The sequence below is a fragment of the Cellulosimicrobium sp. I38E genome (assembly GCF_001647255.1).
Taxonomy (GTDB): domain Bacteria; phylum Actinomycetota; class Actinomycetes; order Actinomycetales; family Cellulomonadaceae; genus Cellulosimicrobium; species Cellulosimicrobium cellulans_E.
Genome location: NZ_LUAZ01000038.1, coordinates 1 through 42,325 on the forward strand (window position 1 = coordinate 1; position 42,325 = coordinate 42,325).

The 42,325-nt window shown below is 73.7% G+C and carries 34 protein-coding genes and 1 tRNA gene; 5 read left to right on the forward strand and 30 right to left on the reverse strand.

The features are described from left to right. Window positions 1-66: 66 nt before the first annotated feature. Window positions 67-837 (forward strand): class I SAM-dependent methyltransferase, encoded by a 771-nt coding sequence (locus A0J59_RS12810; protein WP_064316373.1) that lies wholly within the window; start codon window positions 67-69, stop codon window positions 835-837. 10 nt (window positions 838-847) lie between these two features. On the opposite strand, the gene polA is transcribed toward A0J59_RS12810, so the two are convergent. Continuing rightward, window positions 848-3,553, reverse strand: coding sequence for a DNA polymerase I (gene polA / locus A0J59_RS12815; RefSeq protein ID WP_064316374.1), 2,706 nt, complete (start codon window positions 3,551-3,553; stop codon window positions 848-850). Here polA and A0J59_RS12820 point away from each other — a divergent pair. Next, on the forward strand, window positions 3,552-4,034 hold the full coding sequence (locus tag A0J59_RS12820) for a hotdog fold thioesterase (protein WP_369799774.1): 483 nt from the start codon (window positions 3,552-3,554) through the stop codon (window positions 4,032-4,034). The two genes, polA and A0J59_RS12820, sit on opposite strands and share 2 nt — an antisense overlap. Before the next feature lie 55 nt (window positions 4,035-4,089). Here the strand turns inward: A0J59_RS12820 and A0J59_RS12825 are convergent, their stop codons facing one another. Both A0J59_RS12825 and A0J59_RS12830 read right to left on the reverse strand, forming a co-directional pair. Continuing rightward, window positions 4,090-4,755 carry a GNAT family N-acetyltransferase gene (locus A0J59_RS12825; RefSeq protein ID WP_172820057.1) on the reverse strand — a complete coding sequence of 222 codons (666 nt, stop codon included), beginning with the start codon at window positions 4,753-4,755 and terminating at the stop codon, window positions 4,090-4,092. A 239-nt stretch (window positions 4,756-4,994) separates the two neighbouring features. Then, window positions 4,995-5,615 carry an ANTAR domain-containing response regulator gene (locus A0J59_RS12830; RefSeq protein WP_053370758.1) on the reverse strand — a complete coding sequence of 207 codons (621 nt, stop codon included), beginning with the start codon at window positions 5,613-5,615 and terminating at the stop codon, window positions 4,995-4,997. A 191-nt stretch (window positions 5,616-5,806) separates the two neighbouring features. Here A0J59_RS12830 and A0J59_RS12835 point away from each other — a divergent pair. The 3 genes from A0J59_RS12835 to A0J59_RS12845 all read left to right on the forward strand — a co-directional run bounded on the left by A0J59_RS12835 (window position 5,807) and on the right by A0J59_RS12845 (window position 9,575). Then, window positions 5,807-5,880: transfer RNA gene (locus A0J59_RS12835), tRNA-Leu, on the forward strand. 126 nt (window positions 5,881-6,006) lie between these two features. After that, a complete protein-coding gene (locus A0J59_RS12840; RefSeq protein WP_064316375.1) occupies window positions 6,007-8,250 on the forward strand; it encodes a glycoside hydrolase domain-containing protein in 2,244 nt (747 codons plus the stop codon). Beyond that, window positions 8,247-9,575, forward strand: coding sequence for a glycosyltransferase (locus tag A0J59_RS12845; protein ID WP_064316362.1), 1,329 nt, complete (start codon window positions 8,247-8,249; stop codon window positions 9,573-9,575). The genes A0J59_RS12840 and A0J59_RS12845 overlap by 4 nt, the downstream gene beginning before the upstream one ends. Here the strand turns inward: A0J59_RS12845 and A0J59_RS12850 are convergent. From A0J59_RS12850 to A0J59_RS12980, 27 genes are all read right to left on the reverse strand, one after another. After that, window positions 9,547-10,401: a nucleotidyltransferase domain-containing protein gene (locus A0J59_RS12850; RefSeq protein ID WP_064316363.1), complete on the reverse strand. Its 855-nt coding sequence runs from the start codon at window positions 10,399-10,401 to the stop codon at window positions 9,547-9,549. The two genes, A0J59_RS12845 and A0J59_RS12850, sit on opposite strands and share 29 nt — an antisense overlap. A gap of 174 nt (window positions 10,402-10,575) precedes the next feature. After that, window positions 10,576-12,006, reverse strand: a complete 1,431-nt coding sequence (gene pyk, locus A0J59_RS12855) for a pyruvate kinase (protein ID WP_047232839.1) — start codon at window positions 12,004-12,006, stop codon at window positions 10,576-10,578. 112 nt (window positions 12,007-12,118) lie between these two features. Then, a complete protein-coding gene (locus A0J59_RS12860) occupies window positions 12,119-13,585 on the reverse strand; it encodes a glutamate synthase subunit beta (RefSeq protein ID WP_047232840.1) in 1,467 nt (488 codons plus the stop codon). Then, entirely contained in the window at window positions 13,578-18,161 is a 4,584-nt protein-coding gene (gene gltB, locus A0J59_RS12865; protein WP_053370754.1) for a glutamate synthase large subunit, read from the reverse strand. Before gltB ends, A0J59_RS12860 begins: the two co-directional genes overlap by 8 nt. 138 nt (window positions 18,162-18,299) lie before the next feature. Continuing rightward, window positions 18,300-19,313 carry a prolipoprotein diacylglyceryl transferase gene (gene lgt / locus A0J59_RS12870; RefSeq protein WP_064316364.1) on the reverse strand — a complete coding sequence of 338 codons (1,014 nt, stop codon included), beginning with the start codon at window positions 19,311-19,313 and terminating at the stop codon, window positions 18,300-18,302. Continuing rightward, entirely contained in the window at window positions 19,310-20,227 is a 918-nt protein-coding gene (gene trpA / locus A0J59_RS12875; RefSeq protein ID WP_064316365.1) for a tryptophan synthase subunit alpha, read from the reverse strand. The genes lgt and trpA overlap by 4 nt, the downstream gene beginning before the upstream one ends. After that, entirely contained in the window at window positions 20,224-21,492 is a 1,269-nt protein-coding gene (trpB, locus tag A0J59_RS12880; RefSeq protein ID WP_064316366.1) for a tryptophan synthase subunit beta, read from the reverse strand. The genes trpA and trpB overlap by 4 nt, the downstream gene beginning before the upstream one ends. Before the next feature lie 127 nt (window positions 21,493-21,619). After that, window positions 21,620-22,432 carry an indole-3-glycerol phosphate synthase TrpC gene (gene trpC / locus A0J59_RS12885; RefSeq protein WP_047232843.1) on the reverse strand — a complete coding sequence of 271 codons (813 nt, stop codon included), beginning with the start codon at window positions 22,430-22,432 and terminating at the stop codon, window positions 21,620-21,622. 175 nt (window positions 22,433-22,607) lie between these two features. Then, on the reverse strand, window positions 22,608-23,039 hold the full coding sequence (locus A0J59_RS12890; protein WP_064316367.1) for a DUF2752 domain-containing protein: 432 nt from the start codon (window positions 23,037-23,039) through the stop codon (window positions 22,608-22,610). Between the two features lie 11 nt (window positions 23,040-23,050). Further along, entirely contained in the window at window positions 23,051-23,596 is a 546-nt protein-coding gene (locus A0J59_RS12895) for a DUF4190 domain-containing protein (RefSeq protein WP_082919009.1), read from the reverse strand. After that, complete coding sequence (locus tag A0J59_RS12900) at window positions 23,593-23,865, reverse strand: HGxxPAAW family protein (protein ID WP_330932819.1); 273 nt, start codon at window positions 23,863-23,865, stop codon at window positions 23,593-23,595. The genes A0J59_RS12895 and A0J59_RS12900 overlap by 4 nt, the downstream gene beginning before the upstream one ends. A gap of 86 nt (window positions 23,866-23,951) precedes the next feature. Next, window positions 23,952-24,605, reverse strand: coding sequence for a Trp biosynthesis-associated membrane protein (locus A0J59_RS12905; RefSeq protein WP_064316368.1), 654 nt, complete (start codon window positions 24,603-24,605; stop codon window positions 23,952-23,954). After that, window positions 24,602-26,179, reverse strand: a complete 1,578-nt coding sequence (locus A0J59_RS12910; protein ID WP_047232847.1) for an anthranilate synthase component I — start codon at window positions 26,177-26,179, stop codon at window positions 24,602-24,604. Before A0J59_RS12910 ends, A0J59_RS12905 begins: the two co-directional genes overlap by 4 nt. Then, window positions 26,176-26,625: a phosphoribosyl-AMP cyclohydrolase gene (gene hisI / locus A0J59_RS12915; protein WP_053370750.1), complete on the reverse strand. Its 450-nt coding sequence runs from the start codon at window positions 26,623-26,625 to the stop codon at window positions 26,176-26,178. Before hisI ends, A0J59_RS12910 begins: the two co-directional genes overlap by 4 nt. A gap of 83 nt (window positions 26,626-26,708) precedes the next feature. Further along, entirely contained in the window at window positions 26,709-28,568 is a 1,860-nt protein-coding gene (locus A0J59_RS12920) for an ABC transporter ATP-binding protein (protein ID WP_064316369.1), read from the reverse strand. Then, window positions 28,565-30,478, reverse strand: coding sequence for an ABC transporter ATP-binding protein (locus tag A0J59_RS12925; protein ID WP_082919012.1), 1,914 nt, complete (start codon window positions 30,476-30,478; stop codon window positions 28,565-28,567). Before A0J59_RS12925 ends, A0J59_RS12920 begins: the two co-directional genes overlap by 4 nt. Before the next feature lie 290 nt (window positions 30,479-30,768). Then, entirely contained in the window at window positions 30,769-31,539 is a 771-nt protein-coding gene (gene hisF / locus A0J59_RS12930) for an imidazole glycerol phosphate synthase subunit HisF (RefSeq protein WP_047232850.1), read from the reverse strand. After that, window positions 31,536-32,570 carry an FKBP-type peptidyl-prolyl cis-trans isomerase gene (locus A0J59_RS12935; RefSeq protein WP_064316370.1) on the reverse strand — a complete coding sequence of 345 codons (1,035 nt, stop codon included), beginning with the start codon at window positions 32,568-32,570 and terminating at the stop codon, window positions 31,536-31,538. The genes hisF and A0J59_RS12935 overlap by 4 nt, the downstream gene beginning before the upstream one ends. Before the next feature lie 13 nt (window positions 32,571-32,583). After that, window positions 32,584-33,945, reverse strand: a complete 1,362-nt coding sequence (gene pafA / locus A0J59_RS12940; RefSeq protein ID WP_047232851.1) for a Pup--protein ligase — start codon at window positions 33,943-33,945, stop codon at window positions 32,584-32,586. 7 nt (window positions 33,946-33,952) lie between these two features. Continuing rightward, window positions 33,953-34,732, reverse strand: a complete 780-nt coding sequence (gene prcA / locus A0J59_RS12945; RefSeq protein ID WP_064316371.1) for a proteasome subunit alpha — start codon at window positions 34,730-34,732, stop codon at window positions 33,953-33,955. Further along, window positions 34,729-35,664 (reverse strand): proteasome subunit beta, encoded by a 936-nt coding sequence (gene prcB, locus A0J59_RS12950; protein WP_082141206.1) that lies wholly within the window; start codon window positions 35,662-35,664, stop codon window positions 34,729-34,731. The genes prcA and prcB overlap by 4 nt, the downstream gene beginning before the upstream one ends. Before the next feature lie 19 nt (window positions 35,665-35,683). After that, window positions 35,684-35,884, reverse strand: a complete 201-nt coding sequence (locus A0J59_RS12955; RefSeq protein WP_047232853.1) for a ubiquitin-like protein Pup — start codon at window positions 35,882-35,884, stop codon at window positions 35,684-35,686. A 152-nt stretch (window positions 35,885-36,036) separates the two neighbouring features. Further along, window positions 36,037-37,674 carry a depupylase/deamidase Dop gene (dop, locus tag A0J59_RS12960; protein WP_064316372.1) on the reverse strand — a complete coding sequence of 546 codons (1,638 nt, stop codon included), beginning with the start codon at window positions 37,672-37,674 and terminating at the stop codon, window positions 36,037-36,039. Window positions 37,675-37,701: 27 nt separating this feature from the next. Next, window positions 37,702-38,037 (reverse strand): hypothetical protein, encoded by a 336-nt coding sequence (locus tag A0J59_RS12965; RefSeq protein WP_156533005.1) that lies wholly within the window; start codon window positions 38,035-38,037, stop codon window positions 37,702-37,704. Between the two features lie 104 nt (window positions 38,038-38,141). Continuing rightward, window positions 38,142-39,800, reverse strand: coding sequence for a proteasome ATPase (arc, locus tag A0J59_RS12970; protein ID WP_047232855.1), 1,659 nt, complete (start codon window positions 39,798-39,800; stop codon window positions 38,142-38,144). Between the two features lie 183 nt (window positions 39,801-39,983). Next, window positions 39,984-41,006, reverse strand: a complete 1,023-nt coding sequence (locus tag A0J59_RS12975) for a tRNA (adenine-N1)-methyltransferase (protein WP_047232884.1) — start codon at window positions 41,004-41,006, stop codon at window positions 39,984-39,986. Window positions 41,007-41,183: 177 nt separating this feature from the next. Continuing rightward, the coding region (locus tag A0J59_RS12980; protein ID WP_255365195.1) for a site-2 protease family protein at window positions 41,184-42,325 on the reverse strand (1,142 nt) is incomplete at its 5' end.

Below are 42,325 nucleotides of genomic sequence, written 5' to 3' on the forward strand. Positions count from 1 at the left end.
CCCCAGGTCCCCGCCCCGCACGACGTCGCCCCGCCCGGGCCGACGGCCGACGCCGGCTACCGCGACGTGCCCGCCGCCGAGGGTGGGAACGCCGGGCGGGGGTGGTGGGACGCGAACGCCGTCGAGTACCTCGACGAGCACGGGGCGTTCCTCGGCGCCGCCGACTTCTGCTGGTGCCCCGAGGGGCTGCGGGAGCGCGACGCCCGGCTGCTCGGCGACGTGGCGGGACTCCGCGTGCTCGAGGTCGGCGCAGGCGCGGCCCAGTGCTCGCGCTGGCTCGCGACGCAGGGGGCGCACGTGGTCGCGACGGACGTCTCCCGGGGGATGCTCGCCGCGGGGACGGCGCTCGACCGGGCCACGGGGGTCCGGGTCCCGGCGGTCCAGGCGGACGCGCGCCGCCTGCCGTTCGCGGACGACGTCTTCGACGTCGCGTTCACGTCGTTCGGCGCGATCCCGTTCGTCCCCGACGCCGACGCGATCCACCGCGAGGTCGCGCGCGTCCTGCGGCCCGGTGGCACGTGGACGTTCTCCGTCACGCACCCCACCCGCTGGGCCTTTCCCGACGACCCGAGCGAGCACGGGCTGACCGCGAACCGCTCCTACTTCGACCGCCGGCCCTACGTCGAGACCGACCACGCCGGCCGCGTCGTCTACGCGGAGTACCACCGCACCCTGGGCGACCACGTGCGCGAGGTGGTCGCCGCCGGGCTGGAGCTGCTCGACGTCGTCGAGCCCGAGTGGCCGGCCGACAACACCGAGGTGTGGGGCGGCTGGGGGCCGGTGCGCGGCGCCTATCTGCCCGGGACCGCGATCTTCCGCACGCGCCTCCCGGGCTGACGTGCCCGGGTCAGTGACCCGCCTCGTGCCACGTGGCGCCGACGCCGACCGAGACGTCGAGCGGCACGTCGAGGTCCGCCGCCGCGCCCATCTGCGTGCGCAGCACCTCCTCGACCACGTCGCGCTCGCCCGGTGCGACCTCGACCACGAGCTCGTCGTGCACCTGGAGGAGCAGCCGCGAGCGCAGCCCGCGCTCGTCGATCGCGCGCTGCACGTTGAGCATCGCGACCTTGATGATGTCGGCCGCGCTGCCCTGGATCGGCGCGTTGAGGGCCATGCGCTCCGCCATCTGGCGTCGCTGACGGTTGTCGCTCGTGAGGTCGGGCAGGTACCGACGGCGCCCGAGGATGGTCGCCGTGTAGCCCGTGGCGCGTGCCTCGTCGACGACGCCCGTGAGGTAGTCGCGCACGCCGCCGAAGCGCTCGAAGTAGTCGTCCATGAGCTTCTGCGCCTCGCCCACCTCGATGGTGAGCTGCTGCGACAGTCCGAACGCCGACAGCCCGTACGCCAGGCCGTAGGACATCGCCTTGATCTTCGAGCGCATCGCGGGCGTCACCGCGGCCGCCGGGACCTCGAACACGCGCGACCCGACGTAGGAGTGCAGGTCCTCGCCGGACCGGAACGCCTCGATGAGGCCCTCGTCGCCCGACAGGTGCGCCATGATGCGCATCTCGATCTGGCTGTAGTCGGCGGTCATGAGCGTCTCGTAGCCCTCGCCGACGACGAACGCGCGCCGGATGCGGCGGCCCGCCTCCGTGCGGATCGGGATGTTCTGGAGGTTCGGGTCGGTCGAGCTGAGGCGTCCGGTCGCCGCGATGGTCTGCTGGAACGTCGTGTGGATCCGTCCGTCGTCCGCGACGGACTTGAGCAGGCCCTCCACCGTCTGGCGCAGGCGCGAGGCGTCGCGGTGCGCGAGAAGGTGCTCGAGGAACGGGTGCTGGGTCTTCACGAAGAGGTCCGCGAGCGCCGACGCGTCGGTCGTGTAGCCCGTCTTGATCTTCTTCGTCTTGGGCATGCCGAGCTGGTCGAACAGGACCTCCTGGAGCTGCTTGGGCGAGCCCAGGTTCACCTCGCGCCCGATCACCGCGTACGCCTCGGCCGCGGCCGTCGCGACGAGGTCGCCGAAGTGCTGCTCGAGCTCGCGCAGGTACTCGACGTGCGCCGCGATGCCGCGCTGCTCCATGCGCGCGAGCACCTGGGAGAGCGGCAGCTCGAGCTCGGAGAGGAGCGTCGTGGCTCCGCGGTCCTCGAGCTCGCCCGCGAGGACCTCGCCGAGCTGCGCGACGGCGAGCGCGCGCACCGCGTCGCGCTCCTGCTCGCCGCTGCCGTCGAGCGAGAGGTCGAGCGCACCCTGCGCGTCGTTGCCCGCCTCGGTGTCGGGGCGCAGCTCGCGGTGCAGGTGCCGCACGACGAGGTCGCCGAGGTCGTAGCCGCGCTGGTCGGGGTGGCACAGGTAGGCGGCGAGCTCGGTGTCGAACGTGACGCCCGCGAGGTCGTAGCCGCGCGCCGCGAGCTCGTGCCAGGCGGACTTCGCGCCGTGCACGACCTTGGGGCGCTCCGGGTCCGCGAGCCACGCGGCCAGCGCCTCGTCGTCGGCACCCGCCACGTCGGCGAGCTCGAGCGCGACGGCCGCCCCGGCGTCGTCGGACACCGCGAGGCCCCACGCGTCCCCGCCGCCCGGCACGGCCTTGCCGGCCACCTCGACGCCCAGCGGGCGCGCGCCGCGCTCGGCGAGCCACGCGCCCAGGCCGCCCGGCAGGACGTCGGCGAGCGTGACGTCGAACCCCGCCTCGGCCTCGACCTCGCCCTCGGGGGCGATCGCGAACAACCGGTCGCGCAGGGCCCGGAACTCCAGGGCGTCGAGCACGCGGTGGGCGGCCTCGCGGTCCCACGGGCGCGTCGCGAGGTCGTCGGGGCCGACGGGCAGCTCGAGGTCGCGCAGGAGCGCGTTGAGCTGTCGGTTGAGGCGGACCTGGTCGAGGTGCGCGCGCAGGTTCTCCCCCGCCTTGCCCTTGATCTCGTCCGCGTGGTCGAGCAGGCCGTCGAGGTCGCCGTAGGCCGTGATCCACTTCGCGGCGGTCTTGGGGCCGACGCCGGGGATGCCCGGCAGGTTGTCCGACGTCTCGCCCACGAGCGCGGCGAGGTCCGGGTAGCGCTCGGGCGGCACGCCGTACTTCTCGACGACCGCGGCGCTGTCCATGCGCGCGAGCTCCGAGACGCCCTTCTTGGGGTAGAGCACCGTGACGTCGGGCCCGACGAGCTGGAACGAGTCGCGGTCGCCCGAGCAGACGAGGACCTCCATCCCGGCCGCCGCGCCCTGCGTGGCGAGCGTCGCGAAGATGTCGTCCGCCTCGTAGCCCTCGCGCTCGAGCGTCGGGATGTGCAGCGTCTCGAGGATCTCCTTGATGAGCGGGACCTGGCCGCGGAACGGCTCGGGCGAGGACTCGCGCGTCCCCTTGTAGCTCGGGAGGATCTCCGTGCGGAACGACTGGCGACCCGCGTCGAACGCGACGGCGACGTGCGTCGGCTCCTCGTCGCGCAGGAGGTTGATGAGCATCGACGTGAACCCGTACACCGCGTTCGTGTGCTGCCCCGTGGTCGTCGAGAAGTTCTCCGCCGGGAGCGCGAAGAACGCGCGGTAGGCCATGGAGTGTCCGTCGATGAGCAGGAGGCGAGGTCGCGCGGAGGTCGTCACGGGTGCCAACCTACAGTCCATGACCGACACGCACGGCCCCGACCGGGCCACCGACCCCACCGCGCCCACGCCCCCCGCGACCGAGGCCGCCGAGGCCCCGCGCCACGCCTACGAGGCCATGGGCCTGCGCACCGAGGGCACGCTCATCGAGCGCATGGGCATCGAGCTGGGGGAAGTGAGCGCCGAGCGCGTCACGGCGCGCATGCCGGTGGCGGGCAACACGCAGCCCGCCGGGCTGCTGCACGGTGGCGCGTCGGTGGTGCTCGCCGAGACGCTCGGGTCGATCGCCGCCCAGCTCCACGGCGGGCCCGGGCGCGCCGCGGTGGGGATCGAGGTCAACGCGACGCACCACCGAGGGGTGCGCGACGGCTGGGTCCACGGGGAGGCCGTCGCCGTGCATCGGGGACGCACGACGGCGAGCTACGAGATCGTGGTGTCCGACGACGCGGGGCGTCGCGTGTGCACGGCACGCCTCACGTGCATGATCCTCAGCCTGGACTGACCAGGACGCGTCGTAGCCCGGCGGCCCGCACGGGCCGCCGGTGGGCGGCCGTCGCTCAGCCGGGCAGGGTCTCGCGGGCCTCGACCGGTGTCACCACGCCGCTGCGGCTGCGGTACTCCGCCTGGAACTCGCGCAGGTCGACGGGGCCGGACATCGTCTCGGTCCGAGCCCGGCGGCGACGAGCGATGAGGTCCTCGAGGGACCGGGTGCCCCGCCGGGTGGGCGTGAGGTCGGCCGCGAGGCGGCGCTGGAGCACCGCCGTCGACACGACGCGGTGACCCGCGACCGGGCCGAAGCCGAGCCGAGCCAGGAAGCGCTGGACGCCGCGAGAGCCGGGGATCGGCACCGAGTAGACGTGCGTCGCGCCCGAGGTGGCGGCGAGGTCGGCGGTGGCGCTGAGCAGCGCGTGGCCCACGCCGCGGCGGCGCGCGTCCTCGCCGACGTAGACGGCCTCGACGTACAGGCTGGGCTCGTCGGCGAACAGGTGCGGGTCGAGCACGCGCGCCAGCACGAAACCGACGGGGCGGCCGTCGTGCAGGGCGACGAGGACGTTGCCGCCGGGCAGCGTCAGCAGCACCGACAGGTGCCGGACCAGCCGGTCCTCGTCGGGCGCGCAGATCTGGGCGCCCGACGCCGACTCGCGTCGGGCCTCCGAGCACAGCACAGCGATCCCCGGCAGGTCGTCACCGACCGCGGGCCTGACCTCCACTGCTGGGCGCACCGCGCTCCTCCTCGTTCGCACCGTGGGACCGACGGCACCGAGGGACGTGGGGCGCGAGATGGTTCCACGTCGCTCGGACGGCGCCGTCGGCCGTCGACTGAGCACTACGTGGCGACCGCGTGTCCACCGCCCCGGGAACTGCTGGACGCCAGTCCAAGACGATAGCCCGCCCGGGGCGCCGTGACAAAGGTCCTGCTCAGGACACCCGCCACGGCCGCTGCTCGGTCGCCGACCTGGGCTCAGGCGCCGCCGACCTGCTCGATGACGGCGTCCGCGACCTCGCGCATGGTGAGGCGGCGGTCCATCGACGTCTTCTGGATCCAGCGGAACGACTCCGGCTCCGACAGGCCCATCTTGGTCATGAGCAGACCCTTGGCGCGGTCCACGCGCTTGCGCGTCTCGAAGCGCTCCGCCAGGTCCGCGACCTCGGACTCGAGCGCCGTGATCTGGGAGTAGCGCGAGATCGCGATCTCGACCGCGGGCAGCAGGTCCGCCGGCGTGAACGGCTTGACGACGTAGGCCATGGCCCCCGCGTCGCGCGCCCGCTCGACGAGCTCCGCCTGCGAGAACGCCGTCAGCAGGACGACGGGCGCGGCGTGCGCCTTGCCGATCTGCTCCGCGGCGGAGATGCCGTCGAGCTCGGGCATCTTCACGTCCATGACGACGACGTCGGGCTTGAGCTCGAGCGCCAGCTTCACCGCCGTGGCGCCGTCGCCGGCCTCGCCGACGACGTCGAACCCGGCGTCGCGCAGCGTCTCGACCACGTCGAGACGGATCAGGGCCTCGTCCTCGGCGACGACCGCGCGGCGCGCGGGACGGCCCGACGGGGCGGGGGTCGCGGCGGGCTCGGGCTCGATCATCGGGGGCAGGTCGAGCGGCTGCTTGTCCTCGGGCTGCGCTGTCTGGTCACTCACGGGGTTCACTGTAGTGCGCCGTACCCCCTGCCGCCCCCGCGTTTCGCCCTCGGAGGAGTGTGATTCTCGTGAAGGCGGGCACGTGTGGTTCGATGGTGCACGCGCTGCGGACCCGGTGACCGGCCCCGCCGCGCACCGCCCCGGTAGCCCAACCGGCAGAGGCGTTCGGCTCAAACCCGATCCAGTGTGGGTTCGAATCCCACCCGGGGCACCCTCTACCTCCTGACCTCGTCCCGGCGTCGTGACGCGCAGGAAACCGCAGGAAACACTCGCGACACACCCCGCTCGTACCGTCCGGAGCAGGGCGCGTCGCCGTGCGTCCGGGTGGGAGGTGGGCGTGCTCGAGCACGTGGACCCGTTCGTGGGCACGGGTGTGACCGATCTCCCGGCGCCGACCGGCCTCGCCGCGACGTGGTGGTCTCCCAAGCCGCTCGTCGGGAACACCCACCCGGGGGCCACCCACCCGCTCGGGATGGTCTCGGCGTGCGCCTACTCGGGCGCCTACCCGACGGGGTACGGCCGGTACGACCTCGGCACCGAGGGCGTGCCGACCACCCTGTTCGACCGCCCGGTCGCGTCGGGCGTCACGCACTTCCAGCAGTCCGGCACGGGAGCGATCCGCAAGTACTACAACTACATGCGCGTCACGCCCATGCTCGAGCCGCTCGACGCGCTCGGCCGGCACTGGGACCTGCTCGACGAGGAGGCCTCCCCCGGGTACTACGCCGCCACGCTCGGCAACGGGGTCCGGTGCGAGGTCACGGTCGGGCCCAAGAGCGCCGTCCACCGCTACACGTTCCCCGCGCACCCCGACGCACGCCTCGTCGTCGACCTCTCGCTCGGCGGCCTGGCGATCCCGTACGGCGCGACCGTCCCGCTCCGCGCCCACCTCGCGACGCTTGGGCCGGGGACGGCCGCGGGCGAGATCGTCGTCGAGGGCGCGCCGCTCGCCGTCCACCTCGAGTGCGACGCGCACCCGTGGCGGCAGATGCTCTGGTACGACCGCCGCCTCATGCCGGGCAGCACCCGCCTGGACTTCGCGGACATCCGGCCGACGACCCTGCGCCCCTTCGGCCTCCTCTGGGCGGGACCGACGACGTCCGGTCAGGTCGTCGAGATCCGGCTCGGCTTCTCGCTGCGCGGGCCCGAGCAGGCGCGCGCGAACCTCCGCGCGGACTGCGGCCGCGGCCCCGCGGCGTTCGCCGCCCGGCACGAGGGCACCACGAGGACCTGGGCGCAGCACCTCGACCGGATCGAGGTCGAGTGCCCGGACCCGGCACGCCGCACCGTCTTCTCGACGGCCCTGTACCACGCGCTGATCAAGCCCTGCCTCGCCCCGGACGAGAGCCCGTTCTGGCCCGGCGACACGCCGTTCGCCTTCGACGTGTCGACGATGTGGGACGTCTACCGGACACAGCTCCCGCTCCTCACGACCTTCTGGCCGGAGCGCGCCGTCGAGCTCGCGACCGCGCTCCTGCACGTCTGCGAGGAGGAGGGGAACTTCCCGATCGGGTACCGGATGGCGCGCGGGGCCGACCGCTTCTCGCGCCAGGCGAGCGCGCTCGCGCACACGTTCCTCGCCGACCTGTGCGCCCTCGACGAGCCGGGCATCGACTGGGACTGGGCGCTCGTGCACCTGCACGCCGACCTGCGCCGGACCTACGGCGAGGACTACCTCCTGCACGGTGTCGCGCACCCGATCAGCCACACGCTCGACCTCGCGTTCGGCTACTGGTGCACCGCGCTCGTCGCGCGCCGCGTCGGCGACCACGCGCTCGCCGACGAGCTCACGCGGCACGCCCGCGGGTGGGTGAACGCCTTCGATCCCGCCACCGGGCTGCTGCACGACTCGACCTTCTACGAGGGCGGCCGGTGGAACTACTCCTTCCGCCTCGTGCACGACATGGCGGCGCGGATCGCGCTCGCGGGCGGCGACGACGCGTTCGTCGCGCTCCTCGACCGGTTCTTCGGCGTCGGCGCACCGGCCGTGACGCAGCCGGGCGAGCGGCCGTCCGTGGCCGAGATGACCGCCGGGTACGCGCTGAACCGTTTCGAAGGGCTGAACAACGAGCCCGACATGGAGGCGCCGTGGGCCTACCACTACGCCGGGCGTCCCGACCGGACCGCCGAGGTCGTGCACGCGGCGGTCCACCAGCGCTTCGGCACCGGGCCGGGCGGCCTGCCCGGCAACGACGACTCGGGCGCGCTGAGCTCATGGTACGTCTGGGCGTCGCTCGGCCTGTTCCCGGTCGCCGGGCAAGGGATCTTCCTCGTCAGCGTGCCGTCGTTCGTCGAGTCCCGCCTCCGCGTCCCCGGCGGGACGCTCACGATCGAGACCACCGGCTTCGTCGAGCCCGGCCCGCGCACGCCGCCGCAGCACGTGCGCGCCGCGTGGCTCGACGGCCGTCCGCTCGACCGGACCTGGCTCCCCGCGACGCGCGTGCGCCGCGGCGGGCGCCTCGTCCTCGAGCTCGGGAAGCACCCCACGGACTGGGGCACCGCACCCGAGCACCGGCCTCCGTCGTACCCCGACGGGAGCCCCGCACGCCACCCGACCGACCAGACCTCGGAGACGTCATGACCATCACGCCGCGCCAGACGCCCACCCGCCGCCTCGTCGTCGTCGTCCGCGCCGACCCCGTGATCTGCGGCCACTCGGGCGAGGCCCGCAACCTCGCCGAGGCCGCGCTGCACCGTGGGTTCACGGACGTGCGGATCGTGACCTGGCCGGTCGAGCGCCTCGAGGCCGCCGGGCTCCCGCTCAAGCCGCTCGACTCCGTCCTGCCCTACAGCGCGGGCATCACGGTCGAGCGGCCGGGTCCCGTCGGCGACTACAAGGTGCCCGACGGCCGATACCTCGCCGGGCTCACCGGCCGCCTCGTCGAGCTCTTCACCGACGGCGTGCCCACGGTCTGCCTCTCGTTGTACCTCAGCCCGCACACGACCGCGGTGACCGACGCCGTGCGCGTGGCACGCAGCACGGGCCTGCCCGTCGAGGTCGCCACGATCGCCGAGGCGGTCGGCTCCGACGTGACGAACGTCGTCCGCTCGTGCGTCGAGGACGGCCGCTTCGGAGCCGCCGCGCACGTCCTGTCCGGGTACCTGGCCAGCGACCTGTGCGTCGCCGTCTCCCGGTACACGCGCGACCTCGTGGTGGCGTGCGCCCAGGAGATCGACGACCGGCACGGGACCTTCTTCGCGGAGCAGTGCGCCGAGCGCGTGCAGGTCTCGTACCCGGCGATCGACACCAGCGCGTACACCGGTCTCGATCCGGCGGTCACGCGCGACGTGCTCGCCGGACGCGGTCTGGACGACCGCCCGTACGTGCTCTTCCTGTCCCGTCTCGCCGCCGCGAAGGGCGTCGACGACCTGATCGACGGGTTCGCGCTGTCCACCCGCGCCGCGGGCGCCCGCCTCGTCGTCGCGGGCCGCGGCCCGGCGGAGGCCGACCTGCGTGCGCGCGCCGCCGCGAGCGGCGCGGCCGACCGGATCGTGTTCCTCGACGACGTCGACGACGCCACCAAGCCGCACCTCATGGCCGGCAGCGCCGCGTTCGTCCTCCCGAGCAAGCCACGCCCGGAGTTCGTCGAGACGTTCGGCATCGCGCTCGCCGAGGCGATGCTCTCCGGCGGGGGGCCGGTGATCACCACGGACACCGGTGGCATCGGCGAGGCCGTCGGCCCGCACGCGACGATCGTCCCGACGCACTCCCCCGTCGCCGTCGCGCACGCCCTCGACGAGGCGCTCTCCCTCGACGCCCCGGCGCGACGGGCGCGCGCCGACGCGGCCCGGACGTACGCGTCGCAGTTCGACCGGGCCGCCGTCCTCGACGCGATGCTCGCCCGACTCGTGGCGTCGCCCACCGCGCCCCGGTGGGTCACGGAGCAGCGGCCGGTGCGCGCGTGAGGTCCGGCGTCGGGCGGGACGGCGCCGGACCGTACCGCGCGACCAACGTCCGGAACGCCTCCGCGGCGACCGTGCGCGCACCGGCGCGGTCGCCGTCGTGCAGCACGGCGTCGGACGCGAGGGCCAGCTCGTCGGCCACGAGCCGAGCGAGCGGCCCCGGAACGGCGCCCGCACCCATCTCGCGCGACACGGCCTTGAGCGCGACGAGGTCCGACGCGGCACGCACCACGCTCGCCGAGGCCTCGCCCTCGGCGAGCAGGGTCGCCAGGTCCATCGGGGGGACCGCCTCGGGGCGAACCCGGAGCCAGCGCAGCGTCGCCGCCGGGCGCACGGCGTAGAACACCTTCTTGAGCGGCACCTCGGGGTCCGACCACCAGCGCTCCCGCTGCCCCCGTGCGACGTGCAGGTAGTGGCGCCGCAGCGCGTCACGGTCGACGACGTGCTCCGCGAGCGCGAGCAGCTCCGCCCGGAACGCGTCGTCGGCGCGGTACACGATCGGCGAGCGCACCCACTCCAGCAGCGTCGCGTTGCCCCGCACGAGGAGCCGCACCGCCTTGAGCAGGTCCCAGCCGTTCACGTCGAGCACGGCGTCGAGCGGCGTCTCGACGACGTCGCGCCGGGGCCACGGGTCCAGGTAGTCCGCCACCGGCCGCACGTAGACGAACCGGCAGTCATAGTCCGAGTCCGGCGACGGGAACCCCCACGCACGGCTCCCGCTCTCCACCGCGTGCGGTATGGCGACCTGCTCGTCGCGCACGACGGCGTCCAGCCGCGCGTCGACCCGACGCACGACCGCAGGGTCCAGGGAGTCCGGCACGGCACGCATCCCGCGAGGGTAGGAGCACCGGAGCGTCCGTGTCGTGGTCTTTCCACCGATGGTCGCTCGCGCGCGGGGTGGTCGCGGTGCTCGACGGCGAGACGCCGGACGGCGGCGCCCCTGCGAGAGGGGCGCCGCCGTCCGGCGTCGTGCGCGGTCTACGCCCTCACGGGCGCGACGGGGTCAGGCGCGCGTGTCGGAGTGGTCGCCGATCTTGTGAACCAGGATCGAGTTCGTCGTGCCCGGCTGGCCCACGGGGGCCCCGGAGACGACGACCACGAGGTCGCCGACCTCGGCGAGGCCGTTGGCCTGGAGGGTCGTGTCGACCTGACCGACCATCGCGTCGGTGTTCTCCACCTCGGGCACCTGGTACGTCTGGGTGCCCCACGTGAGCGACAGGACGTTGCGCACGTGCTCGCGCGGCGTGAACGCGAGGAGCGGGATGGACGAGCGCAGGCGCGACATGCGGCGCGCGGAGTCGCCCGACTGCGTGAACGTCGCGAGGTACTTCGCGCCGAGGATCTCGCCGATCTCGGCGGCGGCGCGCGTGATGGCGCCACCGCGCGTGTGCGGGGTCGAGCCGAGCGGCGCGATGCGCTCGCGGCCGGCCTCCTCCGTCGCCTCGATGATGCGGGCCATGGTCTGCACCGTGAGGATCGGGTACTCGCCCACGCTGGTCTCGCCCGAGAGCATGACCGCGTCGGCCCCGTCGAGGACGGCGTTGGCGCAGTCGGACGCCTCGGCGCGCGTCGGGCGCGGCGAGTTCGTCATGGACTCGAGCACCTGCGTCGCGACGATGACGGGCTTGGCGTTGCGGCGCGCGAGCTCGACGATGCGCTTCTGGACGAGCGGGACCTGCTCGAGCGGGAGCTCGACCGCGAGGTCGCCGCGGGCCACCATGACGCCGTCGAACGCGTCGACGATCTCGGCGAGGTTGTCGACGGCCTGCGGCTTCTCGATCTTGGCGACGACGGGGACCGTACGGCCCTCCTCGTCCATGATCCGCTTGACGTCCTCGAAGTCCTTCGCGGACCGCACGAACGACAGCGCGATGATGTCGGCACCGAGCTTGAGCGCCCAGCGCAGGTCGTCCTGGTCCTTCTCGGACAGCGCCGGCACGGAGACCGCGACGCCCGGGAGGTTCAGGCCCTTGTTGTTCGACACCGGGCCGGCGACCTCGACGCGCGTCACGACGCGCGGGCCCTCGACGGCGGTGACGCGGACGAGCACCTTGCCGTCGTCGATGAGGATCGGGTCGCCGACGCGCGCGTCGCCGGGCAGGCCCTTGTGCGTCGTGGAGACGAGCTCCTTGGTGCCGACGACGTCCTCGGTCGTGATCGTGAAGGTGTCACCCTCCTCGAGCCAGTGCTTCTCGTCGCCGCCGAAGCGGCCCAGACGGATCTTCGGCCCCTGGAGGTCGACGAGCACCGCCACGGACCGGCCCGACTCGGCGGCGGCCTCGCGCACGCCGTGGTAGACGGCCGCGTGCTCCTCGGCGCTGCCGTGGCTGCGGTTGATCCGCGCCACGTCCATCCCCGCGTCGACGAGCGCGCGGAGCTGCTCCTTCGACTCGGTCGCGGGTCCGATGGTGCAGACGATCTTTGCTCTGCGCATATCTCCAGCCTCTAGTCTTCCGACCGGCCGGGAGCCGGTCGTCGCGGGGTGCCCCTCCCTAGGATGCCCCGCTCATCGTCCCGGCGCCGGACACCCGACGTCGGGGTGCACGTCAAGCGCGCAAGGACACGGTGTTCGCGCGCACGGGCGCGGGCAGCTCGGTCCCTCCCTGAAGGTAGGCGTCGACGGAAGCCGCCGCCGCCCGACCCTCGGCGATCGCCCACACGATCAGCGACTGCCCACGACCCGCGTCGCCGGCCACGAAGACCCCCGGCAGCGACGACGCGAAGTCGTCGCCGCGCGCCACGAGGCCGCGGCTCGTGAGGTCCGTGCCGGCCTGGGTCGTGAGGGTCGCCGTCTCCGGCCCGGTGAAGCCCATCGCGACGAGCACGAGGTCCGCGGGGATCTCGCGCTCGGTGCCCGCCTTGGGCACGCGACGGCCGTCGGGCAGGTACTCGGTCTCCGCGACGCGCAGCGCGCGCACGGCTCCGTCCTCGTCGCCCAGGAACTCGACGGTCGACGCGAGGAACTCGCGCTCGCCGCCCTCCTCGTGGGACGAGGACACCTCGAAGAGGATGGGGTCCGTCGGCCACGGCTGGGTCGCCGACCGCTCGAGCGGCGGCTGCTTGCCGATCGCGAGCGTCGTCACGCTCGCCGCGCCCTGGCGCAGCGAGGTGCCGAGGCAGTCCGACCCGGTGTCGCCGCCACCGATCACGATGACGTGCTTGCCCGTGGCCGTGATCTGGTCGGCGACCTCGCGGCCGGCCACGACGGCGTTCGCCTGGTGCAGGAAGTCCATGGCGAAGTGGATGCCGTCGAGCTCGCGGCCGGGGATCGACAGGTCGCGCGGGACGGTCGCGCCCGTGGCGACCACGACGGCGTCGTACCGCGCGCGCAGGTCGTCCCAGGTGATGTCCACGCCGATCTCGACGCCCGGGCGGAAGCGCGTGCCCTCGGCCTCCATCTGCGCCACGCGGCGGTCGATGTGGAGCTTCTCGAGCTTGAAGTCGGGGATGCCGTAGCGCAGCAGCCCGCCGATCGCGTCGTCCCGCTCGTACACGGCGACCGTGTGGCCGGCGCGCGTGAGCTGCTGCGCGGCCGCGAGGCCGGCAGGGCCCGAGCCCACGACGGCGACGGTCGAGCCCGTGAGGCGCTGCGGCACCTGCGGCGTGACGTAGCCGCGCGCGAACGCCTCGTCGATGATCGAGACCTCGACGTTCTTGATCGTGACGGCCGGCTGGTTGATGCCGAGCACGCAGCTCGACTCGCACGGCGCCGGGCACACGCGACCGGTGAACTCCGGGAAGTTGTTCGTCTCGTGCAGGCGGTCGATCGCGTCGGCCCACTGGTCGCGGTAGACGAGGTCGTTCCACTCCGGGATGAGGTTGCCGAGCGGGCACCCCTGGTGGCAGAAGGGGATGCCGCAGTCCATGCAGCGTCCCGCCTGCTCCTTGAGGAAGACCTGGCCCTCCTCGAGGTGCGCGTGCACGTCCTTCCAGTCCCGCAGGCGCACGGCCACCGGGCGGTTGGGCGGGAGCTCACGCTCCCGCACCTTCAGGAATCCGCGGGGGTCAGCCACGGGCCACCTCCAAGATCTGGTCCCACACGCCCGGAGCCGCGGGGTCGAGCCCGGCCGACTCGGCCTTCTCGAGCGCCGAGCGCATGCGGGCGAAGTCGGTCGGCAGCACGCGCGTGAAGCGCTGGACGGCCGCGGGGAAGTCCTCGAGGAGCTCGGCCGCGAGCGGCGACCCGGTCTCCTCGTGGTGACGACGCACGAGCTGCTCGACGAGCGCCACCTCGGCGTCCTCGAGCGGGCTCAGGCCGAGCTCCCCCGTCGCGAGCGCGCTCGTGTTCACGGCGCCCTCCCGCAGGTCGAGCACGTACGCGGTGCCGCCCGACATGCCGGCGCCGAAGTTGCGCCCGGTCGGGCCGAGCACGAGCACCGTGCCGCCCGTCATGTACTCGCAGCCGTGGTCGCCCACGCCCTCGACGACGAGCGTCGCACCCGAGTTGCGGACGCCGAAGCGCTCCCCGACACGACCGCGCAGGAAGATCTCGCCCGACGTCGCGCCGTAGCCGATGACGTTGCCCGCCACGACGTTGCTCGACCCGGTGAGGACCGCGTTGCGGTCCGGGCGCACGACGATCCGTCCGCCCGACAGGCCCTTGCCGACGTAGTCGTTCGCGTCGCCGAACAGGCGCAGCGTGACGCCGCGCGGGAGGAACGCGCCCAGCGACTGGCCGGCGGACCCGGTGAGGGTCACGTCGATCGTGTCGTCGGGCAGGCCCTCGCCGCGGAACCGCTTGGTCACCTCGTGCCCGAGCATCGTGCCCACGGTGCGGTTGACGTTGCGCACCGGCAGGGAGATGCGGACCGGCTCGCGCCGCTCCAGCGCGTCCTCCGCGAGGGCGACGAGCTGGTTGTCGAGCGCCTTCTCGAGGCCGTGGTCCTGCGTCGTGGTGTTGCGCAGCGACGCGCCTTCGACCGGCACGGGCCGCTCGAGCACGGGCCCGAGGTCGAGGCCCTGGGCCTTCCAGTGGTCGACCGCCTTGCGCGTGTCGAGGAGCTCGACGCGGCCGATGGCCTCCTCGACGGTCCGGAAGCCGAGCCGCGCCAGGTACTCGCGGACCTCCTCGGCGATGAACTCGAAGAAGTTCACGACGAACTCCGGCTTGCCCGTGAACCGGGCACGCAGCTCGGGGTTCTGCGTCGCGACACCGACCGGGCACGTGTCCAGGTGGCACACGCGCATCATGACGCAGCCCGAGACGACCATGGGGGCGGTCGCGAAGCCGAACTCCTCGGCGCCGAGCAGCGCGGCCACGACGACGTCGCGGCCGGTCTTCATCTGGCCGTCGACCTGGACGACGATGCGGTCGCGCAGGTTGTTGAGCACGAGGGTCTGCTGGGTCTCGGCGAGGCCGATCTCCCAGGGCGTGCCCGCGTGCTTGAGCGACGTCAGCGGGCTCGCGCCCGTGCCGCCGTCGTGACCCGAGATGAGGACGACGTCCGCGTGCGCCTTGGACACGCCCGTCGCGACCGTCCCGACGCCGAACTCGGAGACGAGCTTGACGTGGATGCGCGCCGCCGGGTTCGCGTTCTTCGCGTCGTGGATGAGCTGCGCGAGGTCCTCGATCGAGTAGATGTCGTGGTGCGGCGGCGGCGAGATGAGCCCGACGCCCGGCGTCGAGTGCCGGGTCTTGGCCACCCACGGGTACACCTTGTGGCCCGGGAGCTGACCGCCCTCGCCGGGCTTGGCGCCCTGGGCGAGCTTGATCTGGATGTCGTCCGCGTTCGTCAGGTACTCGCTCGTGACGCCGAAGCGCCCCGACGCGATCTGCTTGACCTTGGAGCGGCGCTCCGGGTCGTACAGGCGCTCCGGGTCCTCGCCGCCCTCGCCCGTGTTCGACCGGCCGCCGAGGCGGTTCATCGCGATCGCAAGGGTCTCGTGCGCCTCCGCGGAGATCGACCCGTAGGACATGGCGCCCGTGTTGAAGCGCTTGACGATCTCGCTCACGGGCTCGACCTCGTCGAGCGGGACCGCGGGGCGCTCGCCCTCGCGCAGCGCGAGGAGGCCGCGCAGGGTCATGAGCCGCGAGGACTGCTCGTCGACGCGGTGCGTGTACTGGCGGAAGATGTCGAACCGGCGCTCGCGCGTGGCGTGCTGGAGGCGGAAGACCGTCTCCGGGTCGAACAGGTGCTCCTCGCTGTCCCGGCGCCACTGGTACTCGCCGCCCGTCGTGAGGCGCACGTGCGGGCGGTGGTTGCCGGACTTGGGGTACGCGTCGACGTGCCGCGCCGCGACCTCGGCCGCGACGACGTCGAGCCCGATGCCGCTGAGGCGCGACGTCGTGCCCGTGAAGAACGCCTGCACGAGGTCGTGGGACAGGCCCACCGCCTCGAAGACCTGGGCGCCGCGGTAGGAGGAGATGGTCGAGATGCCCATCTTGCTCATGACCTTGAGGACGCCCTTGCCGAGCCCCTTGATGAGGTTCGCGACGGCCTTCGCCGGGTCGACCGTGAGGTAGCCGCGGCGCGCGAGGTCCTCGACCGTCTCCATGGCGAGGTACGGGTTGACCGCGGCGGCGCCGTAGCCGATGAGCAGCGCGACGTGGTGCACCTCGCGCACGTCGCCGGCCTCGACGACGAGCGACACCTGGGTGCGCGTGTGCCGGCGCAGCAGGTGGTGGTGCACCGCGCTCGACAGGAGCAGAGACGGGATCGGGGCGTGCTCGGCGTCCGAGTCGCGGTCCGACAGCACGATGAAGCTCGCGCCCGCGGCGACGTGCTCGTCGACCTCGGCGAAGATCTCCTCGAGGCGGGCGAGCAGGGACTCGCCACCGCCCGCGACGCGGTACAGGCCCTTGATCGTCACCGCGCGGAAGATGCCGGCGAGCTTCGGGTCCTTGTCGACGCGGATGATCTTCGCGAGCTGGTCGTTGTCGAGCACGGGGAACGGCAGCATGAGCTTGCGCGCGTGCTCGGGCGTGTCGACGAGGAGGTTCGGCTCCGGGCCGATCGCGCCGCCGATGGACGTGACGAGCTCCTCGCGGATCGCGTCGAGCGGCGGGTTCGTCACCTGCGCGAACATCTGCGTGAAGTAGTCGAAGAGCAGGCGCGGTCGCTTCGCGAGGACGGCGATGGGCGTGTCCGTGCCCATCGCGCCCAGCGGCTCCGCCCCCGTGTTGGCCATCGGGGTGAGGATGACCTTGAGCTCCTCCTGCGTGTAGCCGAACGCGCGCTGGCGGCGCTCGACGGACGCGGGGCTGTGCGCGACGTGCTCGCGCTCGGGGAGCTGGTCGAGGTAGACCGCGTTCTCCGCGACCCACTGCGCGTACGGGCGCTGCGCGGCGAGCTGGGACTTGATCTCCTCGTCCTCGATGATCCGGCCCTGGCCGGTGTCGACGAGGAACATGCGCCCCGGCTCGAGGCGGCCCTTGCGGACGATCGTCGCCGGGTCGAGGTCGAGCACGCCCGCCTCGCTCGCGAGCACGACGAGGCCGTCCTCGGTCACCCAGTAGCGTCCCGGGCGCAGGCCGTTGCGGTCCAGGACCGCGCCGATCAGCGTCCCGTCGGTGAAGTTCAGGCACGCCGGCCCGTCCCACGGCTCCATGAGCGTCGAGTGGTACTCGTAGAACGCGCGCAGGTCCGGGTCCATGTCGGCGTGGTTCTCCCACGCCTCCGGGATCATCATGAGCACGGCGTGCGGCAGCGAGCGGCCCGACAGGTGCAGGAGCTCGAGCACCTCGTCGAAGCTCGCCGAGTCGCTCGACCCCTCCGAGCACACCGGCAGGAGCGGCGCGAGGTCGCCGACGGCGTCGCTCGCGAGGGTGCCCTCGCGCGCCGCCATCCAGTTGCGGTTGCCGCGCACCGTGTTGATCTCGCCGTTGTGCGCGATCATCCGGAACGGCTGCGCGAGCGGCCACGACGGGAACGTGTTCGTCGAGAACCGCGAGTGCACGAGCGCGATCTCGCTCGCGTACCGCGGGTCGGACAGGTCCGGGAAGAACGGCTCGAGCTGCGCCGTCGTGAGCATGCCCTTGTACGTGAGGGTGCGCGCCGAGAGCGAGGCGAAGAACAGGCCGAGCTCGTTCTCCGCGCGCTTGCGCAGGCGGTAGGTGCGGCGGTCGAGCTCGACGCCGGACAGCTCGCGCGCGGGGTCCGCGACGACGACCTGGCGGAACAGCGGCATGGACGCGCGGGCGCTCGGTCCGACGAGGTCGGCGGTCACGGGCACGTCGCGCCACGCGAGGACCTCGAGCTTCTCCTCGGCCGCGATCGCCTCGACACCGCGGGCCGCCTCCGCGGCCGCGCCGGCGTCCTGCGGGAGGAAGGCCATGCCGATGGCGTAGTGCCCGGCGGGCGGGAGCTCCGCGTCGACCACGTCGCGCACGAACGCGTCGGGGATCTGCGTGAGGATCCCGGCGCCGTCGCCGCTGTTCTCCTCGGCGCCGACGGCGCCGCGGTGGTCGAGGTTGAGCAGGGCCGTCAGGCCCGCGTCAACGATGTCGCGTCCGGGCGTGCCGCGGAGCGTCGCCACGAAGGCGACGCCGCACGCGTCGTGCTCGGCGGCGGGGTCGTACAGACCGGATGCCGTGGGAGGGGCGGACAGGGCAGGTGCCCGGTGCGCGTCCCGATACTGCGGCGTGGTCATCAACACCGTCCTCACAGGCGCCCGACCGAGACGGCCGGGCTGGTTCCAGCTGGGGGATTCGGGACGTCGTCGGCCCTATGGACATGACAGAACCCACCGGGCGGTCGCCCGGCGGATTCGCCTATGAATGACGGATGCTCAGCGACCGGGGTCTGGTCGCGCGGCATCTGCCTGCTCGGACTCCTCCGAGTCGTCGGAGTCCTCGGTCGTCGAGGTGTCCTCGTCGTCGGTCGACTCCTCGACCGGCTCCTCGGACCCCGTGGTGGACGCCTCGTCCGGAGCGTCGAGGGACACCGTCTCCTCGCGCCCGGGGTGGCGACGCCCGACAACGATAAACGCAATCAACGCACCGACGCCGACCAGGATCGAGGTCCAGACGTTCAGCCGGAGGCCGAGGACGAGCTCGGCCTCGTCGATGCGCAGCATCTCGATCCACACCCGACCGAGCGTGTAGACGAAGACGTAGAGCCAGAATACCCGACCATGACCCAGCCGGAACCGACGGTCCAGGTAGATCAGGAGCAGGGCAGCACCGATGTTCCAGACCATCTCGTAGAGGAACGTCGGGTGGAACAAGGTGCCCGGCGGATAGCCCGCCGAGGCGGCCACGGAGTCGTCGACGCGAAGCCCCCAGGGCAGGGTCGTGGGCGCGCCGAAGAGCTCCTGGTTGAACCAGTTGCCGAGGCGGCCGACGGCCTGCGCGAGCAGCAGCCCGGGCGCGAGGGCGTCGGCGAACGCGGGGAAGCTCACGCGCTGGCGGCGGCACCCGATGTACGCGCCGACCGCGCCGAGCGCGACCGCGCCCCAGATGCCGAGGCCGCCCTCCCACACGTAGAGCGCGCGGACGGGGTCGCCGTTCGGGCCCCAGTACGGGTCCGGCGTCGAGAACACGTGGTACAGACGTCCGCCGACGATCCCGAACGGGACCGCCCAGAAGGCGATCTCCAGGACGTCGTCCGCCTCTCCCCCGCGCTCCACCCAGCGGCGCCGGGTGAGCCACAGAGCCACGGCGATGCCCGCGAGGATCGCGAGCGCATAAGCCCGGATCGGGAACGGCCCGACGTACCACGTGTGCTGCGGGGGGCTCGGGATCGCGGCGGGCAGGGCGCCCGCGGCCTCCACGAGCTGCCCGACGGCGAGCGCGGCGCTCATGCGACCACCTCGCCGGACGTCGTCGTGGCGGCCGGGACGTCGTCACCGGCCCCTTCCCGACCCGAGCGCACGCCCGCGGCGAGACCCGCCGCGACGGTCTTGAGGGCGGCGATCCGCTCGTCCCACGGCGCGTCGGCCAGCAGGGGGCGGACGAACGCGGAGCCGACGATGACGCCGTCGGCGTACCGCCCGACCTCGGCGGCCTGGTCGCCCGTCGACACGCCGAGCCCGACGCACACGAGGTCGGCCCCGGCCGCGCGCGTGTCGGCGACGAGGCGTGCCGCCTGCGGTCCGACGGCCGCCCGCACTCCCGTGACGCCCATCGTGGAGGCGGCGTAGACGAACCCGCGCGACGCGCGCGCGGTGAGCCGCAGCCGCTCCGCGGTCGAGCTCGGCGCGACGAGGAACACGCGGTCCAGGCCGTGCGCCTCCGAGGCGTCCAACCAGGCGCGACCCTCGTCGGGGATGAGGTCCGGCGTGATGAGGCCGGCGCCCCCGGCGGCGGCGAGGTCGCGCGCGAACGCGTCGACGCCGTAGCGCAGGACCGGGTTCCAGTAGGTCATGACGAGCACGGGCACCCGCCCGCCCGTGCGCTCCGTGACGGCCGCCACGACGCGGAACACGTCCGCGACGCGCACGCCGGCGTCGAGCGCGGTCTGGGCGGCGGCCTGGATGACCGGGCCGTCCATCACCGGGTCGGTGTACGGGACGCCGAGCTCGAGCACGTCCACGCCCGACTCGACGAGCGCGAGCGCCGCCTCGATGGAACGGTCCACGGTCGGGAACCCGACCGGCAGATAGCCCACGAGCCCGGCACGACCCTCCGCGCGGAGCTCGAGCAGCCGACGCGCCGTGACCGAGGTCGTCCCCGCGGTCGGCGCCCCGGGGGCGTCCTTGGTCTGCGCCGCGCTCACAGCTGTCCCTCCGTGCCCGTCGCCGTCTCGGCGATCGCGTCGTCGTCCACCAGGTCGAACCACCGGGCGGCGGTCGCGACGTCCTTGTCCCCGCGCCCCGAGAGGTTCACCAGGATCACGTGGTCCGTACGGCCGGCCTCGGCGGCCCGGCGACCTACCCGCAGCGCGCCCGCGAGCGCGTGCGCCGACTCGATCGCGGGGATGATGCCCTCCGTGCGGCACAGCAGCCGGAACGCGTCCATCGCCTCGGTGTCGGTCACGGGCTCGTAGGTCGCGCGACCGAGGTCGTGCAGCCACGAGTGCGCCGGGCCGACGCTCGGGTAGTCCAGCCCCGCCGAGACGGAGTGGCTGGGCAGGGTCTGGCCGTCGTCGTCCTGGAGCAGGTACGAGCGGGCACCGTGCAGGACGCCCGGGGCGCCGCCGCTGAAGCGGGCCGCGTGCCGGCCGGTCTCGACGCCCTCGCCCCCGGCCTCGAACCCGTAGAGCTCGACGGCGTCGTCGTCGAGGAACGCGTTGAACAGGCCGAGCGCGTTGGACCCGCCGCCGACGCACGCCGCGAGCGCGTCCGGCAGGCGACCGATGCGGTCGAGGATCTGCGTGCGCGCCTCCTCGCCGATGACGCGGTGGAACTCGCGCACCATCTCGGGGAACGGGTGCGGGCCCGTCACCGTGCCCAGGAGGTAATGGGTCGTGTCGACGTTCGCGACCCAGTCGCGCAGCGCCTCGTTGATCGCGTCCTTGAGCGTGCGCTGCCCGATCGTCACGGGGACGACCTCCGCGCCGAGCAGGCGCATGCGGGCCACGTTGAGCGCCTGACGCTGCGTGTCCTCCTCGCCCATGTACACGACGCACTCGAGGTCGAGCAGGGCCGCGGCCGTCGCCGTCGCGACGCCGTGCTGGCCCGCCCCGGTCTCGGCGATCACGCGCGTCTTGCCCATGCGCTTGACCAGCAGCGCCTGGCCGAGCACGTTGTTGATCTTGTGCGAGCCGGTGTGGTTGAGGTCCTCGCGCTTGAGGAAGACGCGCGAGCCGCCCGCGTGCTGCGCGAAGCGCGGCACCTCCGTGAGCGGGCTCGGACGCCCGGTGTACTCGCGCTGGAGCCGCGCGAGCTCGTTCACGAACGCCGGGTCGTCGAGCGCCTTGCGGTACTCGGTCTCCAGCTCGTCCAGCGCGGCGATGAGCGCCTCGGGGACGAAGCGTCCGCCGAACTCGCCGAAGTAGGGACCCTCCTGGGTCGCGAGGGAGCGCGTCAGGTCGGCGCGCACGGAGTGCTCGGCGCTCCGGGAGGTGGTCGAAGGTGTCGAGTCGGGCACGGGGCCGGTCCTCCTGCGTGGTGGGGTGTGCTGGGCCGGGGCGCGGCGCCTGCGGCGTGACGGACGGTGCCGTCGTGCCTCAGGGCCGCACGGACCACAGCGACGGGTGCGACCCGGCCGCGACGAGGTCCGCGACGGACGAGCGCGGGGCGTCGTCGGTCACGAGCGCCTCGCCGACGAGCACCGCGTGCGCACCGGAACGGGCGTAGTCCATGACGTCGTGCGGCCCGCGCACACCGGACTCGGCGACGCGGACGACCTCGTCCGGGATGGCGGGGGCGAGGCGCGCGAACGTCGTGCGGTCCACGTCGAGGGTCTTGAGGTCGCGCGAGTTCACGCCCACGACGCGCGCACCGGCGTCGAGCGCCCGTGAGACCTCGTCCAGCGTGTGTACCTCGACGAGGGCGGTCATGCCGAGCGAGTGGACGCGCTCGACGAGCGACGTGAGGACCGTCTGCTCGAGCGCGGCGACGATGAGGAGGACGATGTCGGCGCCGTGCGCCCGCGCCTCCCACACCTGGTACGGCGTCACGACGAAGTCCTTGCGGAGCACGGGGACGTCGACCCGGGCGCGCACCGCGTCGAGGTCGGCGAGGCTCCCGTTGAAGCGGCGCTGCTCGGTGAGCACGGAGATCGCGGCCGCGCCGCCCTTCTCGTACTCCCCCGCGAGCTCGGCCGGGTCGGAGATCGCCGCGAGCGCACCCTTGCTGGGGCTCGAGCGCTTCACCTCGGCGATGACCGCGACGGCGTCGTCCGCCTTGAGGCGGCTCACGACCTCGAGCGCCCCGGGGACACGGGCGGCACGTTCCTTCAGCTCGTCGAGCGAGGTCGCCGCCTGACGCACCGCGAGGTCCTCGCGCACGCCCGCGACGATGTCGTCCAGAACCGTCATCGTCCCACCACTCCCCGTGTCGTCCCGCCCCCCGGCCGGGCCGGTCGGCCGTCGTGCACCCACAGGTTCGGCCGACCCGTTGACAGGGAGGTACCTGCCATCGTAGAGCCGACCCCGAGTGACGATGACCACGGCCCAGCCCCCGAGACGACCGCCGCGGGGCTGCCCGACCGTCTCAGACCGCCACCGGGCCGAGCCACGGGACGAGGGCGGGCACGTTCCGCAGGACGCCGAAGAGCACGAGGACACCCAGCGAGACCCACGCGAGCCAGGCCGGAAGGCGGGGAGCCGGGCGCCCGCGCCACGCCCGGACGAGCCACGTGGCCCACAGCGCCACGAGCAGCGGCGCGACGAGGACCCACAAGGGGTTCATCGACCAGGCGGAGGCGAGGTCGAGGTGCACGAGGTCGTGCGTGGCCCGCAGGCCTCCGCACCCCGGGCACGCGAGGCCGGTGAGCGCCAGGAGGGGGCACGTGACGTAGTGCCCGGGGCGGTTCGGGTCGACGAGGCCGACGTAGGCCGTCGCCGCGGCGACCAGGGCGCCCACCGCGAGCGGGGCCTGCGCCGCGCGCGGGAACCGTCGACGTCGCACGGCCTCGGACGTCACGTGCGCACCCGTCAGTACTGGTCCGGGATCGTGCCGACCCAGGCGAGGAAGGCCGGGAAGAAGAGGAGCAGGAGGAGGACTCCGACGACCGACAGCCCGATCGCGACCCAGCCGAGGATGATCCCCGCCGTCGCCATGCCGTCGTTGTCCGCCTGCCCCTCGGCGACCGCGCGCTTCGCGGCGTTGCCGACGATCACCGCCGGGATGCCCGTGAAGAACCCGCAGCTCAGCACGAACGCGGCGATCCCCAGCACGAGCGACCAGATCGCCAGGCTGTTCTTGGGGTAGTACGGCGGCGCCCCGTAGGCGCCGGCCGGGTACTGCTGACCGGGGTACTGCTGACCGGGGTACTGCTGACCGGGGTACTGCTGACCGGGGTACTGCTGACCGGGGTACTGCTGACCGGGGTACTGCGGCTGCGCCGCGTACGGGGCACCCTCCGGGTGACCCCCGGGATGCTGCGGGGAGCCGCCGGGCGCCGACGAGCCGTACGGCGCCTGCGACCCGTCCTGCGGGCCTGCGGGGTCGTACGGGCCGGGTCCCGGCGGCTGCGTCACCGCGTGGCCTGCTTCTGGCCGTAGCCCGCGTTGCGCAGCACGAGCCCGCCGATCAGCGCGACGGCCACGACGCCCATGCCGACCCAGAACAGCCAGACGGCGGCGATGACCACCCCGATCGCGGCCACGAGGGACCCGACCATGATGCCGATCATCGTGAACCACGCGGCGACGGTGTGGCCGTGGTTCGTGGGCGGTGCCGCGGGCGGCAGGTAGGCGATCTCGGTGGTCTGCTGGTTCTCGGCCATGAGGGTCGTGCCTTTCGTCAAGATGTGGTCAGAGCCTATCGGACCGGGCCGGTGTCCGTCCCCGCAGGGCCGCGGCTGGCGGCGACGCGAGCGGGTGTCCGTGCTGCTCAGCGATCCGTGGGGTCCTCGCCGCGGGACAGCGCGTCCCACGCGTCGTGGTCGGTGAGGTCGTCGGGGGCGGCGGGCTCCGTGGCCCGGGACCGGTCCGGCCGCTCCTCGGGCACCGCCGTCCCCGCTGCCGGGGCGGCGGGCGTCGTCGCGCCGGACGCGCGCTCGTGCCGGGTCGAGGCGCCCGCCCACGACCGCGAGCCGACGGCGACCCAGACCACCGCGAGCACCGTGAGGACGCCGAGCGCGGCGGCGAGCCAGGGCGCGACGGTCAGGTCGACCGGGGCCGTGAGCTCCGTGACCCCCGTCGCGTCCGCGACGGCCGAGCGCGCGCTCGGCTCCGGGTCGAGCGCGACGCCGAGCGCGGAGACGGTCGCGACGACGCCGCTCGCGGCGGCGACGGCGAGCACGACCCAGCGGCCGACCCGGCCGACCAGCCCGAGGGCGAGCGCGGCGGCGACGAGCACGAGCGCGGACGCGCTCACCCCGGGCGCGGCCGACGTCCCGGCGACGGTCACCTCGACCTCCGGGTCGAGCGCCGTCGCGCCGGTCGTGCTCAGCCAGGTCGGCACGGCCGTCGCGAGGGTCGCACCCCCGAGCAGGAGCAGGACCCAGATCGCGGTGCGCCGGCTCGGCCCGGCCGGCCGGCTCATGCCAGCCCTCGCAGCCGCGCGGCGACCTGGACGGCCCGGACCGCGGCGGCCGCCTTGTTGCGCGACTCGGCGTACTCCAGCGCCGGCACCGAGTCGGCGACGATCCCGCCGCCGGCCTGGACGCTCGCCCGACCGTCGCGGATCAGCGCCGTCCGGATCGCGATGGCCATGTCCATGTTCCCGTCGAAGTCGAAGTACCCCGCCGTCCCACCGTAGATCCCGCGCGACGCAGGCTCGAGCTCGTCGATGAGGGCGATCGCCCGGGGCTTGGGCGCGCCCGAGAGCGTGCCGGCCGGGAACGTCGCCCGGAACGCGTCGAGCGCGGTCGCGCCGTCGCGCAGCGTCCCGACGACCGTCGAGCACAGGTGCATGATGTGGCTGAACCGCTTGGTCGCCATGAACTCGACGACCTCGACCGACGTCGGCTCGCACACCTTGACGAGGTCGTTGCGCGACAGGTCCACGAGCATGATGTGCTCGGCGAGCTCCTTGGGGTCCTGGAGGAGCTCCTCCCCGAGCGCCACGTCCTCCTCCGGGGTCGCGCCGCGAGGCCGGGATCCGGCGATCGGGAACGTCGTGACGCGGCCGTCCTCGACCTTCACGAGGGTCTCCGGGCTGGACCCGACGACCGCGAAGTCCCGCCCGTCCGCGTCCGTGAGCTGGAAGTAGTACATGTACGGGCTCGGGTTGATCGTCCGCAGCGCGCGGTAGACGTCGAGCGGGTCCGCCGGGCAGTCGAGGTCCAGGCGCTGGGACAGCACCACCTGGAACACCTCGCCCTCGCGGATCGCGTCCTTGCCCGCGACGACCGACGCCTCGAACTCGTCGCGCGTCGAGCGGAACTCGAGCGCGGGTTCGGCGGCGTCCGACGCGACGACCGACGCGACGTGCGCACCGCCGGCCACCAGACGCGCCTGCATCGCGTCCAGGCGCGCGACGGCGTCCGCGTAGGCCTCGTCGACGCGCTCGTCCGTGTCGTCGAAGTTGATCGCGTTGGCGACGAGCCACACGCTGCCCTCCGCGTGGTCGACGACCGCGAGGTCCGTCGCGAGGCACAGCGTGAGCTCGGGCACGCCCAGCTCGTCGGGCGCGTCCGACGGCAGGGTCGGCTCCCAGTGCCGGATCACGTCCCAGCCGATCGCACCCGCCAGGCCGCCCGTGAGCGGCGGCAGGCCCTCGACCGCGGGCGTGCGGAGCACGTCGAGCGTCGCCTCGAGCACCTCCACGACGTCCCCCTCGAGCGGGACCCCTGCCGGCACGTCGCCGGACCAGACCGCACGGCCGTCGCGCGCCGTGAGCGTCGCGCGGGACGCGACGCCGACGAACGAGTACCGCGCCCAGCGGCCGTCCGACTCGGCGGACTCCAGGACGAACGTCCCCGGCCGTCCCTGCGCCAGGGTGCGGTACAGCCCGACGGGCGTGACGTCGTCGGCGAGCACGCGCCGAACCACCGGGACCACCCGTCGGGACGTGGCCAGCGCGCGGAAGCCGTCGAGCACGGGCCACGTCGCGCCCCACGCGGGACCGCCCGCGGGGACGGTGGTGGTCTCGGCCGGGTCGACGGTCGCGCTCACTGGTTCTCCTCCTCAGGATCAGGGTCGGGCGTGGTCGAGGGGTCGACGGTGCCGGGAGGCAGGTCACCGACGACGGCGCCCAGGTCTCCCCCGGCCTCGAAGCACGTGCGGGTGCCGGTGTGGCACGCGGCCCCCACCTGGTGGACGCGCACGAGCAGCGCGTCCCCGTCGCAGTCGAGCGCCACCGAGCGCACGACCTGCACGTGGCCCGAGGTGTCGCCCTTGCGCCAGTACTCCTGGCGGGAGCGGCTCCAGAACGTCACGCGACCGGTCGTCAGCGTCCGGTGCAGCGCCTCGTCGTCCATCCAGCCGAGCATGAGCACGTCACCCGTGTCGTGCTGCTGGACGATCGCGGCGACCAGGCCCGCGTCGTCACGCTTGAGGCGCGCGGCGAGCCGGGGGTCGAGCGCGGAGATGGTCGTGGGTCCGGTCGTGGAGTCGGGCACCCGAGAATCCTGCCAGACGACGGGGCGACCTCGGTCCCCCGTCTCGCCCCGTCACGAGTCGTCGCACCAGGCCGGCCCGCGGCTCAGCGTGTCTGGGAGACCCAGGCGTCGTGCATGCGGGCGTAGACGCCGCCGGCACGCGCGAGGTCGTCGTGGTGGCCGACCTCGACGACGTGGCCCGCGTCCACCACGACCACGAGGTCGGCCGCCTCGGCCGTGGAGAGCCGGTGGGCGATGGTCAGCGTGGAGCGGCCCGCGGTGAGGGACGCGAGCGCTCGGGCGATGCGGACCTCGGTCGCGGGGTCGACGGCGGACGTCGCCTCGTCGAGGACGAGCAGGTCGGCCTCGGCGAGGTAGGCCCGCACCAGGGCGACGAGCTGCCGCTCCCCCGCGGAGAGCGACTCGCCGCGCTGACCGACCGGGGAGTCGAGCCCGTCGGGCAGGTCCGCGACCCAGTCGGTGAGCCCGAGCCGCTCGACCGCGGCCTCGATCCGCGCACGGCGCGCGGCGTCGGGCTCGTGCTCGGCGTCGCCGCGCAGCCCGTACGCCACGTTGTCCGCGAGCGTGCCGTCGAAGAGGAAGCCCTCCTGGGGCACGAGCACGACGCGCTCGCGCAGGGACGCGACGGCGAGGTCGCGCAGGTCGGTGCCGTCGAGGAGCACGCGCCCCGCGGTCGGGTCCATGAGCCGGGTGACGAGCTTCGCGATCGTCGTCTTCCCGGAACCGGTCGCGCCCACGACCGCGACGGACGCCCGCGCCGGGAGGTCGAGGTCGACGTCGTGCAGCACCTCCGGGCCGTCGGGGTAGGCGAACCGCACGCCCTCGAGCCGCACGTGGGCGGGGCCACGCGGGCTGCGCTCCCCCGCGTCGCCCTTGTCGACCACCTCGACGGGCGTCTCCAGGACCGCGAGGACCCGCCGCCAGCCGGCGACGGCGTTCTGGAGCTCGTTGAGGATCTCGGTCGCCATCTGCACGGGGCCCGTGAAGAGCTGGACGAGGAAGAGGAACGCGAGGAGCTGGCCGACCGAGATGTCGCCGGCGACCCCGAGGTAGGACCCGACCACGACGACGACGGCCAGCACGAGGTTCGCGACGAGCACGCCGCTCGAGAAGACGACGGCGACGAGCTTCTGCGCCCGGACCATCGCGCGCCGGGTCGCGTCGACCGCGGCGTCGACGCGCCGCGCGGTGCGGGCGCCCGCGCCGTACGCGCGGATGGTCTCGGCGCCGACGATCGACTCCGAGATGGCGCCGAGCATCCCGCCGACGCGCGCCCGGACCTGGGTGTACGCGTCGTTGACGCGGGCCTGCGCGGGGCGCAGGACGAGGAACAGCGGGACGAAGCACGCCCAGACCACGAGCGTGAGCTGCCACGAGTAGACGGCCATGAGGACCGTCGCGACGCCGATCTGGAGCACCGAGACGAGCAGCATGATGCCGCCCCACTGGACGAAGAGCGAGATGGTGTCGACGTCGCTCGTCACGCGCGAGACGAGCGACCCGCGCCGCTCGGTGTTCTGCGTGAGGACGGAGAGGTCGTGCACGTGCCGGAACGCCCGTACGCGCAGGCCGGCGAGCCCCGCCTCGGTCGACCGGAACAGCCGGACGTTGACGAAGGCCGAGCAGAGGCCCGCGAGGACGATGACGACCGCGGCCACGCCGACGAGCACCGCGACGCGGGTCGTGTCCGGCCCGCCGTCGGCGAGCACGCCGGTGTCGACGGTCTGCTGGACGGTCACCGGGACGACGACGCGGCCCAGCGCGGCCGCGACCGCGAGCCCGAGCGTGATCCAGATCCCGTCGAGGATCTGCGGCGACACCTGGACGCCTCGGCGCAGGGTGGCGAGGACGCCCAGCGAGCTCGCGGAGGCGATCCGGGCTTCGGCCGCCCGGCCCGGCGCGCCGGCCGGCGCCGGCCGCTGCGTGGTGGTGGTCCGGCTCATTCCTCCAGCGCCCCCGTCTCGACGTGCCGCACGACGTCGTCCTCCTCGATCTCCTCGCGACGTGCGAGGTCGTCCTCACGACGGCCCTCGTCGCGCTCGTCGCGCCCGTCCTCGGCCGCCTCCCGGGCGGTGTCGTCGGTGGCGTCCGCACGCTCCTGCTCGCGCCGCTCCGCCTCGCGCGCGTACGCGGTCGCGAGCTCGCGGTACCCGGCGTCGCGCGCGAGCAGCTCGTCGTGCGTCCCGACGTCGACCACGCGGCCCGACTCCACGTGCACGACGACGTCCGCGAGCGCGACGCTCGACATGCGGTACGCCACCATGACGACGGTCGGTCGGTCCACCCCCTCGCGCGCGAGACCCGCGAGGATCTGCTGCTCGACGCGCGGGTCGACCGCGGACGTCGCGTCGTCGAGGACGAGCAGGCGGGGACGGCGCACGAGCGCGCGCGCGATGGCGAGCCGCTGGCGCTGGCCGCCCGACAGGTTCGCCCCGCGCTCCCCCAGCGGCGCGTCCAGGCCCTCCGGCAGCCGCGCGACGACGTCGTCGACGCGCGCCAGGCGCAGCGCCTCCCAGACCTGGTCGTCGTCCGGGCCCGGGTCGCCGTCGTCGACGAGCGTGACGTTCGCCCGCACGGAGTCCTCGAAGACGAACGCCTGCTGGGCCACGAGCGCGACCTGGGACGTCAGGTCGGTCTCGCGCACCTCGCGCACGTCGGTGCCGTCGAGCAGGACGCGCCCGCGCGTGGGGTCGGAGAGCCGGGCGAGCAGCGACACGAGCGTCGTCTTGCCCGCGCCCGTAGGGCCGACGACCGCGACCGTGGTCCCGGGATCGACCCGGAGGTCGATCCCGTCGAGCAGGGTGATCACGCGTCCGCCCGCGCGGACGTCCACACCGACGCCCTCGAGGCGCACGCCCAGGCCGGAGCCCCCGCCGGGGAGGCCGCCTGTCCCGGGGCGCAGCACCCCGCCGGCGTCGACGACGCGGCTGATGCGCTCGTACCCGACGAGGGCCCGCGGGAGCTCGCCGAGCACCCAGCCGAAGGCCCGGACCGGGACGGCCATGACCGTGAGCAGGTAGGCGGCGGTGACGATGTCGCCCGCCGCGACGCCGCCTGAGGTGAGCCGGACGGTCCCGACGGCCAGCACGAGGAGGGTGCCGAGCGAGGGCAGGAGCTCGATGACCGGGTCGAAGAACGCGCGCACGACGCCGACCCGGACGTTCGCGGCGCGCAGCTCGTCGGTGCGCTCGGCGAAGCGGCGCTCCTCGCGGTCCGCGGTGCCGAGCGACGTGACGAGCAGGGAGGCCTCGAAGCTCTCGTGCGCGACGTCCGAGACCTCGGCCCGGAGCTGCTGCGCGCGCGTGATCGCGGGCGACATGTAGCGCTGGAAGACGATGTTCACGGCGATCGCGACCGGGATGACGACCAGCGCCGCGCACGCGAGCCAGACGTCGACGCGGAAGAGCATCACGGCGGCGACACCGATCATGACGACGACGCCGAGCGCGAACGGGAGCGGGTTGAACACGCCCGTCGCCGCCTCGACGTCGGAGTTCGCGTTCGACAGGAGCTGGCCCGCGGGGTGCGAGCGGTGCCACGACATGGGCAGGCGCAGGTACTGGCGCGTCACCGCCGTGCGGTGCCGCGCCTGGAGCGCGGCGTACCCGTTGCCGGCGAAGATGCGGCGGGCCGCGACGCTCGCCGCGAGCGAGACCGCGATGCCCGCGAGGACGAGGCCCGCGACCCAGATGCGGCCGCGCGCGGCCTCGTCGCCCGCGAGCGCCGGGACCACGACCTCGTCCGTCGCGGTGCCGATCGCGCTGCTCACGGCGACGGTGAGCGCCCCGAAGAGCGCGGAGGACCCGATGGCCAGCGCGTACGTGCGCGGCTCGTCGCGGATGCCGCGGCCCATGAGAGCGAGCGACCGGCGCACGCGCGACCCGGTCAGGGCGTGCGGGCGGCGGACGGTCGGCTCGTCGGGGAGCGGGTCCCGGGGCGGGTCGGGCCGGTCCGTCGGAGCCGGCAGGTCGGTCGGGGCGGGCTGGGCGTCAGCGCCGGTGGGGCGCGTCCTGCTGCCGGGCACGGGACGGTCCTCGTCTTTCGTTCAGGGAGTTGCACGATCCTCTCATGCAGCCCTGACAGGGCCCGACGGTATTCCACGGCGCGACCTGGTCGAGCCCCGCAGGCCCGCGCGCGGCCCGCTCAGCGCACCTCGACGCCCTGCGCGCGCATCGCGTCCTTGACCTGGGCGACCGTCAGGGCGCCGAAGTGGAAGACGCTCGCGGCGAGCACGGCGTCGGCCCCGGCGCGCGCCGCGGCCACGAAGTGCTCGGGCGTCCCGGCGCCCCCGCTCGCGACGAGCGGGACCCGGACCTCGGAGCGCACCGCGGCGAGCATCTCGAGGTCGAAGCCCGCGGTCGTGCCGTCGGCGTCCATGGAGTTGAGGAGGATCTCGCCGGCCCCGAGCCCCGCGGCGCGCGCGGCCCACTCCACGGCGTCGATGCCCGTCCCCCGGCGCCCGCCGTGGGTCGTGACCTCGTACCCGGACTCCGTGCGCACGTCGCCCGTCGTGCGCCGCGCGTCGACGGACAGGACCAGCACCTGGCTGCCGAAGCGGTCGGCGATCTCGGCGATGAGCTCGGGGCGGGCGATCGCCGCCGTGTTGACCCCCACCTTGTCCGCGCCGGCGCGCAGGAGGCGGTCCACGTCCTCCGCCGAGCGCACGCCGCCGCCGACGGTGAGCGGGACGAAGACCTGCTCGGCGGTGCGCCGCACGACGTCGTACGTCGTCTCGCGGTTCCCCGAGGACGCCGAGACGTCGAGGAACGTCAGCTCGTCCGCACCCTCCGCGTCGTACCGGGAGGCGAGCTCGACGGGGTCGCCCGCGTCGCGCAGGTTCTCGAAGTTCACGCCCTTGACGACGCGCCCTGCGTCGACGTCGAGGCACGGGATCACGCGGATCGCGACGGTCATGAGGACTCTCCTTGGTCGGCCGGCGCGTCGCCGGTCGTGTCGGTGCCGGTGCCGTCGGCGCCGCCCTCGGCGGCCTCCTCCGCGGTCACCGGGAACTGGGCGTCGAGGATGTCCACGACGTAGACGAGCGTCTCGCCCGCGAGCGGGTTGGCCGTCTCGCCGTAGGCGAGGTCGGGCGGGACGACGAGCAGCACCTGGCTGCCGACCGACTGCTCGAGGAGGCCCTGCTCCCAGCCCTCGATGACCTCGCCGATGCCGATCATGATCGACAGCGGCGCGGCGCCCTCGGCCCACGTGGAGTCGAAGACCTCGCCGTCGGACCAGCGCACCCCCGTGTACCGGACGGTCACGACCTGGCCCACCTCGACCTGGCGGCCGTCGCCGCGGACCAGCGGCTGCACGACGAGCCCCGCGGGTGCGGCCGTCTCGGGCGGGATCGTGACGCTCGGCGCCCCATCCTCGGCGAGCGACACGGTCGGCAGGCCCTCGACGGGAGCGACCGCCTCGCCCGACGCGCGCGTCGGCAGCACGTCCACGACCAGCGCGACGGGGACGCCGTCGTCCTCCTCGAGCCGCAGGAGGCGGGCGCCCACCCGCTGACCGCGCAGGAGGTCGCGCAGGTCGCGCCCGATCGACTCGTCCGTCAGCGCGCGCCAGCGCGGCGCGTCCGTGTACGTGTTCTGGAGGACCGTCCCGTCGCTCACGTCCTGCGCGTAGAGGTTGAGCAGGAGCGGCCCGCCGTCGACGAGCTCGGCCCCGGCTCCCGGCCACACGACCTCCGAGGTCGCCTCGGGGACGTCGAGCGGGGCACGGTACTGCAGCTCGGGCGGCGCGCCCGACGAGCCGATCACGGTGAGGTCGGTGTTCAGCGGCGTCGGGGTCGCGTCCTCCGGCTCCGTGCACGCGGCGAGGACCACGGTCGCGACGAGCGCCACGAGCAGCGCGAGCGCCGCCCGGGCCGCGGGCGCGCGACGACGGACGGGCCGGGCGCCCCGCACGGGGCGCCCGGCCGCGAGGGCAAGGTTCGTCACATCACGTCCCGCGTCACATCGACTCGATGAGGCGTTCCACGCGCTCGTCGACGTTCCGGAACGGGTCCTTGCACAGGACCGTGCGCTGCGCCTGGTCGTTGAGCTTGAGGTGCACCCAGTCGACCGTGTAGTCCCGGCGCGCCTCCTGCGCGGCGCGTACGAAGTCGCCCCGCAGCTTGGCGCGCGTCGTCTGCGGCGGGACCGCCGTGGACTCGAACACCTCGAGGTCCGTCGTGACCCGCTCGACCATCCCGCGGGCGGCGAGGAGGTTGTACAACCCCTCGGTGCGCGAGATGTCGTGGTACGCGAGGTCGAGGCGCGCGATCCGCGGGTCGTCGAGCTCGAGCCCGTGCTTGGCCTGGTAGCGCTGGATCAGCCGGTACTTGATGACCCAGTCGAGCTCGCGGTCGACCAGCGAGAGATCGCCCGTCTCGAGCGCGCGCAGCCCCCGCTCCCACAGGTCGAGGACCTGCTTGACGACCGGCGTCGGAGAGACGTCCTGCTCGACGAACTCCTTGACGCGCTGGAGGTACTCGCCCTGGAGGTCGATCGCGGTGACCGTCCGACCGCTCGCGAGCTGGACGGGCTGCTTGCCGGTCATGTCGTGACTGATCTCGCGGATCGACCGGATCGGGTTCTCGAGCGCCAGGTCGCGCACCGGCACGCCCGCCTCGACCATGCGCAGGATGAGGTCGGTCGAGCCGACCTTGAGCATCGTCGTCGTCTCCGCCATGGACGAGTCGCCGACGATGACGTGGAGGCGCCGGTAGCTCTCGGCGTCGGCGTGCGGCTCGTCGCGCGTGTTGATGATCGGGCGGGACCGCGTCGTCGCGCTGGAGACCGCCTCCCAGATGTGGTCGGCGCGCTGCGACAGGCAGTACACCGCGCCGCGCGGCGTCGCGAGGACCTTGCCCGCGCCCGTGAGCACCTGGCGGGTGATGAGGAACGGGACGAGCACGTCGGACAGGCGCGAGAAGTCGCCCTGGCGCCGCACGAGGTAGTTCTCGTGGCACCCGTACGAGTTGCCCGCCGAGTCGGTGTTGTTCTTGAAGAGGTGGATGCGCCCCGGCAGGCCCTCGTGCTCGAGGCGCTGCTGCGCGTCGGCGACGAGGCCCTCCAGGATCCGCTCGCCGCCGCGGTCGTACGCGACGAGCTGGTGCACGTCGTCGCACTCGGCCGTCGCGTACTCGGGGTGCGAGCCGACGTCGAGGTACAGGCGCGACCCGTTGCGCAGGAACACGTTGGACGAGCGCCCCCACGCGACCACCTTGCGGAACAGGTAGCGCGCCACCTCGTCCGCCGACAGCCCCCGGCCGTCGTCGGACGCGCACGTCACGCCGTACTCGGTCTCCAGCCCGAAGATCCTGCGGTCCATCGCGGTCCTACCCCTCGTCCGTCGCGGGGCCGGCGCCCGTCGCGTCGCCCGCGTCGTCGGTCGCGGCGTCGGCGGCCGCCGCCGGGCCGTCGCCGTCCGCGAGGAGGTCCTCGAGCGCGCTCCCCGAGATGCGGCGGAACGCGCGCCGTGGGCGCGTACGGTCCAGGACGGCGACCTCGAGCTGCGCGGCCGGGATGGTCCGCACCTCCTCCCCGTCGCTCCCCGCACCGAGCGCGCGCACGGCGAGCCGCAGCACCTCGGCCAGGCCGAGGCCGGGCTCCCACGCGTCCTGGAGCACGCGTCCGAGCTGGTCGGCCTGCCCGCCCATGACGACGACCCCCTGCTCGTCGGCGACGGATCCGTCGTAGGAGATCCGGTAGAGCTGGTCCTGCGCCGAGGTACGCCCGACCTCCGCGACGACGAGCTCGACCTCGAGCGGCTTGGACTCCGTGGTGAACACCGTGCCGAGCGTCTGGGCGTACGCGTTCGCGAGCCCGCGCGCGTTGACGTCGGTGCGGTCGTAGGAGTACCCCCGCAGGTCCGCGTAGCGCACGCCCGCGACCCGCAGGTTCTCGAACTCGTTGTACTTGCCCACCGCGGCGAACGCGATGCGGTCGTAGATCTCCGAGATCTTGTGCAGCGCGCGCGACGGGTTCTCCGTGGCGAACGCGATCCCGTCCTCGTACGCGAGGACCACGACGGACCGGCCGCGCGCGATGCCCTTGCGCGCGAAGTCCGCCCGGTCCTTCATGAGCTGCTCGGGCGAGACGTAGAAGGGCATGTTCACTCGGCGTCACCTCCCGACGCGGGGCCCTGCGACAGGTCGTGCGGCTGGTCGTGCGGGACCGCCTCGGCGTTCGTCACGGCCGGTCGCCGACGCGGCACGCCCGTCCCGGACCGCTCGGCCACGATCTGCTCGACGACGGCCGCGAGCTCGTCGTCGGGGACGCGCTCGTACCCGGCCTGCGTCACGACGGCGACGACGGGCCAGATACGACGCACCGGGTCCGGGCCGCCCGTCGCCGAGTCGTCGTCCGCCGCGTCGTACAGGGCCTCGACCGCGACGCGCACCGACGCCTGGCGGTCGAGCTCGGTGCGCCAGAGCTTCTTCAGCGAGCTCCGCGCGAACACCGAGCCGGAACCCACCGAGTGGTAGGCGCGCTCCTCGTACCGGCCACCGGTCACGTCGTAGGAGAAGATGCGGCCGCCACCGCGGTCGAGGTCGAACCCGGCGAACAGCGGGACCACCGCGAGCCCCTGCATCGCGAGGCCGAGGTTCTGCCGGATCATCGTCGACAGGCGGTTGGCCTTGCCGTCCAGAGAGAGCAGCGAGCCCTCGATCTTCTCGTAGTGCTCGAGCTCGAGCTGGAACAGGCGCACGAGCTCGACCGCGATGCCCGCGGTCCCCGCGATCCCGACCGCCGAGAACTCGTCCGCCGGGAAGACCTTCTCGATCTCGCGGTTCGCGATCATCGAGCCCATCGTCGCGCGGCGGTCCCCCGCCATGACGACGCCGCCCGCGACGCCCTCGGCGCCGAACGTGAGCGCCACGATCGTCGTCGCGTGCGGCGCGTCGGGCGCGACGCCCCCGGACGTGTGCGCGGCGGCGCGGTGCGACGGCAGCAGGTCCGGGGCGTGCCCGGACAGGAAGTCCAGGAAGGACGACGACCCGGGGGTCGTGAACGCGTCGGGCAGGCGCCCTGGCTGGTCCGTGCTCATCGGGTTGCCGTCACCCTTCCTACTCGCCGCCCTTCTGGACGAAGCCCCGGACGAAGGACTCCGCGTTCGTCTCCAGCACCTCGTCGATCTCCTCGAGGAGCGCGTCGACCTCCGCGTCGCGCGACTGCGCCTGCGGCGCGACCGGGACCTCGGGGCCCTCGGGCTCGTCGTCGGGACGCCGGTCCTCGTGCGACGCGTGGGTGCGTTCGGTACCCGCCATGGCTGCCTCCTCGTCCGTCGGCACGGTGCCGCGCCGACGCTCTGTCCGTTCCAACCCGGTCGGGGCTCGCGCCCTTCCCGGCCCTGCTCGCACGCGGCGCCCGTTCCGCGAGGGGCGGGGCGCCGTCGTACGTCCAGCCTAGTCGCCGCCGCTCACGACGGGCCTGCCAGACCCGCCAGGAGCGCCGCCGCGTCCGGGCTCGCGTCGAGCAGCGCACCGATGTGCGCCCGCGTCCCCCGCAGCGGGTCCATCATGGGGACCCGCTGGAGCGACGGCGCGCCCGGCACGTCGAAGATCACGGAGTCCCAGCTCGCGGCGGAGACCTGGTCGCCGTAGCGCGCCATCACCTCGCCGCGGAAGAACGCGCGCGTGTCCTCCGGCGCGTGGTGCACGGCGGCGCCGACCTCGCGCTCGGTGACGACGCGGTCGACCGCGCCCGCCGCGAGGAGCCGGTGGTAGATGCCGCGCTCGGGGCGCACGTCGGACCACTGGAGGTCCATCGCCGCGAGCCGCGAGTGGCCCCAGTCGAGGCCGTCGCGCTCGCGCAGGCGGTCGAGGAGGCGCAGCTTCGCGACCCACTCGACGTCGCGCGCGCACGCGTCGCGGTCCGTCCCGAGGCGTTCGAGCACCGAGGCCCACCGGGCGAGCACGTCGCGCGTGGGCGCGTCGACGCCGGCGGTGCCGGCGAGCCGCTCCGACGCCTCCGCGGCCACCGCGAGGTACTCGCGCTGGACCTCCAGCGCGGTCAGCTCGCGCCCGTCGGCGAGGGTGAGCCGACGCGTGAGGTCCAGGTCGCGGCTCACCCGCTGCACGTCCGCGACCGGGTCCGCGAGCCGCAGGGCGGCCAGCCGCGCCCGCACCCGCGGCCCCAGCTCCTCGAGGTGCTCGACGACGAACAGCACGAGCGACGTCGTGCCCGTCTTGAGGTACGTCGCGGTCTCGAGCATGTTCGCGTCGCCGATGATGAGGTGCAGCCGGCGCCAGCGCTGCCGGTCGGCGTGGGGCTCGTCCCGCGTGTTGACGATCGGGCGGCGCAGCGTGGTCTCCAGCCCGACCTCGGCCTCCACGTAGTCCGCTCGCTGCGAGATCTGGAAGCCGTGCTCCTCGCCCGTCGGGCCGAGGCCGACGCGCCCCGAGCCGGCGAACACCTGCCGGGTCACGAGGAACGGGGTGAGCATCTCCACGAGCACCCCGAAGGGGACGTCCCGGTCCACGAGGAAGTTCTCGTGCGTGCCGTAGCTCGCGCCCTTGCCGTCGACGTTGTTCTTGTACAGCAGGACGGACCCGCCCGGCACCTGGTCCAGCTCGCGCGACGCCGCGAGCATCACGCGCTCCCCCGCCACGTCCCAGCACACGACGTCGTGCGGCACCGTGACCTCGGGCGAGGAGTACTCCGGGTGCGCGTGGTCGACGTACAGCCGGGCACCGTTCGTGAGGATCACGTTCGCCGCGCTCGGGTCGTCGTACTCCTCGGTCGTCGGGCGCGCGACCTCCTGGAGCGAGCCCTCGGACGCCGCTCCCCCGGCAGGCTCCGCCACCGGCCCCGACGGCGCGGGCCGGGCCGGGTCGTCGGTGAGCAGCGACGGGTGGGCCGAGGCGCGCGGGACGTGGAAGCCTCGCGCGTCCTGGAGCGGGTCCTCGTCGTCGTAGTCCCAGCGCGCCCGGCCCCGGGCGCCGTCGCTGCGCGCGGCGAGCGCCCGGTAGGTGGTGACGACCTGGCTCGACATCAGCATCGGGTTCGCCATCGGCTTCCCCGGCTGCAGGACGCCGTACTCGGTCTCGATCCCCATGACCCGTCGAACGCTCACGCGCTCACCCTATGTCGGTCCGCCGACGGCGCGTCGGTCCTGTCCACGAGCGGCCGGGTCGTCGGCGCGCCACAGGACACGGGCCGTCGCCAGAACGAGGACGCCGAACAGCGACTGGTTGACGAGGCCCCAGGGCGCCAGCCCGCCCACGAGCGCGCCCACGGTCGCGTTGACCGCGACGTCGACCACCATGATCGCCACCCCGAGCGGGACGGCCGCCCGACGACGCAGCGCGAGCAGGAGCACCACGAGCGGGTCGAGGAGCGTGAGCGACACCCAGAAGGCGCGGGCGGCGGGCGGGAAGCCGGCGTACACGCCGGTCCCGCCCGCCGTCAGGTCGAGCACGTGCGTCGTCGTCCCCACGAGGAAGCCGGCGACCCACAGGAGCCGGACCGCGAGGACCCACCGGCCCTGCGGCCGTGGGCCCGGCGCGGCCGTGCCCTGCCGGATCAGAGGTACTGACCCGTGTTCGTCACCGTGTCGATGGTGCGCGGGGAGCCGCCCTCGCCCTTCTTCTGGACGATCGTGCGGATGAAGACGATGCGCTCGCCCTTCTTGCCGCTGATGCGCGCCCAGTCGTCGGGGTTGGTCGTGTTGGGCAGGTCCTCGTTCTCCTTGAACTCGTCGACGCACGCCGAGAGGAGGTGGTCGACGCGGATGCCGCGCTGGCCGGTCGCGAGGAAGTCCTTGATCGCGGACTTCTTGGCGCGGTCGACGACGTTCTGGATCATCGCGCCCGAGTTGAAGTCCTTGAAGTACAGGACCTCCTTGTCGCCGCTCGCGTACGTGACCTCGAGGAACTGGTTCTCGTCCTCCTCGGAGTACATGCGCTCGACCACGGACCGGATCATCGCGTCGAGGGCCTCGCGCTGGTTGCCGCCGTGCTCGGCAAGGTCGGCGGCGTGGATCGGCAGGTCCTCGGTGAGGTACTTGGCGAAGATCTCCTTGGCGCCCTCGGCGTCCGGCCGCTCGATCTTGATCTTCACGTCGAGACGACCGGGCCGCAGGATCGCGGGGTCGATCATGTCCTCGCGGTTGGACGCCCCGATGACGATGACGTTGTCGAGCCGCTCGACGCCGTCGATCTCGGCGAGGAGCTGGGGCACGATCGTCGTCTCGACGTCGGACGACAGGCCGGTGCCGCGCGTGCGGAACAGCGACTCCATCTCGTCGAAGAACACGACGACCGGGGTGCCCTGGGACGCCTTCTCCCGCGCGCGGGCGAAGATCAGGCGGATGTGCCGCTCGGTCTCGCCCACGTACTTGTTGAGCAGCTCGGGGCCCTTGACGTTGAGGAAGTAGCTGCGCGCCGCGCCCGACCCGTCCTCGACCTGCTCGCCGCGCGCCCGCGCGACGGTGTGCGCGAGCGAGTTCGCGACGGCCTTGGCGATGAGCGTCTTGCCGCACCCGGGCGGCCCGTACAGGAGGACGCCCTTGGGCGGGTGCAGCCCGTGCTCGCGGAAGAGGTCGGGGTGCGTGAACGGCAGCTCGACCGCGTCGCGGATCTGCTCGATCTGCGGACCGAGGCCACCGATGTCCTCGTACTCGATGTCCGGGACCTCCTCGAGGACGAGCTCCTCGACCTCGGACTTGGGGATCACCTCGAACACGAACCCGCTGCGCGTGTCGATGGTCAGCGAGTCCCCGACGCGCAGCGACGTGTGCGCGACCGAGCCCGCGAGGCGCACGACGCGCTCCTCGTCGGCGCGACCCACGACCAGCACGCGGTCGGCGTCGAGGATCTCCTTGGCCGTGACGATCTCGCCCGTGCGCTCGTACCCGCCCGCCGCGACGACGGTCATCGCCTCGTTGAGCTTGACCTCCTGGCCGGGGCGCAGCCGCTCCACGTCCAGGCTCGGGCTGGCTCCGACGTGCATCTTGCGCCCGGCGGCGGACACGTCGACCGACCCGTCCGGGTGCGCGGCGAGGAACACCGCGTACGTGCCCGGGGGCTTGGCGAGGTCGTCGATCTGCCTCTTGAGGTCGAGGATCTGGTCCCGTGCGGCTCTCAGCGCCTCGGCGAGCCTCTCGTTCTTCGCGGACAGCAGCGCGAGCTCTCGCGCGCTGCTCTGCGGGGCCTCGTCGCTACGGCCGAATGTCTCGCTCATCGGGTGTTCCCCTCTCGCCGGCGGCTCGCCCGACCGCGTGCTGGACGGCGGACGGCGGACCCGTGGGGGCACCCGTGCCGACCACCGTCCGGCGGTCGGGTGTAGACCTTAGGCACAATCCTCGTCCGAGCACACGGACGACACCCAGCGTGAGACGACCGGGTCCCGATCGTTACCGGACCGTCATGCCTCCGACACGTCGGACGGGTGCTCGTCCTGCGAGGAGCCAGGGGTGACGGCCTGCTCCGGGCCCTGGCCGACGTCGCGCCGCACGCGACGGATCTTCTTCTCCGAGACCGGACGCTCGCCGAGCTCCTCGGGCGACCACTGCTCGGTGTCGGCCGGGTAGGCGCCCTTGGCGGGGCGGCGCTTGCGCTCCGGCGGCGCGACGCCGTCGGCCAGACGGCGCGCGGTGAGCAGGAAGCCCGTGTGCCCGATCATGCGGTGCTGCGGGCGGACCGCGAGGCCCTCGAGGTGCCAGCCCCGCACCATCGACTCCCACGCGACCGGCTCGGCGTAGCGCCCGTCCGCGCGCAGGTCCTCCGCGAGGCGCGAGAGCTGCGTCGTCGTGGCGACGTAGCAGACGAGCACGCCGCCGGGGACGAGCGCCCGGGCGACGACGTCGAGGTTCTCCCACGGCGCGAGCATGTCGAGCACGACGCGGTCGACCGTGCCGTCCTCGGCGACGGTCGGGAGCACGTCGGCGAGGTCGCCGACGGACAGCGTCCAGGCCGGGTGCTCTCCGCCGAAGAAGGTCTCGACGTTGCCGCGCGCGATCGCGGCGAAGTCCTCTCGCCGCTCGATCGAGTGCAGCTCGCCCGCGTCGCCGACGGCGCGCAGGAGCGACATGGTCAGCGCGCCCGAGCCGACGCCCGCCTCGACGACGCGCGCGCCGGGGAAGATGTCCGCCATCGCGACGATCTGCCCCGCGTCCTTGGGGTAGACGACCGCCGCACCGCGCGGCATCGACAGCACGTAGTCCGCGAGCAGCGGGCGCAGCGCGAGGTACTCGATCTCGGCCGTGTTGCGGACGACGCTCCCCTCGGGCTGCCCGATGAGGTCGTCGTGGCGCAGGTAACCCTTGTGCGTGTGGAACGTCGCCCCCGGCGCGAGCGTGATGGTGTGCAGGCGTCCCCGGGGGTCCGTGAGCTGCACCTTGTCGCCCACGCGCAGCGGGCCGCGGCGCTCGTCTGCGCCGGTCGCCACCGGGCGGTCCGTGGTGGTGCCCGCGGGCGCGGGTGCGCCGTCCGGTCCGGAGGGCGTCGTCTGGGGGCCGGGCGTGGCGGCGGGCTCGGAGGTCACGGGCGACCATCCTACGGGCCGGTCGGCCACGCCCCGCGGCGAGTCGCCGTACTGTGCGCTCGGCGGCGTGGGCGGGCCCGGTCAGCGGCCGCGCTGCGCGTCCCGCAGGGCCGCGACGACGCGGGCGACCTCGAGCGCCCCGACGACCCGGCCGCCGTCGGTCACGGCGACGACCGCGCCGTCCCGGCCGACGCGCGCGAGCACGGCGAGCATGTCCTGGCCCTGGAGGTGCGCGTCGATCGTGGCTCCGGCAGGCAGCGGGACCGCGACGGCGCCGACGGGAGTCGACTCGGCGGCGTCCGGCGGCACCGCCGCGGCCGCGGCCGGGTCCGCGTACCCGACGGGTCGTCCCGACCCGTCGACGAGGACGGCGAGGACGTGCGGACCGCCCGCGAGCGCCACGGACCGGCCCACGGCCGCGACCGTCGCCGTGGACGGCACGACGACGGCCGGCCGTGCGAGCCCGCGCACGGAGAGTCCGGAGACCGCCTCGCGCGAACGCCCCACCGTGATGGCCTGCCCGGCGCCGCTCCAGAGGAAGGCGCCGATGAGCGCGGCCCACGCGACGGTCCACAGGTCCGGCTGCCGTCCGAGGGTGAGCGGCCACACGAGGGCCCACGCGACGACGCCCACGGCGACGGCGCGCCCGACCCAGCCCGCCGCGACCGTGCCCTTGGTGCGCGAGCCCGTCGCGGCCCACACGGCCGACTCGAGGATCTGGCCACCGTCGAGCGGCAGCCCGGGCAGCAGGTTGAAGAACCCGACGAAGGCGTTGGAGAACGCCCCGGCGTACAGCAGCAGCGCGGGCACCGAGAAGGTCGGCTGCGCCTGGAACGTCACCCAGAACACGACCGCCAGCGCCAGGTTGGTCAGCGGCCCGACCACGGAGATGAGGAAGCCGTCGAGCGGGCGCGCGGACGTCCCCGAGTAGGCGGTGTGCCCGCCCCACAGCGTGACGGCGAGCTCGGTGACGTGCTGCCCGCGTGCCCGCGCGACGAGCGCGTGCGCCACCTCGTGCAGGAACACCGACGCGAACAGCAGGAGCACGAACGCGAACGAGACGAGGTACACCTCGGTGCCCAGGTGCGGCGCGAGCCGCCGCACCGTGGGGACGAACAGCACCGTGAGGATCGCCGCGGCCAGGAACCACGAGGGCGTGAGGATGACCGGTGCGCCGACGATGCGACCGATGACCCAGCCCTTCGTGCGCGGGCCGACGGGGG

Excerpts from the sequence above, each read along its gene's own strand:
- A0J59_RS12820 (WP_369799774.1), top strand. The coding sequence starts at position 3,552 with ATGACCGACACGCACGGCCCCGACCGGGCCACCGACCCCACCGCGCCC.
- polA (WP_064316374.1), bottom strand. The coding sequence starts at position 3,553 with ATGGACTGTAGGTTGGCACCCGTGACGACCTCCGCGCGACCTCGCCTC.
- A0J59_RS12830 (WP_053370758.1), bottom strand. The coding sequence starts at position 5,615 with ATGATCGAGCCCGAGCCCGCCGCGACCCCCGCCCCGTCGGGCCGTCCC.
- A0J59_RS12845 (WP_064316362.1), top strand. The coding sequence starts at position 8,247 with ATGACCATCACGCCGCGCCAGACGCCCACCCGCCGCCTCGTCGTCGTC.
- A0J59_RS12850 (WP_064316363.1), bottom strand. The coding sequence starts at position 10,401 with ATGCGTGCCGTGCCGGACTCCCTGGACCCTGCGGTCGTGCGTCGGGTC.
- pyk (WP_047232839.1), bottom strand. The coding sequence starts at position 12,006 with ATGCGCAGAGCAAAGATCGTCTGCACCATCGGACCCGCGACCGAGTCG.
- gltB (WP_053370754.1), bottom strand. The coding sequence starts at position 18,161 with ATGACCACGCCGCAGTATCGGGACGCGCACCGGGCACCTGCCCTGTCC.
- lgt (WP_064316364.1), bottom strand. The coding sequence starts at position 19,313 with ATGAGCGCCGCGCTCGCCGTCGGGCAGCTCGTGGAGGCCGCGGGCGCC.
- trpC (WP_047232843.1), bottom strand. The coding sequence starts at position 22,432 with ATGACGGTTCTGGACGACATCGTCGCGGGCGTGCGCGAGGACCTCGCG.
- A0J59_RS12905 (WP_064316368.1), bottom strand. The coding sequence starts at position 24,605 with ATGAGCCGGCCGGCCGGGCCGAGCCGGCGCACCGCGATCTGGGTCCTG.
- A0J59_RS12920 (WP_064316369.1), bottom strand. The coding sequence starts at position 28,568 with ATGAGCCGGACCACCACCACGCAGCGGCCGGCGCCGGCCGGCGCGCCG.
- A0J59_RS12925 (WP_082919012.1), bottom strand. The coding sequence starts at position 30,478 with ATGGGCCGCGGCATCCGCGACGAGCCGCGCACGTACGCGCTGGCCATC.
- hisF (WP_047232850.1), bottom strand. The coding sequence starts at position 31,539 with ATGACCGTCGCGATCCGCGTGATCCCGTGCCTCGACGTCGACGCAGGG.
- pafA (WP_047232851.1), bottom strand. The coding sequence starts at position 33,945 with ATGGACCGCAGGATCTTCGGGCTGGAGACCGAGTACGGCGTGACGTGC.
- prcB (WP_082141206.1), bottom strand. The coding sequence starts at position 35,664 with ATGAGCACGGACCAGCCAGGGCGCCTGCCCGACGCGTTCACGACCCCC.
- A0J59_RS12955 (WP_047232853.1), bottom strand. The coding sequence starts at position 35,884 with ATGGCGGGTACCGAACGCACCCACGCGTCGCACGAGGACCGGCGTCCC.
- dop (WP_064316372.1), bottom strand. The coding sequence starts at position 37,674 with ATGGGGATCGAGACCGAGTACGGCGTCCTGCAGCCGGGGAAGCCGATG.
- arc (WP_047232855.1), bottom strand. The coding sequence starts at position 39,800 with ATGAGCGAGACATTCGGCCGTAGCGACGAGGCCCCGCAGAGCAGCGCG.